37 protein-coding genes, 1 tRNA gene and 1 pseudogene (1 of these 39 cut by a window edge) are annotated in these 44,530 nt (G+C 57.9%); 22 read left to right on the top strand and 17 right to left on the bottom strand.

What is annotated here, in order from left to right; genetic code table 11:
• Positions 1–120, bottom strand: a pseudogene (locus OHL11_RS17205) (IS3-like element ISCARN86 family transposase); the annotation flags it as partial.
• A 299-nt stretch (positions 121–419) separates the two neighbouring features.
• Here OHL11_RS17205 and OHL11_RS17200 point away from each other — a divergent pair.
• The 5 genes from OHL11_RS17200 (at position 420) to OHL11_RS17180 (ending at position 6,554) form a co-directional block, all read left to right on the top strand.
• Positions 420–1,166, top strand: coding sequence for a hypothetical protein (locus tag OHL11_RS17200; RefSeq protein ID WP_263372779.1), 747 nt, complete (start codon positions 420–422; stop codon positions 1,164–1,166).
• A gap of 476 nt (positions 1,167–1,642) precedes the next feature.
• A complete protein-coding gene (locus OHL11_RS17195; RefSeq protein ID WP_263372778.1) occupies positions 1,643–2,065 on the top strand; it encodes an antitoxin Xre/MbcA/ParS toxin-binding domain-containing protein in 423 nt (140 codons plus the stop codon).
• A 2-nt stretch (positions 2,066–2,067) separates the two neighbouring features.
• Positions 2,068–2,523, top strand: a complete 456-nt coding sequence (locus tag OHL11_RS17190) for an RES family NAD+ phosphorylase (protein ID WP_263372777.1) — start codon at positions 2,068–2,070, stop codon at positions 2,521–2,523.
• Positions 2,524–2,592: 69 nt separating this feature from the next.
• On the top strand, positions 2,593–4,002 hold the full coding sequence (locus tag OHL11_RS17185; protein ID WP_263372776.1) for a 3' terminal RNA ribose 2'-O-methyltransferase Hen1: 1,410 nt from the start codon (positions 2,593–2,595) through the stop codon (positions 4,000–4,002).
• Entirely contained in the window at positions 3,999–6,554 is a 2,556-nt protein-coding gene (locus OHL11_RS17180; protein WP_263372775.1) for a polynucleotide kinase-phosphatase, read from the top strand. The genes OHL11_RS17185 and OHL11_RS17180 overlap by 4 nt, the downstream gene beginning before the upstream one ends.
• A 60-nt stretch (positions 6,555–6,614) precedes the next feature.
• Here OHL11_RS17180 and OHL11_RS17175 read toward each other — a convergent pair whose 3' ends face one another.
• Positions 6,615–7,775, bottom strand: a complete 1,161-nt coding sequence (locus OHL11_RS17175; RefSeq protein WP_263372774.1) for a Fic family protein — start codon at positions 7,773–7,775, stop codon at positions 6,615–6,617.
• 379 nt (positions 7,776–8,154) lie between these two features.
• Here OHL11_RS17175 and OHL11_RS17170 point away from each other — a divergent pair, with 379 nt between their 5' ends.
• The 4 genes from OHL11_RS17170 to OHL11_RS17155 all read left to right on the top strand — a co-directional run bounded on the left by OHL11_RS17170 (position 8,155) and on the right by OHL11_RS17155 (position 13,509).
• Positions 8,155–9,375 (top strand): DUF4297 domain-containing protein, encoded by a 1,221-nt coding sequence (locus OHL11_RS17170; protein WP_263372773.1) that lies wholly within the window; start codon positions 8,155–8,157, stop codon positions 9,373–9,375.
• A 585-nt stretch (positions 9,376–9,960) separates the two neighbouring features.
• Positions 9,961–11,610, top strand: coding sequence for a hypothetical protein (locus OHL11_RS17165; protein ID WP_263372772.1), 1,650 nt, complete (start codon positions 9,961–9,963; stop codon positions 11,608–11,610).
• A gap of 179 nt (positions 11,611–11,789) precedes the next feature.
• Positions 11,790–12,320, top strand: coding sequence for a hypothetical protein (locus OHL11_RS17160; RefSeq protein WP_263372771.1), 531 nt, complete (start codon positions 11,790–11,792; stop codon positions 12,318–12,320).
• A gap of 178 nt (positions 12,321–12,498) precedes the next feature.
• Positions 12,499–13,509 (top strand): PDDEXK family nuclease, encoded by a 1,011-nt coding sequence (locus tag OHL11_RS17155; RefSeq protein WP_263372770.1) that lies wholly within the window; start codon positions 12,499–12,501, stop codon positions 13,507–13,509.
• Positions 13,510–13,825: 316 nt separating this feature from the next.
• Here the strand turns inward: OHL11_RS17155 and OHL11_RS17150 are convergent, their stop codons facing one another.
• From OHL11_RS17150 to OHL11_RS17135, 4 genes are all read right to left on the bottom strand, one after another.
• Positions 13,826–14,770, bottom strand: coding sequence for a hypothetical protein (locus OHL11_RS17150; RefSeq protein ID WP_263372769.1), 945 nt, complete (start codon positions 14,768–14,770; stop codon positions 13,826–13,828).
• A 126-nt stretch (positions 14,771–14,896) separates the two neighbouring features.
• A complete protein-coding gene (locus OHL11_RS17145) occupies positions 14,897–15,508 on the bottom strand; it encodes a ParB/RepB/Spo0J family partition protein (RefSeq protein ID WP_263372768.1) in 612 nt (203 codons plus the stop codon).
• Positions 15,509–15,587: 79 nt separating this feature from the next.
• A complete protein-coding gene (locus OHL11_RS17140) occupies positions 15,588–16,001 on the bottom strand; it encodes a DUF6908 domain-containing protein (protein ID WP_263372767.1) in 414 nt (137 codons plus the stop codon).
• Positions 15,998–16,912 (bottom strand): ArdC family protein, encoded by a 915-nt coding sequence (locus tag OHL11_RS17135; protein WP_263372766.1) that lies wholly within the window; start codon positions 16,910–16,912, stop codon positions 15,998–16,000. The genes OHL11_RS17140 and OHL11_RS17135 overlap by 4 nt, the downstream gene beginning before the upstream one ends.
• A gap of 699 nt (positions 16,913–17,611) precedes the next feature.
• On the opposite strand from OHL11_RS17135, the gene dcm reads away from it, so the two are divergent.
• Genes dcm through OHL11_RS17120 form a run of 3 tightly spaced genes read left to right on the top strand, consistent with a single transcriptional unit; the run spans position 17,612 to position 20,439 of the window.
• Entirely contained in the window at positions 17,612–18,868 is a 1,257-nt protein-coding gene (dcm, locus tag OHL11_RS17130; protein WP_263372765.1) for a DNA (cytosine-5-)-methyltransferase, read from the top strand.
• Complete coding sequence (locus tag OHL11_RS17125; protein ID WP_263372764.1) at positions 18,837–20,018, top strand: type II restriction endonuclease; 1,182 nt, start codon at positions 18,837–18,839, stop codon at positions 20,016–20,018. Before dcm ends, OHL11_RS17125 begins: the two co-directional genes overlap by 32 nt.
• A 31-nt stretch (positions 20,019–20,049) precedes the next feature.
• Positions 20,050–20,439, top strand: coding sequence for a very short patch repair endonuclease (locus OHL11_RS17120; RefSeq protein ID WP_263372763.1), 390 nt, complete (start codon positions 20,050–20,052; stop codon positions 20,437–20,439).
• A gap of 233 nt (positions 20,440–20,672) precedes the next feature.
• Here the strand turns inward: OHL11_RS17120 and OHL11_RS17115 are convergent, their stop codons facing one another.
• The 4 genes from OHL11_RS17115 to OHL11_RS17100 all read right to left on the bottom strand — a co-directional run bounded on the left by OHL11_RS17115 (position 20,673) and on the right by OHL11_RS17100 (position 26,036).
• Positions 20,673–21,077: a hypothetical protein gene (locus OHL11_RS17115; protein ID WP_263372762.1), complete on the bottom strand. Its 405-nt coding sequence runs from the start codon at positions 21,075–21,077 to the stop codon at positions 20,673–20,675.
• 91 nt (positions 21,078–21,168) lie between these two features.
• The gene (locus OHL11_RS17110; protein ID WP_263372761.1) at positions 21,169–22,590 is read right to left on the bottom strand and encodes a hypothetical protein; all 1,422 of its coding nucleotides are present in this window, start codon (positions 22,588–22,590) and stop codon (positions 21,169–21,171) included.
• Positions 22,590–24,710, bottom strand: coding sequence for an ATP-binding protein (locus OHL11_RS17105; protein WP_263372760.1), 2,121 nt, complete (start codon positions 24,708–24,710; stop codon positions 22,590–22,592). The genes OHL11_RS17110 and OHL11_RS17105 overlap by 1 nt, the downstream gene beginning before the upstream one ends.
• 54 nt (positions 24,711–24,764) lie before the next feature.
• A complete protein-coding gene (locus tag OHL11_RS17100) occupies positions 24,765–26,036 on the bottom strand; it encodes a hypothetical protein (protein WP_263372759.1) in 1,272 nt (423 codons plus the stop codon).
• Between the two features lie 158 nt (positions 26,037–26,194).
• On the opposite strand from OHL11_RS17100, the gene OHL11_RS17095 reads away from it, so the two are divergent.
• On the top strand, positions 26,195–26,806 hold the full coding sequence (locus tag OHL11_RS17095) for a tyrosine-type recombinase/integrase (protein WP_263372758.1): 612 nt from the start codon (positions 26,195–26,197) through the stop codon (positions 26,804–26,806).
• 89 nt (positions 26,807–26,895) lie between these two features.
• Here the strand turns inward: OHL11_RS17095 and OHL11_RS17090 are convergent.
• The 4 genes from OHL11_RS17090 to purH all read right to left on the bottom strand — a co-directional run bounded on the left by OHL11_RS17090 (position 26,896) and on the right by purH (position 31,980).
• Positions 26,896–26,971 (bottom strand) — tRNA-Glu (locus tag OHL11_RS17090).
• 55 nt (positions 26,972–27,026) lie between these two features.
• Positions 27,027–28,193, bottom strand: coding sequence for a deoxyguanosinetriphosphate triphosphohydrolase family protein (locus tag OHL11_RS17085; RefSeq protein ID WP_263372757.1), 1,167 nt, complete (start codon positions 28,191–28,193; stop codon positions 27,027–27,029).
• Positions 28,194–28,229: 36 nt separating this feature from the next.
• A complete protein-coding gene (locus tag OHL11_RS17080) occupies positions 28,230–30,293 on the bottom strand; it encodes a tetratricopeptide repeat protein (RefSeq protein ID WP_263372756.1) in 2,064 nt (687 codons plus the stop codon).
• 127 nt (positions 30,294–30,420) lie between these two features.
• On the bottom strand, positions 30,421–31,980 hold the full coding sequence (gene purH / locus OHL11_RS17075; protein ID WP_263372755.1) for a bifunctional phosphoribosylaminoimidazolecarboxamide formyltransferase/IMP cyclohydrolase: 1,560 nt from the start codon (positions 31,978–31,980) through the stop codon (positions 30,421–30,423).
• A gap of 113 nt (positions 31,981–32,093) precedes the next feature.
• Here purH and serS point away from each other — a divergent pair, with 113 nt between their 5' ends.
• The 3 genes from serS to OHL11_RS17060 all read left to right on the top strand — a co-directional run bounded on the left by serS (position 32,094) and on the right by OHL11_RS17060 (position 34,536).
• Positions 32,094–33,422, top strand: coding sequence for a serine--tRNA ligase (gene serS / locus OHL11_RS17070; protein ID WP_263372754.1), 1,329 nt, complete (start codon positions 32,094–32,096; stop codon positions 33,420–33,422).
• Positions 33,423–33,797 (top strand): hypothetical protein, encoded by a 375-nt coding sequence (locus tag OHL11_RS17065; protein WP_263372753.1) that lies wholly within the window; start codon positions 33,423–33,425, stop codon positions 33,795–33,797.
• Between the two features lie 70 nt (positions 33,798–33,867).
• Positions 33,868–34,536, top strand: a complete 669-nt coding sequence (locus OHL11_RS17060) for a LolA family protein (protein WP_263372752.1) — start codon at positions 33,868–33,870, stop codon at positions 34,534–34,536.
• A 31-nt stretch (positions 34,537–34,567) separates the two neighbouring features.
• On the opposite strand, the gene OHL11_RS17055 is transcribed toward OHL11_RS17060, so the two are convergent.
• Entirely contained in the window at positions 34,568–35,923 is a 1,356-nt protein-coding gene (locus OHL11_RS17055; protein ID WP_263372751.1) for an ArnT family glycosyltransferase, read from the bottom strand.
• A gap of 67 nt (positions 35,924–35,990) precedes the next feature.
• Here OHL11_RS17055 and OHL11_RS17050 point away from each other — a divergent pair, with 67 nt between their 5' ends.
• Together OHL11_RS17050 and pruA are read left to right on the top strand one after the other, a co-directional pair.
• Positions 35,991–39,557: a glycosyltransferase gene (locus tag OHL11_RS17050; RefSeq protein WP_263372780.1), complete on the top strand. Its 3,567-nt coding sequence runs from the start codon at positions 35,991–35,993 to the stop codon at positions 39,555–39,557.
• An 18-nt stretch (positions 39,558–39,575) separates the two neighbouring features.
• A complete protein-coding gene (gene pruA, locus OHL11_RS17045) occupies positions 39,576–41,198 on the top strand; it encodes an L-glutamate gamma-semialdehyde dehydrogenase (protein WP_263372750.1) in 1,623 nt (540 codons plus the stop codon).
• A 40-nt stretch (positions 41,199–41,238) separates the two neighbouring features.
• Here pruA and OHL11_RS17040 read toward each other — a convergent pair whose 3' ends face one another.
• Positions 41,239–41,556 carry a hypothetical protein gene (locus OHL11_RS17040; RefSeq protein ID WP_263372749.1) on the bottom strand — a complete coding sequence of 106 codons (318 nt, stop codon included), beginning with the start codon at positions 41,554–41,556 and terminating at the stop codon, positions 41,239–41,241.
• A 155-nt stretch (positions 41,557–41,711) separates the two neighbouring features.
• Here OHL11_RS17040 and OHL11_RS17035 point away from each other — a divergent pair, with 155 nt between their 5' ends.
• From OHL11_RS17035 to OHL11_RS17020, 4 genes are read left to right on the top strand one after another with little or no spacing between them, the layout of a single operon-like run.
• On the top strand, positions 41,712–42,362 hold the full coding sequence (locus OHL11_RS17035; protein WP_263372748.1) for a response regulator transcription factor: 651 nt from the start codon (positions 41,712–41,714) through the stop codon (positions 42,360–42,362).
• Positions 42,363–42,398: 36 nt separating this feature from the next.
• Entirely contained in the window at positions 42,399–42,824 is a 426-nt protein-coding gene (locus tag OHL11_RS17030; RefSeq protein ID WP_263372747.1) for a VOC family protein, read from the top strand.
• A 4-nt stretch (positions 42,825–42,828) separates the two neighbouring features.
• The gene (locus OHL11_RS17025; protein WP_263372746.1) at positions 42,829–43,251 is read left to right on the top strand and encodes a MerC domain-containing protein; all 423 of its coding nucleotides are present in this window, start codon (positions 42,829–42,831) and stop codon (positions 43,249–43,251) included.
• A 2-nt stretch (positions 43,252–43,253) separates the two neighbouring features.
• Positions 43,254–43,712, top strand: coding sequence for a GNAT family N-acetyltransferase (locus OHL11_RS17020; RefSeq protein WP_263372745.1), 459 nt, complete (start codon positions 43,254–43,256; stop codon positions 43,710–43,712).
• A gap of 67 nt (positions 43,713–43,779) precedes the next feature.
• On the opposite strand, the gene mqnE is transcribed toward OHL11_RS17020, so the two are convergent.
• Positions 43,780–44,530 carry the 3' portion of an aminofutalosine synthase MqnE gene (mqnE, locus tag OHL11_RS17015; RefSeq protein WP_263372744.1) on the bottom strand. The gene runs 398 nt beyond the window's last position, so only the last 751 of its 1,149 coding nucleotides appear in the window; its start codon lies beyond the right edge, outside the window — the gene reads right to left on this strand; the stop codon is at positions 43,780–43,782.

The following is a 44,530-nucleotide window of genomic DNA, read 5'->3' as shown; positions in this document are numbered from 1 at the left end:
CTCCGTAATCGACGCGTCCTTGCACGCCTGAACCGTCGTCTTCCCGTTCGCAACCGCCACTTCAATCTGACGCAGCAGGTTCACTACCTGCTCCGCACTATGCTTCTTGCCCCTCGGCATATCAAGCTCCTTGTACTCAGCCTCTATCACTCAGACTGGTACAAAAAACGCCGGGCAGACCACTCTGCGGGAACGATAACGTCCGCAATCTGTACTTGAGCCATAGGGCTACCCTCGAATCAAAATGAAGTGCTTTGATCCGGGCATTGCCGACTGGCTATGACCCGCTCCGCGACTGCGGAGGGTGCTACATGGGGAGGATCGCGCGACTGCGCTCTGAGGAAGCTAATGCAGGTCTATTAGCCGTGCAAGCAAAATCAACCCGCGAAAGCAGGCGGAAATTAGGACTTAGAATCAAGATGCCTTTGATTGTTCGATTGGAGAAACGCTGGATGAGAAGGTTCGTGCGTGTGCTCATTGGATTCTTGCTTGCCATCGCCGGTCTAGTGCTCTGGGCTGCTGTTGCGATGGACTATGGAGACGGTGTTGCAACGGGAAAGTATCGTTTTGAGCATGGCAAGGAAAGCTCAATGCTGATCTTGAAGCCAGACCATACCTTTGAGCAAACGCGGCGGAATGGCAGCGTTGAGGAACATGCCAAAGGGACATGGAGACATGTTGGAGAAGGCGGCATCTCTTTCTCAAGAGATTTCCTCGTAGTATCAGGCGATGAACCGGAATCTGATGGAACGACCGTCAGTGACATGCACAAAATGCTAGGTTTGCTCCCGTCACTGCGGCTTCGCCAGTATCACGTTCTTTGGTATGGCAAGACCAATTCCGACGGCCAGCTAGCGGGGACGTATATGGGCGATGAACCGAACGTCATTGCGACCTTGGTTTTGAAAGCCGATGGTTCGTTCACCCAAACGATTGCTCAAAGCACCACAACGAATCATGCCATCGGGACTTGGAAGCAGGACAGTGATGGGACGGTTCGATTCTCGAAGGATTTTCTCAAGACATCTGGTGAGCCTCTCCAGCCTGATGAAATTGCTTCGTCCATAGACCCAAGAGGTTCATACCTTCAGATTGAAATATCTAAGGAACCAGCCAGCGCTCAACCCGTCTTTCACAAACGCATGTTGGGTGTCTTGCTTCCATAGCGTTTGAGTGGGTCTGGCGACGTGCCAGACCAGCGTTATATACGGGTATACCCGGATTGACTTTGTACGCTCGCACTGCGGGGTGGGAGTCGCGCCGGGTTTGATGAAATCCTTGGGGTACGGGGGGGGGGTTGCATAGTGGAGTCTGTGCGACCGCGCCGGGCGGATTCCATGACGTATCGTGACGTACCGGAAGCGGTATGACGTATTTATGACGTACAACCGCCCTTCGGCTGCTCTAATCATGGCTAAGTTGTTGATTTTATTGGCGTCCCCGACGGGATTCGAACCCGTGTTACCGCCGTGAAAGGGACCCGAGGGTCCGTAACCCATTGATTCCATTGGGCACGGTTGGCGCTTTACGGCACCCTTGGAGCCCTGAAGAAGCTTTATTGCACCCTTATTGAACCCACGTTTCAGCTCTCCATCTGAGCCGAAAAAAGAGCTATACTGAGCCGCAGAGGTGTTTGACGTCGATGATCGAACCCCAGTCCATTGCTGAGATCCTCGGTCTCGGACCTTCCATCCGGACCGTCAGCGAGTTGGAGTCTGCCGTCTCAGCTGGGCTCCCGAAACGCTCCCTCGAAAAGCTATCCACTCGTCTTTACGAGGATCGCCGGGTGGCGAACGCCTACAAGTTCAAGGTTGTGCCAGCGGCAACGTGGAAGCGTCGGACCAGGCGTCTTTCCGTGGACGAGAGCGAGCGCACCGAGAGGCTGGCGCGCGTGCTCGCGCAAGCGGAGTACGTCTGGGATGATCGGGACCGGGCGCGCGAGTGGATGAACAAGCCACACCGCGAGCTCCATGACAGAACTCCGCTCGAAGTGGCTCGGACGGAGCTCGGCGCCCGTCGTGTCGAAGACCTGCTCGAGAAACTCTTCTACGGACTCCCCGTCTAGCGATGATCGCGTACCGGATCGCGGATGCGCGTCATCCGATCTTTGACGGCACTGGAGCGATGCTCCGTGGAGGCCGCTGGAACTCCATAGGTCAGCGCGTTATCTATGCCGCCGAAAGCTATGCCGGCGCGATGCTCGAAATCCTTGTGCACGCCAACCTGGCGGTCCCTCCCAAGCATCATCAGGTCGTCCGGATCGCCATCCCGGAGAGTGTCGTAATCGAAACTCTATTGCCGTCTGCACTGCCGGGTTGGGATGCCGAGGATGTGACGACGGCAAGAGCTTTTGGTGATGAGTGGCTGCGGGAAGCTCGAACAGCAGTTCTCCGAGTGCCAAGTGTCGTCACCGAAGGACGCGAGTACAACATCCTGATTAACCAAGCCCATAGTGCCGCGAAATTGATCGAAGCTTCCGCTCCCGAACCTGTACGCTGGGATACTCGATTGTTTACACGTTGACGGGCCGCGCTGATTTCGGGCGCCCAGCCCCGGCGCACCGAGTCACGAAGCCCGTAAACTTGCTGATGCATGCTTCTCACTCTGTCAACCACGCATCAACCCGCCTCGGACCTGGGCTATCTACTCCACAAGAACCCTTCACGAGTTCAAACGGAAGACGTGTCTTTTGGTACGGCGACGGTCTTCTACCCAGAGGCGTCTCTTAAGAAATGCACAGCTGCGTTGCTGCTGGAAATTGATCCCGTCGGCTTGGTGCGCGGTCGTGAGCCTTCTGGAGACGGCGGGCAGCTAGAGCAGTATGTGAACGATCGGCCCTATGCAGCCAATTCGTTCCTTAGCGTGGCGATCGGTCGCATCTTCAACACAGCGATGACGGGACGAAGCAAAGAGCGGCAGGAACTTGCCGATTCTGCAATCCCCCTGTCCGCGAGTCTCCCTGTATTGGCCGCGCGAGGCGGGCACGACCTGGTGCGCAGACTATTCGAACCCCTGGGCTATGAAGTGACAATGACCAGCGCAAAGCTGGACGAAGCGTTTCCCGAGTGGGGAGAGTCGCCGTATGTCTCGTTGACGATCGCCGGTGTGAAGCGCCTTCAGGATCTTTTGACACACCTTTACGTGTTGATTCCGGTCCTGGACAACGAGAAGCACTATTGGGTCGCTGGCGATGAGATCGAAAAGCTGCTGCGCAAGGGAGAGGGGTGGCTGGCGACTCACCCGGAAAAGGATCTGATCGTCTCGCGCTACCTGAAGCGCCAACGCTCCTTGGCGCGTGAAGCGCTTGATCGTCTCATGGCGGCTGACACTCCGGTCGAGCAGCTCTCTGACACTGAGAACACCGATACGGAAGAGTCAACGCCGAAGCGTTCGCTGCATGCGCAACGATTGGAAGTAGTCGCAGCAACGCTTATGACGACCGGCGCGAAGCGCGTGCTTGATCTGGGGTGCGGCGAGGGCAAACTCCTCCGGCTTCTTCTGGCCGAACGACAATTTGAGTTCGTGCTCGGTATGGATGTTTCGTATCGTTCCCTAGAGAAAGCCAAAGAACTTCTTCGTCTGGAAAATATGCCGGAAAGGCAGCGCCAGCGCATTGAACTGATACAGGGCTCGCTCACCTATCGAGACAGGCGGCTGAGCGGCTTCGATGCCGCTGCCATTGTCGAAGTCATCGAGCATCTCGACGCCGCACGGCTGGCGACCTTTGAGCGGATTGTCTTTGAATTTGCGCGTCCCGCTCACGTCGTGCTGACAACTCCGAATGTCGAGTACAACGCGGTGTTCGAAAAGCTGCATGCTGGCGAGTTCCGACATGACGATCATCGCTTTGAATGGTCACGGAAGCAGTTTGAGGATTGGGCTACTTCCTTAGCAGAACGCTCTGGGTACCAAGTTCGCTTTGAACCAGTCGGCCCGGTCGAAGAACAATATGGAGCGCCAACTCAGATGGCGATCTTTTCGAGAAAGGAGGTCACGCAGTGAACATCAGCATTCCAGAACTGTCACTCGTCCTCCTGGTCGGTCCGTCAGGATCAGGCAAATCTACATTTGCACGGAAGCACTTCCTTCCAACGGAAGTCATCTCGTCGGATTTCTGCAGAGCCCTCGTATCAGATGATGAAAACGATCAGTCTGCCACAGGCGATGCGTTTGATGTGCTGCATACCTTGGTGAGGAAGCGACTGGCTCGCGGAAAGCTCGTCGTCGTGGATGCGACGAACGTGCAGCCAGAATCCCGGAAGTCTCTGATCGCCCTGGCGAAAGAGTTCCATGTCTTTGCGGAGGCGATCGTCTTCGACCTTCCAGAGCGCCTCTGCCAGGATCGCAATAAGGTTCGCCCGGACCGGCAGTTCGGTTCTCATGTCATTCACAATCAGCTTCAGCAGCTACGCAGGTCGATGCGCGGTCTAGAGCGTGAAGGCATTCGCCACCTCTTCAAACTCACCTCGCCTGAAGAGGTGGATTCCATCACGATCGATCGCCATTTGCTCTGGAACAACAAGAAGAGCGAGCATGGGCCTTTCGACATCATCGGCGATGTGCATGGCTGCTTTGACGAACTCGTCGAACTGATGTCGAAGCTGGGGTACGAGGTCAAAGCGACGAACGACACGTACGCGGTCACGTCCCCTCCCGACCGCAAGCTCGTCTTCGTAGGCGATCTCGTTGATCGTGGGCCTGGAACGGTGCAGGTCCTTCGGCTCGTTTCTGCAATGGTTGAATCGGGTCAGGCATTCTGCGTACCCGGAAACCATGACATCAAGCTCGTTCGTGCGTTGCGTGGTAAGGATGTGAAGCGCACTCATGGCCTCGCTGAAACGATGGAGCAGCTTGAGACAGAAACGCAGGAGTTTCGGGACTACGTTTCCAAGTTCCTCGACGGTTTGGTGAGCCACTATGTCTTCGACAACGGGAACCTTGTCGTTGCGCATGCAGGCTTAAAGGAATCCATGCAGGGACGCGGATCAGGCGCTGTCCGCGAGTTTGCGCTTTTCGGCGAGACGACCGGCGAAACCGATGAGTTCGGGCTACCGGTGCGTTACAACTGGGCGGCAGACTATCGGGGAAAGGCGCTGGTTGTGTACGGGCACACGCCCGTGGCGGAGCCACTCTCACTGAACAACACAGTTAACATCGACACTGGATGCGTTTTCGGCGGGAAGCTCACTGCGTTCCGTTATCCGGAGCGCGAGATGGTGTCTGTCCCTGCGCACAAGACATACTACGAACCTGCGCGTCCTTTTCTCCTCGAGACAACACAACAGGAGCGAGACACACAGCAGATTCATGATGACGTGCTCGACATCGAAGATGTTGTCGGCAAACGGCTCATCGACACACGGCTGCTACCAAAGATCACGATCCGCGAAGAGAATGCCATCGCAGCGCTGGAAGTGATGAGTCGCTTTGCGTGCGATCCGAAGTGGCTCATCTATTTGCCTCCCACCATGTCTCCGTCCGAGACGAGTCAGCGAACGGACCTTCTGGAGCATCCTGACGAAGCGTTCGCCTTCTATCGCAAAGAAGGCATCTCAACCGTGGTTTGCGAACAGAAGCACATGGGCTCCCGCGCGGTAGTTGTGGTGTGTAAGGACGAGTGCGTTTCGTTGAAGCGCTTCGGTGTTTCCGAGCCTTCGCTTGGTGTGGTCTATACGCGCACTGGACGCCAATTCTTCGAGGACGCCGCACTGGAGAAAGCATTCCTTGAGCGTACCCGCGACGCTGCGTCCGGCGCGGACTTGTGGAACCATCTCGGTACAGACTGGCTCTGCCTTGACTGTGAACTGATGCCTTGGTCTGCAAAGGCTCAGGAGCTTCTCCAGAAACAATATGCTCCAGTGGGCAATGGTGGTGTGAAGACCCTTCACGCTGAAATAGAAGCTTTGGAAGCTGCCAGTGGTCACGTATCAGGGCTGGAAGCATTGATGCAGAGAACGCGAGATCGACTTGGCGCGGTCGATGGCTACGTTCGCGAGTACAGACAGTATTGCTGGCCTGTGAAGGGATTGGCCGATCTCAAGTTGGCTCCGTTCCACTTGTTGGCTAGTGAAGGTGCTGTGCATACAGATAAACCGCATACGTGGCACATGGAGACTTTGACAGGTCTCTGTATGCAGGACACGGAGATTCTGCTCGCGACTCCGTATCGGGTTGTAGACTTGGCCGACACCGCGAGCTGTCACGATGCCGTCGCGTGGTGGACTGAAATGACCTCGCATGGCCGCGAGGGAATGGTGGTGAAGCCTTTGGACTTCATAAGCCGTGGGCGTCGAGGTGTCACGCAACCAGCAATGAAGTGTCGCGGCCCAGAATATCTGCGCATCATCTATGGCCCGGAGTACCTCTTACCGGGCAATCTCGAGCGTCTGCGTTCGCGGGCTGTCGGAGCCAAACGGTCTCTCGCGTTCCGTGAGTTTTCACTCGGTATTGAAGCCTTGGAGAGGTTCGTTCGGCGCGAACCACTGCGGAGGACTCATGAATGCGTGTTCGGAGTTCTTGCGCTAGAAAGCGAGCCTATCGATCCTCGTCTATAAATTCTTATTCGCCTCCATGGCGAAAGGTCAGTCCGCTGGCGCATGTCAGGAAGGAACGGTCTAGGAGCTTGAAATGATCTCGCCTGTTCCATCGATCGTCACGCGCGGGATCTTCGTGACAGGAATATTCAGCGCATATCGCGTGTGCTTGAGCTCACCTGAACGGATGAAGGCGCCCGTTTCGACGAGCCCTGCCAAGTCGCGCGTAGTAGTAGCAGGAGGTGTTCCTGCTATGGTGCTGTACTTCTTCGCGCTCATGCCACCCACGAAACCCTCCGGACCTTCTTGCAACATGCGCAAGAGAACCTTCTGCTGACGCGGGTTGATCCGTCCGCGAACACTGTCGAGCAATTTTGCCTTGTGAATGACAAAGTCGATGTCAGCGATGGTCCGGCGCTGAGCTTCGAGCGCGATAGCACCGAACCAGCGTAGCCACTTGGTGACTTCATTGCTCCCATTCGCCTGTTCCAGCGCGCGGTAGTAGTCGCTGTGGTGGGCAAGGATCGAACGCGCCAGGGCAACGATAATGGGCTGGCCGAAACCCTGGATGAGTGCCTTCTCTGCGATCGCCCTGCCGATGCGTCCATTTCCGTCCTCGAAGGGATGGATGGACTCAAAGTACAAATGAGCGACGCCGGCCCGGGTGAGGGCCGGTAGTCTTGATCCACCTTCGGGAGCGGTCCTGTTGAACCACCCGATGAACCTCTTCATCTCCTTGAGAACTTGAGACGAGGGCGGTGCTTCAAAGTGGACTTTGGGCGAATAGCTCGCGCCAGAGATCACCTGCATTGGTTCAACGCTTGTGCGGTAGCAACCGATGTCTCGCAGGTCAGTTCTCCCCGCGCCGACCATTCGGTGCCATGCGAAGAGTTGATCCTCGGTCAGCAAGCCGTCGATGCCGCGGTAGAGATCAACCATCAGCTCCGAGATTCCCTGTTCAGCAGGCTTGACCCTGCGACGATCCGAGATCAGGCCAAGTTGGCGCTGAATGGACGACTGGACGTTGGCGCGATTGAGGATTTCGCCCTCGATCTCTGAAGTGGTTAGAGCTTCTGCACTCATCGACTCAACCATCACTTGTTGCCGTGCGTCGTCATTCAGATGTTTTGCTGAACCGACCAAGACGCCAGCGCCGCGCAAAAAGTCCTGCTCAGCCTGTGCCATCACTTCGGTGTGCCAGCGGAAATCGGGCCAATCGCCTTGTTGCCAGTTCCAGCGCATGATCGATAGCTGCTCTCGTTATCGATCATTATATGCGCTCATCTTGATTGATTGCGCTCCGAGGGTATGCACGAAATTCCTCTCTCCGTGCGCGGATGCCACAATGGGCGGTGGAGTGAGACAGGAAACGTTGGCAGATCGTAATTTGTAGCGAATGCTCTCCGACTCCAGATATGCGCCCACTTGGGACCGGACCGCGATGGATAATGCCAGAGCGGCGGTTTAACGGAGTACAGCTGATGCCATGAATGTATCGGTCAAACGCCAATGTTTCTCTGGGTCTTGGGCGGTGCCGGCGGACACTTAAAAGTGACGGCCTTCGCACGATGAGCCCCCGTCCGCAATATGATGGCTACTGATCTGCTATCGAGGGAAAGTGGTGAGTGGCGGAAGTCGACTGGGTCAAATTGAGCCGCGCGAGAGGGCTGGGGCGCAAACGGCCCGTAAGTACGAGTACCAATATGAGCGGACTGCTCGGGCCACTCTAAACCTGCTCACGAGCCACCAAAAGCATCTCTGCGTCTACTGTGATTGGCACGACGATTTCGTCATCGAACTCGAAGGTGTCGAGGCGGTGTACGAGTTCCACCAAGTTAAGGGCCGGAAGCTGTCACAGGGGCCATGGAGCTTTCGCGAGTTTTTCGGGGTGTCACAACCTCGAACTTCTAAAAAGGCGAAGTCTCCAAAATCTGGGAAGCCTGCGAAAGTTTCGGATGACGCGATTTTCATACGCATGCTGCAACACCGCAGGAACTTCGGAGCTGCGTGCTCTGCCTTAGCTTTCGTTACGAACTCAGGTCTAGAGCCGGGTCTCACCAGCTTTCTTGCAGCGATAAAAGCCGCTGGTTCCGCGGCGGGCCTTACCGGCGAACAAAAGGGTACATTCGAGCGTTTGGCCCAAGCATACGAAGCAGCAAAGCTAGTTCCTTCCCCTAGAGATCTTTTTGACTGGCTCCGCGAGCTGCGGATGCTTACCGACCAGGGGAACCTGGAAAGTGCAGAGCAAGCTCTGCTGGAACTCGCTGACGTGATCGTGAATTTTAGCGAGATCGAGCTGCTCCAACGGCAGTCTAAGCAGATCGCTCGGGAAGTCGTTTCCCAAGTGCGCCGGAAAGTGGCACACACGAGCACGATCGTTCCGGCGTCCGACGAAACCTTACGCGCGGAAAAAGGCTTGGTTGTCACCGATCTGCTGAGTACGCTCAGTCTCTCTTCTCAAGCCTATGAACAGCTACGAAAGGGCGACTCGACGGACGCAGTCAAGACTCTTTCCCGTCTGCAGCGTTACTGCCAGAAGCATGGATGGTCAGAACACTTGGTCAACATCTGTGACTTTAAGTCTCAATGGGACGTCTGGCGAACGGTTGAGCGTCACGCACTCACCAAGGTCGATTACATCCTCCTAGAGGAGAAAGCAATGTCACTACTCAGACAAAATCTTTCCTTGGTGGAGCTCGTCACGGAGGCAAAAGACATTGCAAAACAGTTTGCAGGTCTGACTGGGACCTCCCTTACCGCAGATCACGTGTTGGGGCTATTTTTCTCCTTGGCTGCTCAATCAGAATCACTGGCGGATACGGAGGGGACAGCAGCCCTATGAACGTTGACGATTTCTTAGCGTCGGTCAGTAATTCCGATTTGAGGGTTCCTCTTGCCCATGACCGTCGCAATCGTCTTGCGCCGGAAACTGTAGACGCGCTTTTTGCAATGCCCCTTCTTGCACTGACGATTCTTGTGACAGCTAGGAAACGGCCCTTTCAAACAATGCATCTTGGCAGGATCGTATCAAGCGCCCTTACAGATTTGTTCATTGCTCTACGACGCTCGGTGCATAGCCTGGAAAGCTCTCTGACCTTACGCCGCAGATGTGCTGAGGCCCTAGCCTTTCTAGAGTCTGCTCGTCTCGTATCAGTCTCGGAAGATGAAAAACGAGTGGTCAGGTTGACCGATGCGGGCCGGATGAAGCTAGACAGAAGTCTGCGGGATGCGACTGACCTAGGGCTGCTTGTTCGCAGGCTCGGTATTGCGCTCGAGCGTGGGCACGCGAGACAGGGGCAAAACAACGATGAGGCTTAGTAGCTTTCAGTACCTACCAAAAACCGACGCAGGGTGGACATCAGGCCTTCTCCAGTTTGGGGACCTGTTCACGACAGTGCAGGGACCAAATGGCTCTGGAAAGACTCCCTTGATGAAAGGCGTGATGGCCGCGCTCGGCCATGAGTTGGAGCTGCCGCCAGCGATTCGCATGCATTGTCGTGCGGCTGAGATCGCCTTGGAACTGGAGGGCCGGCGGTTGATCGTGACCAGAGATCTAGCGGAAGAATACAGGCTCACGGTTGATGAGGAGGGATCGAGCACAACCTACTCAAATGCGAAAGACTATGCAAATTGGTTTATGGGCCTGCTCACGGAGTCGGCCCCCTCGCTCACAAACAAACAGAAGCAAGAAGCCATACTTTACCCAAGCATTGTCTTTCCTGCATTTTGGGTCGATCAGGATCATGGGTGGACGCAAGACTACTGGACACCGCCAAATAAGAACTTTCTACTGGATCAACGGCAAGAAGTGATCCGGTTCTTGATCGGATTGCCGCCCCGTCACCCTTTCAGGGCGCGTACAGCCTTCGAAGAGGCGAAGGCCGCTTTGGAAAAAACCGAGAAGTCGATCGAGTTACAGCGTTTCGTGATCAACCGTCTAGAACGAGACGAGCGTTTTGTCCAGGGAGAGACGCCCCGCCTCGAACAGCGGAAGGCACAAATAGAGCAGAATCTGGAAGACAGTCGGGTTGTGCTAGAGCTGATCCGCAGCACAACGAACGTGTTTGACCGCGAGCTAAGCGCTCTTGAGGCACAGCTGGCCACACTTGACGCAAGGGATGGTGCGCTAGGAAAGCGGCGAGAGCAGCTGAGCCTTGTCTTCTCCGAGTTGGAAGGAGAAGAGGAAATTCTCACGGCAAATGTCCAAGCGACGGATCTGCTTCGGCAATTCTGCGGGCGGGAAGACTGCTTGATGTTCCAACATTCGGATCGCTCATTCGGGCGCTCGCTCCTCTTTCTGAAAGATCAGATCAAAGATATGCGACGCACTGACGGCCAGCTGAGTCGGGAGATGGCCACGGTTGCAGAGGAGAAGAGACTCGTACAGGCAAAAATCAGCGCGAAACGTGCTGAACGCGCGGCCGCCGTCGAAGGCTCGCCGCAGGCGAGTATCAGCAGACAACTAAGCTCTTTGACCAATGAGCTTGTCGAAGTCGAGTTGAAGCTTGCCAAGTTGCGGCAGCTTGCAACGGAGCAGGAGAGATTTAATCGCCTGCTCGACAGACGCGAGCAAGAGGTAATCGCCGTTACGGCAGCGAGACCGCACGGAATTCGTGGCGTCGGAGCTCTTTCCGATGCGCGTCGCCTGCTGAGTGATTCCGTGCAGCAATGGCTGACTACGTTAGGAACAAAGAACTTCAACGGTGCTCACTTCGATGATGATCTTAATCTCTTCGTTGATGGGGAGCGTTTTTCGATCACGACGCATCAAAGCGGAAGTACTCGGACGCGTATCGTCTTGGCTTTTCATGCAGCGATTTTGGAGGTAGCCCTGGCACGGGGCGGCAATCATCCTGGATGGTTACTCTTCGATGCCCCCAAGCAACACGAACTCGATCAAGCCGATTTCGACGCGTACACACAGCGGTTGCAAATGGTCGCTTCAAGGTATCCCGGCAAGCTACAAATTGTCTTCTCCGCTGCTGATCTGAAGACGCAGTTCGAGGCGGGAGATGAAGTCTGGGCTCCCGCGTTTGCGGTGGGAGGAGGGCTCCGCTTTCTTGGACCGACTGCGTAGGAGGTTGTTATCGAGACACTATCGACGTTTTACAGCCGCACTGAGGTGATTGAGTGACTCTGCTAAAGAACTTCCTTAGACGCTACACGGATCTTCCGTCGCTGATCCACCTTCTGAGAACCCAAACAATTACATTTCTCGACCCATCCACGTGGGATGACAAGAATGGTGCTTACTTCATGGAACTCTACAAGGACCGGAGGAAGTTAACCTCTCTCTTAGCCATCTGCTGTTCCATGCAGTCAGAAACCTACCATCACTGGAGGGTGTTTTCACAAGGATCAGCGGGCGTGTGCATCTCGTTCAAACGTACCAACCTCGTCAACGCATTAAGAGAACAGTCGAAAACAGTGCGGAGTAGCGAAGTTGAATACCTGAAGCTGAATGAGAGTAGACAGCTGGATGCACACGGGGTGAACTCGTTACCTTTTCTAAAACGCTTTCCCTTTGGGGACGAACGAGAGTTTAGATTCATCTGGGAATCGAAGTCTCAACGGCTCAGAACGAAGACCTTACCGATCCCGCTTTCTTGTATAGACCGCATCTACTTAAGCCCTTGGATGCCGGAGTCGGTCGCGGAGAGCGTCAAGGAGACGTTGAGAGAAATCGATGGGGTTGCAGCCCTGCGTATAACAAGATCAACCCTGATCAGAAATGATGAGTGGCAGTGCTATGGGGAAAGGGTAGCCGGGGCTAAGCTCAAGCGGTAGGAACGCCATCGGTAGACCAGCCTTACCATTGTTAGTTTGTCCAAATGGACCATCCTGCGCCAGCGCAGCAACACAAATGCGAACAACTACGCCTGCCCTGTTCAAAAACTCTTGCAGTATGCCTGTAAGGACGCGGACTGCAGTTGCGCAGGTAGATCACATGTTCGAGAATCGCCCCATGGACCTTGAAAGCATCGTCAAGGAGATTGAGGCGCGGGCTCGCAACCATGAGATCGGGCGACTGCAGTCTCTTCGCAAGGATTTGAAACGACTGACGCGTCTGCCATCGTCATCAATCTTCACGTCGCAGACGATTTTCGCACCACACTACGCATATCATCATGGCGGGCGGAAGGAGCTACAGTTCAACGTCGGGTTTGATCGGGAGGGGACGTTCCGCCATGGTGTCGCCTTCTCTTTCGAGCCGAGCCAGACACTTCCGTATCCCGAAGAGCAGCTACTCCCGAGTGTTCGAAGATTCAACGAATACATCGCTCTGAACGCCAAATTATTTGCTGACATGTCAATGTGGGATTGGCAACGAGAGCATAGGAGAGATTCGGATCGCCCGGTGTCTCCGATTCTTCCAGACTTGGTACAGCGTCATGTATTTGTGTTTCTCGGAAAGATGCAGCCGATTGATGCCATCGATGTAGACCTGATCGTGTTCGATCTTGATCGTCTTATTCCGCTTTACCTGTATGTGGAAGGAGAGGGTGACTATGCGGATCCCAATAATGGTGAGAAAACGCCGTTTGTCCCGGGCTGCACAGTCAAGAAGCGCAGTACTTCTTCATCGCTTGCTGCGAGAACGCTCGACGTCGACCTACGGCATAACGCATTGCAGAGGAGCCTCTATACTCTTCTAGAGGCGCAGCATGGACATGGTTCTGTCGCGACTGAGTGGAAGTCTGGAGCAGGCAAGATCGACGTTGCCGTGCGTCGACCGGATGGCAAGTTGTGGATTTACGAAATAAAGACTTCACTCTCGGCGAGAGGCTGCATCCGCGAAGGCCTTTCGCAGATACTTGAATACGCCTACTGGCCTGGAGCCATCGAGCCGGAACGGTTGTTTATCGTAGGTGAGCCAGAGTTCGATAGAGAAGCCCGCGCTTACGTAGCTCTTCTGCAGCGACAGTTCAAGCTGCCGATCGAGTATCAGCAGCATGTTCTTCTTGAGTCAGAGTAGGCTCAACAGCCCTATGCTGTGTTTGGCGTATACAGAATCGATATCCTAGGGAGCTTGATCGTGGCTTCCTCAAGAACGTTCAGCTCGAATCAATACCGCCCTCGTTGAGACCGGGATTGTTCATCGAGTTTATCTCGCTCCGCTTTCAGGGGGCAGGTGCAGGAGGAGGAACTTGACTTCTGCCGCGCAGCCGGCGAGCGGAGGCCGGAGAGAGAGAGCGGGATCAGGGTGCAGGGAGAAAACCCAAGCGGGTTCTCCCTGCCGCTTTTTGCGGTGGCGAAAAGCGGCCCCGGCCAGCCGGAGCCGAGGCTTGAGGCTAGGCGGCTTTCTTGACTGAGGCGTCCTTCTTGGCTACCGATTTGACGGCACCGGACTTGGACTTTCTGGCTGGCGTGCTCCTAGGCTTTACCACCTTGGGCTTCTTCGGTGCGAAGACATGTTCGGCTTCTATGAGCAAATCCGGAGTGTTTTCCTGCGGAATGCCGATATGGTCGGAGAGGACGATGCGCAGCGCAAAGCCGATTAGCTTTTCGTCTGCGATGCTGCTGAGTGCGGCGAGCACGACCTCGTCGTCTGAGCGCTGTTCGTTCTCATCGATGCTGTAGTGCGTGGCTGCCTCTTCTAAGAAGTCGTAGGGATTGACATTGACCAGCAGACGGAGGAGGAAGCGCAGTTGGTCGGCGTTGAAGGATGCGGGAGCCTGCTCGATGATGCGTTCAAAGGTGGCGGCCCGTGCCTTGCGCTGTTTCTCGCGTCTGGCTTGCTCGGCTTCGTACTCCTTCTGCTGCCGCTCAAACTCCGCCTTGCGTTCCTCCTCCTTCCGCTTCTGTTCTGCATGATAGTCGGCCATGCGCTGCTCATGTTCGGCTTGGCGCTGGACGGCTTCTTCCTCCGTCTCGGCTTCGGGAACATCCGGCATGACGGGCGGCGGCTCGACCGGCTCCGCTGCATCGGTCTGGACGTGGTTCGTGTGCACCGGGCATTCTTCGTCAAGGCACACGGTGACGGTGCGGCCAACTTGCTTCCCAAAGACGATGATCGCTGCCTTGGACGATGGGCACGGCGGCTCGGCATCGGGATTGTCGGGTTCCGCAAGTTCGCGGTACTGGTTCCGATTGAGGGCGCCGGGACGCTGTTCTTTGGGCGAACGCCATGCGGTTTCGATCTGCACCAGTTCGGGTCGCGCGGCGATCTCACGGTCGATGTGCGCTGCGATCTTGGACTGGAAGCATGTGCCGTCATGGCATTGGTCGCCCTGCACGTCCGCAAAGAGGCTGGTGTTGTACCCGCTGCGGCGTGGGCAGGTAACGCAGGCTCCGGCCTCTGGTTTGAGGGCGATGTCCTCACGGTCAAAGGGAGCCTCGGCAAGGTTCAGGTAGAGATTGGCCTAAATCCACGCCGAAAGGTGCTTGGCTGGAAGCAGGTGCGCTTCCTTGTCCTGCCAGTCCTTGCGCCAGCAGTTCTCGAACGCTATCGCCTGATGCTCCTGAGGCAAACGGGCGATGAGATTGGCGTGGCTGGCGGTGATGCGTTCCTGTACGAATGCCTCGGCAACGGTGGGGATGAGTTGTAACAGGCTGAGACGCGCGTAGATGTGGCTGGCGCTCTTGCCGGACTTCTCGACCAAGGCGGCAACGTCATAGCCTGGGACATCCAACAGACGCTGGAAGCCTTGCGCTTCCTCGTAGGGATGAACGTCCACCCGCTGCGAGTTCTCGACAAGCTGCCACTCGACGGCTTCGGCATCGTTCAGTTCCTTGATGTGCGCGGGAACTGAAAACTCCTCCGCAAGCTGGCAAGCGCGAAAGCGGCGGGCTCCTGCGACTATTTCGAAGCCTTTCTCTTTTGGGCGAACAACGATGGGCTGAATGAGGCCGTGGGGCCTGATGGAGGCGGCGAGCTCCTCCAGCTTGGCCTGGTCGAATGTCTGCCGTGGGTTGGTCTTGGATTCGGAAATCTGGTCGATGGCGATGTATTGAAACGGGCTGCTGTCCTGCATGGTGCCCTCCTTTGGGCTTGGTGGGTTGCGGGTCACAGAGCGGCACACGTCGGGCTTTGTTCCGCTCCAAGGGAGCGGACTAGCCGAGAATGCACTTGTCCGTGAAAGCCTCTTCGTATCCCTGCAAGCGCAGGTTGTTGTCCCATGTGGCGGCGAATCTCTCGTGCTGCTTGCCGAGTTCCAACAGGGCGACGTAGTGGTCGCGGACGATGGCGCGGGAGACCTGCTCGACGGCAACGTAATCGTTGCGCCAGTAGTACGGAATCAGGTGTGCACCACCTGCATACCCAAGCTCGAAACACATCTCCGGGTCACGCATAGCGTCGCCGTTCTGTTCGCCGTAGTGCGCAACGGAAAGGGCCGGTAGACCGAGGGGGCCGGATTCGTCGACGGCTTCAATGACAAGCGGCAGGTAGGGCGGATTCTCGATGCGGACGTGCAGGCTCGGACGCCAGCCGCCCGCTCTCTTGAGGATGGAGAGAATGGTTTTCATGCCGCCACCTCCACAAGCTGCGGTTCGGTGGCTGCGTCCTCGGTGGTCTCCAGCATGGGAGGTTCCAAGGCCGCGAGAATGACGCTGGCGGTCTGCTGGATGACTTCCAAGCTCTCGGCCAACAGAGAGGCGTTGCCGTGGTAGAGCTGGATGTAGTCGGCGGATGCGCTGCCGGTTTCCAGCCCAACGGCTTTACCGACCACGAAAGCGATGGCTTCGGCTTCCGTCTCGCGCACGGTCTTGGTGGTGGCTGTCCGGCGTTCTGCCTTGTGCAGGAGTTCGTGCGCTGTCTCATGAACAAGCGTCGAAAACTCCTCGGCCTTGGACTGTCCGGGCAGGATGGCGATGCGTCCGCCGTAGCTCATGCCGAGGGCTGGCGCGATGTTCGCGTTGTAGACAAGCTGAATGCCTCTGCTCTTGACGAACTCGGCCAAACGCTCCACGTTCTCGCCAGGATCGCCGGAGACCTGGTGCATGTCGGGCAGGTCTGCACCTTCGGTCTGCGACACGTCGAAGACGTAGGCGTTGCGGAAGCCGAGTAGGGTGCGCTCGTTCTGCTTGGTGATGTCCTTCTGCGCTTCCTCGTCCTTTTTGCGGCGAATGCCGACGATGGGAGCAAGGATGCGGATGCCTTTCTGTCCGGCCTTCACGCTGCGGCCAAGGTTCTTCCACGTCCAGAACCCCGCAACGCGGGTCGCGGTCGGCATCTGCCGCGCGATCTCCAGCACGTTCCCAAAGCTGTACTGGTGAAAGCGGCTCATGGCGGTGAGGTAGTTGGTGAGGGCTTCCGAGTGTCCGGCCTCTAACTGCTGAATCGAGAGCTTGATGTTGGCGGCAATGAGTTCCTGTTTGGTGGTGGGCTTCTTGCTGTCGATGGGGGTGACGTTGTCGATCTTGGCGTTGCTGCTCATGGTGTTTGCTCCTTGTCGGCTTTGCTTTTGCACTTCCGCGTGAACTCGCGGCATGTACATGCCGAACGCCACCTGGCGAAGGCGGGGGTAGCAAGGTGCAAGGGGAGGGGTCTCCCCATCCTTGGAGCGGAGGCGGAAAGCAGGAGCGGAAAGGACGGAGCGCAGCGGAGGTCTGCACAAGCCCGCAGGGCGCGGAAGATTGGGGAAGCCCCTTGCGCCGCGCGATCGGGGCAGAGCCCCTTAGCGAGGTTTGGCTTCCGAATTGGTGCGCGGCAGCGCACAAGGTCTATAAGGGTGGGCGTTGCGGGCGTGAACGGCCCGCTGAGGAGGGTGGCGAAAGACGCGAAGCGGCTGAAGACGGGGAGGAGAACTCCTCCCTTCGGCACCTTCTGTAAGGCTCAAACTCGTATCGAGGAGTATTTGCGGCTCGCGGGAAGCTCGTGCTGAAGCGCCTCACGACGGGTCCAATTAATTTGCTGCCTACGGCTGTTTGGTGTGGCTATGTTCAAACCTTAGAGTTGCGGGTCGCCGCGTCGCAGAAAGCCCCTGTTGATGCTCGATTAGACACACAGTGGTGGATCCCGGCGGGACGCGCGAACCTGTATCGTGGCGACCCATAGCGAACAAACGTAGAAAATACGTAGCGTCACCTGGGAAACACTGATATCGTTTGATATCAGGTCGTCCCAGAGGTGCGAAGTGGCAAAACAGATGTTGATTCGTGATGTTCCCGACGAGTTGGTTGGATGGATAGACGGAGAGCGCGCGGACAAGCGTATGTCACAACGAGAGGTGGTCATCAACGCCATGATGATCGCAAGTGGCAAGCGCCCTGACAACGGAACCATGCTGATCGACTTCCCTTCAGCCAAGGCGACCGAAACGTACCTTCCTCCATTCAGCTTCATCGATCTCTTCGCGGGAATCGGCGGTTTTCACAGCGCCCTCGCCAAGATCAACGGAGAATGTCGATTTTCATGCGAGTGGGATGTACATTCGCAAAGGACGTACAAAGCGTGGCATCACCGGACCCCGGTCGGCGACATCAAGGATGTGAAGATTTCAGACATCCCCGACCACGATGTCCTAGCCGCTGGCTTTCCATGTCAGCCATTCTCCATCGCCGGTGTCTCCAAGCGTCAAAGTCTTGGTATAGCTCACGGTTTCGACTGCGCCACGCAAGGGAATTTGTTTTTCCAGCTTGCAACGATCATCAAAGCGAAGCGGCCACCTGTTCTGTTCCTCGAAAACGTAAAGAACCTCAAATCTCACGACAAGGGGCGAACCTGGGAGGTCATTCACAACACGCTGGATGAGCTCGACTACTGGATTTTCCCGAAGGTGATCGATGCTGCAGGCTGGGTGCCACAGCATCGCGAGAGGGTTTACATCGTCTGTTTTGACAAGCGTGCTGCATTCCCCAAGAAGCCGGACTTTGTGTTCCCAGAGCCTCCGGCTGGCCCGGCACCAAAGCTGCGGGACATTCTTGAGCCCGATCCTGACCAGAAATACACGCTCACGCCGCATCTGTGGGAATACCTGCAACGGTACGCGGAGGGGCACCGTCTCAAGGGCAATGGCTTCGGGTTTGGTCTGGTTGATCTGGATGGGGTATCAAGAACACTTAGCGCCCGGTATTACAAGGACGGTTCGGAGATTCTGATCCCCCAGGGCAAGAACAGACCACCGCGTCGCCTTACCCCTAGAGAGTGCGCGCGGTTGATGGGCTTCGATAAAGAGTTCCAAGACAATATCGTTGTGTCTGATACTCAGGCGTACCGTCAGTTTGGTAATGCAGTCTGTCCGCCGGTAGTCGAGGCCGTCGGGCGAGAGATTTCTCGTGTCATTGCTGAGAAGCTGATGGAGAATGGTTGCGTGTTGAAGAGAGCGGGCACACAGAGTGCCACGGGGGCAAGGGGAGCAGGTGACAAGCCCGTACTGCGAAAGAGCAATTGAAGATGCGCTGAAGCATGGCAACGCGCTGTTGAAGTTCATTTCTCGCAACAACGTCGGCTTGACCGGTAGTCATGAGTGCGGCTTCTATCTACCGAAGATCGTCCACGGGCTTTTTACACCTCACGGACCGGAGAAGGGTGCCAACAGCAAGCACGATCTCACAATCACTTGGCAGGATGGGCGAGTGACCGAATCGGTCATCACCTTCTACGGCAACAAGACTCGGTCGGAATACCGGCTCACCCGATTCGGCAAGGACTTCCCCTTTCTAAACGAAGGCGTTGTTGGTGACATGCTCGTGCTGATTTCGACTGCGCCGGGCGAAGCACTGGCCTACGTCCTTGATTTCGACGAGGACATCGAAGAGATCCAGTCGACTTTGGGCGTTGATGCTTTTGGGAAGTGGGGTGTCTTTATCGATGGAGCCCCCGCCACGGAAGAGAATGAAGATGCGTGCGTTGAGCGGCGGATCAGACAGTTCTCGGCTGGCTTCACATCGTTTCCTCCTAACGATGTGTTCTCGGCTGCGACTTTGGACATTCTGAAAGGCTGCTCGAAGAAGTTCTCAAAGAAGCCTCTGGATTTGGTGCTGGTTGAGGCCTACAGCACCGAGTACGAGCTATTCCGTGCAGTGGAACGTATTGTCTGCCAGAACGATGTGAGCGGTCGTCTCTTCAAGGACATTGACGACTTCCTGAAAGTGGCGGGCAGCATCATGAACCGCCGCAAGAGCCGTGCCGGCAGATCATTCGAGAATCACGTCCACGCGATTCTCGAAGCGGCCAAAGTACCGCATAAGATGCGCCCGGACCTTGGACCTGATGGGACACCAGACATCATCATTCCGAGCCAAGAAGCATACCTAGATCCCTCGTGTCCGCCAGAGAAGCTAATGGTGGTTGGCCTCAAGACGACTTGCAAGGATCGCTGGCGTCAGGTCACTCAGGAAGGGCTCAAGGTACCGCGAAAGCATCTCATCACCCTCCAGCAGGGCGTGACGGCGACGCAACTGAAGCAGATGGAAGCTGCGAATGTATCGCTGGTCGTTCCTACTCCCTTCCACAAGCATTATCCCTCCGATGGAGTCGTGCAGCCTCTAACAATGGAAAGCTTCGTCGAGGCTGCCCGGCGTCTAACGATTCGTGACTGATGTCCATACTCCCGAGCAGCGCAGCCGCAACATGGCGGCGATTAAGGGCAAGAACACAACGCCCGAACTGCTGGTGCGCTCTGCTCTGCATGAAATGGGGTATCGGTTTCGACTGCATCGGAAAGATCTACCAGGCAGACCTGACATCGTGCTTCCGAAGCACCGGGTCGCCATCTTCGTTCATGGGTGTTTTTGGCACTCGCACGATTGTCGCTGGGGCGCCGTGACACCAAAAACCCGGCCAAACTTCTGGGCAGAAAAGCGAGGCGGCACTGTTGAGCGGGATAAACGCAAGGACCAGCAGCTCAAAGAACTTGGCTGGCGCGTTCTTACAATCTGGGAGTGTGAAACCCGAACCTCAAGCGAACTAACCGTTCTGCTCAGAAAGGCACTGGCGCAAACACTGACGCAGAGCTGTTAACTTCCAGGACAGGTCAACTCAATATGCACTCGCCGGACGAAGTGGGTCGAACGCTAGCCGGGAAGATGTAAAAGGGCAGGAAAGCTTTCCTAAGAGAACTTCACCACTCGCGGCTCGTTCGACGGCGACGCAGATCATGCCGTCGCAACCTGTGTTCTGCGCATGAACCGCCAGCCTCGTGGATTTGGCGACCTGTTCGGCCCGCCGCTCTTGACCCCACAACTCGATATTGCTCACTCTGAGAGTGCTTCATCGGCAAGTCTGGCCTTTGCAAAAGCCTCGGCGCTCGGCCAGTCCGGGGAAACATAGAGGCTGGAGTTGATGTTGCCTCTACTTTCGTTGACGATGAAGAAAGACGTTGCGCGGGGGTATGCGCGGGGATCTTCAAGCGCCTGCTCGACCAACTCATCCCACAGGAATGCTTGTGCTTCGCCATTCACGTCATTCGGGTCATTCAGCTTTGGAAGACCTTCCGCATCGTAAATCGCTTCCGGTCTGAGAGTGTCCCAAAGCTTCTGCATGGAAATCTCATCCATGCTTTCAAATGCCTCTCTCGCATAGCTCTGATCGTAGGTCTTCAGAACCTCAACCTTCCGGTCTCCCGTCTGCTGCTCGAAGAATGTTTCCTGTCTTGGCACCCGTCCTCGCTACCCTGATTATTCCAGGGTTGGTCTCCAGCGTCCAGGAGCAAATTTGCCGATCAACAACATTCGCGTGATTCGCGGACAATCAATCTACTTGGTGGGGAACAGTAAAATCATGAGCGCTGTTCTCAGCGGGCTTGGCCTTTTGCTCAGCGCCTCCGGGGTCTTGTGACTCAGGCGGGGTCGCAGCAACCGCGGAGCTTAACTTTGGAAGCGACGCCTGTCGAAACGCGATGATTCCCGGTCGTGCTCCATAGCTGTGAAAGCGAGAAACGAGGTCATTCGTGAGGGCCTCTCTGAGTCTATAGTGCTTGTTGTTGGCTTTGACGAGGGCATCCGTAAAAGTGCGGCAAAAGCGGTAATTAACGAAGATCTGTCTCTGCTCGTTTTCGATTGCTAGTATTGGACTCTGCCAGACCGCTTGCGGGGAAACTTTCATTTGTTTTGCTGATGTTTCAACGCCCAATACATAAAGAGCGGGACCGGCTTGAGCCTGAGCGTAATCGCAAATGCCTTCGATCTGAACCAATATCCAGCGAACGTTCGCCGTCGGGTCCAACGAGAGTTGATCTCTCAGGAAACTCGTTGTGTCCATACCGAATGCCTCGCGGAATGGAGCATCTTCAAGCGTTGCGGCTGGGCATTCCAGCACTACACCTCGATCCGTGGGCTTCACCGCGCTAACATCCAGATCCACGTGAAGCATCGTATTCAGGTGTGCCGCTTCCTCGTCTGAAAGGTCGGCCTTCTTGCCGGGAGTGGCTATCGCCTGCTTCCAGAGCCTTTCGTCTGGCGCCGCCATTCGGAGTCTGGATACGCGGTCATACAGAATGGGCAGGAGAGCTTCGTTCACAGCAGCGAAACGGTCCTTTCCAACATTGCTAGCACCTACAGCCTCAGTGGCCAGCGCATTAAGCAAGCGCCCTATTTCTACGACAAGGGCTGGGGTGTCTCTCTTGTCGCTAGGCACCAAATTCACGAGTTGAGCTATGGTGTCCGCTGCTGCATCACTCACACGATTTTCCCAGTTAATGAGTGCTGCAATTTGAGGTTCTGAAACCACCATTTTCTGAACCGCTTGGACAAGCTTTGCGGGGTCAATGACCTCCGTACCGCGTATATGGTCGATTTTGGAAAGCGTCTTGATCTGAGTCGGGATCGCATGCGGAGTGTCCTGTAATCTTTCGCAGAGGAACTGAGCAAGGCCCTCCACCTGAGGGGGGAAAAGCGTCCAGACAATCAGCAAGAACGGACCATTGTTGGGGGCAATGTTGTCCCGTAGGATGCCCCCGATGGTGCTGAAGTGTTGAGTTTGGTCGTTGCTTTGGAGACTGAGATGCAAATCCATAAAGAGAACTCGGACTTGCTCCAGTTTCGCTCCATCTGGCAGGTCTCCGGTATAGAGCAGCTTCAGGCACGCAGCGCCTGAGGCGTTTAGAGCATCTGCAATTGCTACAAGGGCGCTGCTCTCATCATCGATTGCAGCTACGCGCGGCTTTGGCAGCATTAGCGTTTTTCTCCAAAAATCAGTGCAGCGATAGTTCCGTCATATCCTTCAGGCAAGTCGATTTCCCCCGGCTCTAAGAAGCGCAGCGATCCTCCACTCAGCTGCATAACCATGTTCACGTAGTAAAGTCCTAGTCCCATGCCTCCCGGTCGGCGAGTGTAAAACGGGGACACGACGCGGTCTGGAGCGTCCTTAAGCCCTGGTCCATTGTCAGCTATGATGATGGCGGGGCCCTCTTCAAGCTCGTTGGTGATGCCGGCATATATCTTGCGCGGCGTCATCTGACTTTTCGCTGGCACGTCTGGCCATCTCACACGCACCCAATAGAGCGCGTTGTCGATGAGATTGCCGACCGCTCCCACGACCAAGCCAAAGGACATCTGAGCATCGAAGTCTCCCAACCCGCCTTCCAAAATCGGTGCTTCAAAGCGAACTCTGTGGTGATTGAAGCGTAAGGAATTGTTGCGTCTTGCCCGATCAATAACCTTTTTTGCACTCTGAACTGCGCCGTCATCCCTACGAAGGATGGTCGCGAAACCGTCCAGCAGCCCCATCAAACCTTCCGATTGCTCTTGGACGGTTTGTCGGTTTTCACCCATCTGGATGGCGCGATGGAGGGTCTTTACGCCCCGTTCTACTTCATGAAATACCACCCCAAGATTGATACCGGCCATGCCAGCGTGCAGCAGGGTTCGTTGCATGTCTTCGTAGTCGAGCTCGATCTTATCTACATACTTGAAGAGTTTGCCTTCTAGGCCTTCACGCCTGATGGCACGGCGTAGCTCGTTCAAAGGCTGACGAATCTTCTCTGTCTCAATATCGGAAGCCTTACCTGTGAGGCTCCTAATAGCCTCTTTGTCTTTCTGCCGTTCGACTTCAAGGGTCATCAGGGCTCCGAGAACGATGTCCTTGAGATGTAGAAGTGCTTGATCCTCTACAAATCCTTCGCGGTTGGTCTTCTCGACCAGTGCTTGACTCGAATCAAGTTGGAGATTTATGGCTCCGATGATGATATTTCGGCTGATGCTTCTAGTGGGAGTGTTCACCCTACGCATGTCCAACCCCAGCCAGTCATCTGTGGGTTCGCCATAGTTGTAAACGCGGATTCCATCGCGGTACACGCGAACGCCGCCATTTTCATCAAGGTAATCCGTTACCAACTTGCTTTCGGTGAGTAGACGGAGATAATCACGATCGCGGTCGTATACATAGAAGTCGCCAGAGACGGGCCCGATCCCTTCCTGGAAGTCTGCCGTTGCCGTCACTTTGTCCCGTTTCGTGCTTGGGGGCAAAAGGAGCTTCTCGCCTGTCCCTACGAGTTCACGCCCCTCTAGTCTCAACAAAGGGATTCGCAGGAATTGATAGAACCAGTTGTATTCACCATCGATGAGTTCGAATGAAAATTTCCACGTCGCACGAGAAAGTATCGTTCCGACATCCGGGATACCGGCTATCCACAGTTCACGGCCCGGTACTTCTAGGACTGCTGAGAAAGAGCCGGGTTCATCGAAGGGAGAAACGATAGTAGTGATCTGTCTCTGCAGTCGACGGATGTCACCGCGAGACCAATGCTTTTGACGCAAATCGCTTATTGTGATCTGCGTGCCAGTCCGCTGCCCTGTGAACACCTGAGGCGAACGTTCTTCAATCTGCACAGGTGCTTCGGAAAGGAACGGTTTGGAGATTATCTGATTCCAATCGATTCTCACGACACACTCTCTGCAACCTGCATGCCTCGTGACCAATTCAATCGAATTACCGAGTTTATGAACTGCAAATCTTCCAACGCCTTTCTCACCTAGAGGCAGACGGTGGAACTTCGGACTGCGTATTAGCCGCTGACGCTGTACTTCTCGATTTTCGTGGCCCGGTACCAACCAGATGTCCGTTAAAGTTGATAGGGACATTCCTTCTCCGTCGTCTGTCACCGAGATCGTTGGCTCGTCTGTTCCCAACCCTCCTATTTCTACTGACACTTTGGAAGCATCGGCGTCATAAGCGTTTTTTACCAATTCGAAGACCGCTAAGCGAGCACTGCCAATCAGCTGGTCTCCGAGCAGCTGCAGAAGTCGCGCGCGGGGCCGAAACGTAGAACTATGACTTTGGAAAGATTCGCTCAAGGTATAAAGGATACGCGAAGTCCGCGTCTCGTCAGTTCAATTTGTGGAGAGTCGTCACGTCAACAGCTCGATTTTGGCGCCGCCGTCATCGATTGTTCTATTCTCCACTCGTTCATGTGCCCGAGCTCCATTGAGTGTGAATCCAAGAGGGACTACTGCTTCCTGAGGAGAGATTGGGCGGGCGTTTCGGTCGAAGAATTGGCCGCTGCCGTCGATGTGGAGCCAACCGTTCGGGTGTGCCGCTTGCTGGTAGCTCTGGATGCCGCCGTGTTCACGTTTCCAGAGCAATGAGTCGCACTGGGACGCTCCAAGAACTCTCTGGGCTGGCTCCCAGCGAATCGCGTCCTGCGTGGACGGTATGAGGCTCGCCGAGATCCTTTCGACCGAACGATCATAGGGATTGCGGACGAGATCGGTGACCTGCGTCGCATAGCGCCTAGTTAGCGACAACGTCGAGCGATCTGCCGCTATCCGCAGGACGTGGTCACTGATCAGATTAGCCACTCCTTCGGAATATGGAACGCCTTGCGCGAATTGTCTCTCCGCGAAGCTTATGTCTTGGTGCACAGTCTCCGGCCTCAGCATAGCGGCGTAGAGCTCGACGGGTATCCTCTGCGACTCAGGAGATGCTTTGCTCTGTTGGGCGTGTTCTCTATGAATGGTCAACATGTTGTCACTTCGGGGGCCGAAGTCGATGGCTGCTGATTTGCCGACTTCTCGGGCAAGATCTCTTTCCAACCGGCTGCCATCGTCGGTGTAAAGCCGCACGTCATACGCGGCTCGGGATACAGCAACGTAGGCGAATCTCTGATTTATGAGGTCGCGGTGTGCAGAGACCTCCACGTTGATCAGGACGCGGTCGGCTGTGAGCCACTGCGAACTATGTGAAGTAACCGCGTACCCGTGATCGAAATGGCGCATTTGTTCCGGGCGAAAGCTCACGACGCGAGGCTCTGCTCCGTCCAGACGGACTCTCAGTTCATGCGTTGTGCAGCTGTCCACTGTTCCGAGTTGTCGGTTCGAAACGCCCAGCGCACGATTGTTGGTTGTGAACTGGAGACGATCGCCTTCCGCGAACGGGCGCTGAACTTCTCGGTATGCGGTGATCCCGCTGAGTCGCTTGGGGTCGTACGTGACCTGCTGACCGTCTTGCCGCTCCACCGTGAGACGGTTGGCCTGCTCGTCAACGGCCCTGACGGTTGCATAGCCGAGTGGTCCGATTCCCAATTCTTTGCTGCCGCGTGTGTACTGGAGTACGTCTCCGGCCTGATATTGAGCCGCCCATTTGCGGTCTTCGCTGTTCAGTTCAAAACGAGGGACAAGCACCGTGAACTCCGTATCCGATCCTCGGACTGCGCCTCGCTCTCGGAGTTCAACGCGGATGAATTGGTTCAATTCGATTCGGCTCGCAACGATGGGAATGGGTTACTTCCAATCCGATTCGTCACGTCCGTCAGAGTGCGAAACGTTCCCGAATTCCGACGGTGCTTTCTCCGGAGCAAATCAAGCTGTTCCTGGAGAAGCTCGTTGATCTTCCGAAGACGGCCGTCCTCCTTGGAGCATCTACCGGCCTTCGGGTCGGTGAGATTCTCGGGCTGAAGTGGGAGGACGTGGATTTCGAGACTCTCGAACTCCGCGTGACCCGCGATGTGGTCAAGCAGCGGATCGAGCGTTGCAAGACCGAAGCGTCGCGGAAGCCGGTTCCTATCGGTGCAGAAGTTGCCGAGATCCTGTTCGCGTGGCGTTCGCGCTGCGCCTACAACCAGCCGGCAGACTGGGTATTCGCCAGTCCTGCCAAGAAGGGGAAACAGCCGTACTGGCCGAGCTCGATCTACCGGGTGTATCTGAAGCCCGTGCTTGAGAACGATCTCAAGATCACGGACCCGGTCGGCTGGCACACGCTACGGCACAGCCTTGGAACCCTGATGAAGGCCAACGGTGAAGATGTGAAGACGATTCAGGAGACTCGTCGCCACGCCAACTTCAAGGTCACCATGGATGTGTACACGCAGGCTGTGACCGAGGTGAAACGCAGTGCCCACAATCGAGTCGTAAGACAGATTATGGGAGGCGGGACGCATGGGGAAGAAGAGTAGTTCAACAGGCTCCGGAACCCGGAAATCCTTATTGAACCTTTTTGAACCCATGTTTTTGGGGAGCGAAGCTCGTAAGTGCTTTGTTTTGTTGGCGTCCCCGACGGGATTCGAACCCGTGTTACCGCCGTGAAAGGGCGGTGTCCTAGGCCACTGGACGACGGGGACGCTTGAGGTGGGAAACACGCCGGAAGCGCGTCTACCCTTTTAGGGTATCACGTTTTTAGCGAGTTTGAAACAGCTTGCCAGAGCGAACAAATCGACGCACATTGGCATACTGCATCAGGATAAAGTTGTCCGTCATGCCCGCAATGTAATCAGCCACGACGCGCGCCAACCCCTCGGACTCCATCTCCGCGACGTAGCCCTCAGGCAGTTCTTCGGGATACTCCATCCAGAATTGGAAGAGTTCAGTAACGACCTCTTCAGCCTTCTTGTGCTCGAGTTCAAGCGCATCGCAAGTGTAGAGCGTGTTGTACAAATACTGCTTCTCTTCTTTGCGCTCACTCTCCGCCTGGTCTGAGAAAACGGCGATGCGTCGGCCCAGCTTACGAACATCCTCGAGCGTTTCGCAACCAGCCTCACGCGCGTTCTTTGCAGTGGTCTGAATGAGATCGATGATGAGCGTCTTCTGCATCGTCTGCAGAGCGTCGTGGAAGACGAAGCGTTCTTCCGCAGCGGTATGTCCGCGGTTCACGGCATCGTAGCTGCGACGCAGGATGCTGATCTCATCGCGGATGTGACGCACGTCGAGCAGTCCGCTCTCAACGCCGTCATCAAGGTCCGCAGTGAGATACGCAATCTCATCGGCGAGATCGATCAACTGCGCCTCAAGCGGCGGCATCTCGTCGAGGAAATATTGTGCAAGCTCGGGATGCGTAACGGCGCTGTAATCGCGTGAATGCTTGATGATGCCTTCGCGCGTACCGAGCGTGAGGTTCAGCCCGCGATGCCCCGCGTAGCGTTGCTCGAAGCGCTCCACGATGCGCAGCGCGTGGATATTGTGGTCGAAACGGAGACCGTGTTGCTGCAGGCACTTGTCGAGCGCGCGCTCGCCTGCATGGCCAAACGGCGGATGCCCAATGTCGTGTACGAGTGCAAGCGTCTCGGCGAGATCGACGTTCAGGCCGAGCGCTTTTGCAACGTGACGAGCAACCTGCGCGACTTCGATGGTGTGCGTAAGACGTGAGCGGAAGTGGTCGCTCGCGCGACTGGTGAAGACCTGCGTCTTCCCTGCCAGGCGACGGAACGCACGCGCCTGCACGATGCGATCACGATCACGCTCGAAGGGCGTGCGGCCATCAACGACAAGCGGCGCAGGATGCTCGCGCAGCGCCAGCCGTTGTTCTTCTGCACCGAATACGCCGAGACGTTGTAGGTCGTAGCTCACGAAGTCCAGTGTAGTTTGCGAGCGAAGCGCGAAGGTTTACTCCTTCGTTGCTCCGCCCTCTTTCGCTGCGCCACTGTGTGCCACGCGCACGCGCGCAGTCTCCAGCTTCTTCTGCACCTTCGCGACGTCAGCAGGGTCCGCCTCAGGCGGAAGCGCCGTTGCATAGAGCGCAACCGACATCTCCCACGAGTGAACCGCCGCCTGCAGCTTGCCGTTCTTCGCTTCAATCTCGCCGAGATGGTCCATGATCGACGGATCGTTCGGCTGACGCTGTGCGGCCTTGCGCGCGAACTGCTCAGCAAGCGCGTACTGTCCCTGCTTGTAGTAGACCCATGCGAGCGAATCGAGGTACGCGCCGTTCTGCGGATCGTAGGCAACGGCCTTCTTCACCATCGTCAACGCTTCATCCAGTTTCACGCCACGCTCGGCGAGCATGAAACCGAAATCATTCTGAATCGAGGCGCTGTTCGGATCGATGGCGAGCCCCTTGCGGAAGTCCACCTCCGCCTGATCGAACATCTTCTGGCGCTCGAGAATCGAACCACGGAAGTAGTAAGTGAACGCCTTTTCTTCGGGCTTCTTTGCGAGCGGTTCGGTCGCATCGACCGTGGCGATCGCTTCCTTCCAGTGCTTCGCGCGGGCCTGCATATCAGCCACGACGAACGCGACTTCGCGATCCTCCATCGGTTTGCCGGTCTTCTGTGCGTTCGCGAGCTTGATGCCCTCTTCGAGCTTGCCGGCATCGCCGAGCTGACGCGCATAGGTGAGCTGTGCTTCGCGGTTCGTCGGCATCGCCTTCGCTGCGTCCTCTGCGGTCTTCAGCGCCGACTTCCAGTCATGCGCATCGCGATAAGCGTCTACCGTAGAGTCCGTGCCGCGAAGCTGATAGTCGCCGCCGAGAGCACTCATCTCCGCGTACGCTGCAACGGCGTCCGAGGTCTTCCCCTGCTCACGATAGACGTTCGCAAGACGGTCGAGGAACATCGCACGATTGACGAGGTCGGAGTCCTGATACTTCCCGTCGGCCGAAGCAGAGTCGTCGAGAGCCTTACGGAACTGCTTCGCCGACTCGTCAAAGTTGCCCAGCGCGTCGTAGACGAGACCGAGGTTGTACTCCAGCTCAAGGTTGTTCGAGACCTGAGCATTCGCCTTCTGCAACAAGCGCAACGCCTCTTCGTACTTGCCGTGCTGGCGAGCAAGCTCTGCCTGACGAATCAGCGCCTGCGGATCCTGCCGATCACCCTTCAGAATCTGCGCATAGACCTTCGCGGCCTCGTCGGACTGACCATCTGCCAGCAGCGACTGCGCCAGGGCCTTCTTCGCATCCTGATTGTCGCCGTCTTCTGCGAGCACCTCGCGGTAGGCTTCGATGGCGTCCTTCGGCTGCTTGAGCTGGTCATAGATGCTGCCCAGCGCGAAGTTCATGCGCGGCGTGCGGTCGTCCACCGGAACATCAGCGATGACCTTTGCGGCGTGCTTCAAGTCGCCCTGCTCGCTGTAGAGACGCGCGAGGCTCAGCGTCACTTCTTCTGAGCCAGGCGAGAGCTTCTGAGCAATGCGGAACTGCTCTTCGGATTTCGCGCTGTCATGCGCCAAACCATAAAGCTGTCCGAGCAGCAGGTGCGTTTCGAGATTATCGGGCTTCAGCCGAGCGATCGTTTCGTACTCAGAAATGGCGGCGTTGAGAATCTCCTGCGACTGCTGGCCTTCACCATTGCCGAGCGAGCGCAGATACGTGCGGCCGAGCAGCATGTGCGCGTCCGCGTCATCCGGATTCCGCGCTACCTGCGCCTTGGCGGCGTCGACGGCTTCGCGTACGCGACCCAGATTGAAATAGAGATTGGCAAGGCCGTTCGAGAGCACGCGTGAATCAGGGTCCGCGTCGAGAGCCATCTTGTACTGCTCAATGGCCTGCGTGGCGTAATCCTGACGACCGCTCTGCTGGGCCTGATTCTCGTACACCTTCGCCAAACCGTAGTGGTAGTAGGACGAGGCGTGGTCCGGCGCTTTCACAGCGGGGTTGACGGCAGGCTTCTGGGCCATAGCCGAGGTTGCTACAGCGATCCAAATCGCAAGGGCCGAACGGCGAACAAGAGTCATCGAGAATCCTGGGTGAAGCGTCACTTCACTTCTTGTAGTAAGCATCCTACTCGTTTCTTAGACGCTTCACCCTGCCGATTCGCTTCCTACTCCGTTTTCCTGCCGCAATTTACGCGGCAAACGCGCTCTAGCCGTGGCGGAAGTGGCGAACGCCGGTCGCGAGCATCGTCACACCGAGGCGGTCCGCTGCTTCCACAACCTTCGCGTCATTTACCGAGCCGCCCGGTTGGATGATCGCCGTCGCACCTGCTGCGACGATCGCCTCCAGGCCATCGGGGAACGGGAAGAACGCGTCGCTGGCCGCTACAGTGCCTGCCAGCGGCAGCGCAGCCTTCACTGCGCCGAACTTTGCCGCGTCCACACGCGACATCTGGCCTGCACCGATGCCGACCGTCTGGCCGAAGCCGTCCTTCACGCGTGCGTAGACGATCGCGTTCGACTTCACGTGCTTGCAGACGGTCCAGGCAAACTGCAGTGCCTTCAGTTCGTCGTCTGTCGGCTTGCGCGCGGTCATGACCTTCAAATCGCTCGCCGGAACGCGGATGTGGTCGTCGTCCTGGACGAGGTAGCCGCCGGAGATCTGCTTGAGCACCGTCGAGACGGCCTTCGGCTGAATCTTCAACAGGCGAAGGTTCTTCTTCGCCGCAAAGATCTGCAGAGCCTCTTCGCTGAAGTCAGGCGCCACGATCGCTTCGACGAAGAGCTTCGCGATCTCAGTTGCCGCAGCAGCGTCGACCGGGCGGTTGATACCGATCACGCCACCGAACGCCGAGACGGGATCGGCTTCCAGCGCGCGGCTGTAAGCCTCGAGCACCGTGTTGCCCTGGCCTACGCCGCAGGGGTTCGTGTGCTTGATGATCGCCACAGCGGTCTCTTCAAACTCGCTCGCCAGGCCCCAGCAAGCATCGAGGTCAACGAGGTTGTTGTAGCTGAGTTCCTTACCCTGCAGCTTCTGCGCGTTGGCAATGCCGAACTGCGAGCCGTCGGTGTAGAGCGCCGCACGCTGGTGCGGGTTCTCGCCGTAGCGCAGCGAGGTTTCGCGCTTGGCGATCACGCGCAGCGTCTCGGGCAGATCGTTCTCCGTCGCCGCACGCTTCTCCAGCTCGCTGGCGATTGCCGCGTCATACGCAGCGGTCGTCGCGAAGACCTTACGGGCAAGCATCCAACGCGTCGCCTTGCTGAGCGCACCGCCGTTCGCTGCCATCTCCTCGGTCAGCTTCGCGTAGTCGGCCACGTCGGTGACGACCGCGACATCCTCGAAATTCTTGGCGCCAGAACGCAGCATCGACGGACCGCCGATGTCGATGTTCTCGATCAGGTCCTCCAGCTCCACGCCGGGCTTGGCAGCAGTCTTCTCAAACGCGTAGAGGTTCACCACGACCATGTCGATCGGTCCGATGTTGTGCGCCTCGACGGCAGCGACGTGCGCCGGATCTTCGCGGCGATGCAGCAGGCCACCGTGGACAACAGGGTGCAGCGTCTTCACGCGGCCATCCAGCATTTCCGGGAAGCCGGTCAGCTCGCTGATGTCCTTCACATCAAGACCTGCATCACGCAGGGCCTTCGCGGTTCCGCCGGTGGAAACCAGTTCGGTTCCATTCGAAGCCAAAACGCGGGCAAACTCTACCAACCCGCTCTTATCCGTTACGGACAACAATGCACGCTTGATCGTCTTAAGGTCGCTCATTCCACCGTTCATTGTAGGCTCTGGCTGCGACATTTTCGTCACACTTCGTGTGTCGGCTTCTGCAACGTCTTCGATTAGCGCACGATCCGCGTGACCCGCTAAAATACCTCCGTATGCTCGATTTAGCTTTTGTCCGTGCCAACCTGCCGCTGGTGCAGGAAAAACTCGCTTTGCGCAGCCCGGAAGCGGCTGCCCTGCTCTCTGGATTCGCCGAGCTCGATAGCGAGCGCCGTGCCGCCATCACCGAGGTCGAAACCCTCAAGGCGCAGCGCAATGCGCTCTCGGCGCAGTTCGGCCAGCTCAAGCGCGAAGGCAAGGACATCACCGCCGTTCAGCAGCAGTCGAACTCGCTGAAGGATCGCATCGCCGAACTCGAAGCCGTGGCCGTCGCCGCGGACGACAAACTGCGCGGACTGCTCCAAGCCGTGCCGAATCTGCCTGTCGACAGCGTTCCCGCAGGCAAGGACGAGCACGATAACCAGATCATCAAGACCTGGGGCGAGCCGGTGGAGCTGCCCAACGCCAAGCCTCACTGGGAGCTCGGCGAAGCGCTCGGCATTCTCGACTTTGAGCGCGCGGCGAAAATTTCCGGCTCGCGTTTCGTCGTTCACTACGGCTCCGGCGCGCGCCTCGAGCGCGCCCTGGCCAACTTCATGATCGACCTGCACACCCGCGAGCATGGCTACGTGGAAGTGTTGCCGCCGAACATGGTGAACTCCAAGTCGCTCTTCGGCACGGGCCAGCTTCCCAAGTTCGCGGAAGACCTCTTCCACTGCGACGACGAGGGCGCGTTCACCGGTGAGCTCAAAGACTCTGACCACTGGCTGATCCCCACCGCCGAAGTGCCGGTCACCAACCTCTTCCGCGACGAGACGATCGACCTCAGCGGCGGCAACATCAGCTTCTGCGCCTACACGCCCTGCTATCGCGCCGAGGCCGGCAGCCACGGGCGCGACGTGCGCGGCATGATCCGCCAGCACCAGTTCCAGAAGGTCGAACTCGTGAAGTTCGTCGCGCCGGAAACGAGCGAAGCCGAGCACGAAGCGCTCACTTCGCACGCCGAAGCGGTGCTCGAAAAACTCGGTCTTCCCTACCGCCGTATGCTGCTCTGCAGTGGAGATATGGGCTTCTCCAGCGCGAAGACTTACGACCTGGAAGTCTGGCTTCCGGGCCAACAGACCTATCGCGAGATCAGCTCCTGCTCGAACTTCGAGAGCTTTCAGGCACGCCGCGCGAACATCCGCTTCAAGCCGGCGGGCACGAACAAGAGCGAGTTCGTGCACACGCTGAACGGCTCTGGCCTCGCGGTCGGGCGCACGTACCTCGCGATCCTCGAGAACTATCAGCAGCCGGACGGCTCCGTACGCGTGCCGGAGGCGCTGGTGCCGTACATGGGCGGCGAAACAGTCATCACGCCGCAGCGATTCGGGAAGGCGATCTAAATGTTTCGACTGCTCAAGTCTTACTTCTGGTGGACCCACGACCGCGGCTCGCTGCACTACGACATCATGGTGACGCTGATCCTCGCGTTCCTCTTCATCGGCCCGCACTACATCGACTTCCGCGACAAGCCGCAGGCCCCGCCGACGTTGACGCCGAGCGAGGTGCTGGTGAAGCACGCGATGGACGGCGATCACCGCATGATCTTTGAGGTCCGCGACGCCGACCTCGGCGGCGCCATGACAGAGGACGACCGCCGCACCGCGATGGCGAAGGTAATCGACCCGATCGCCGGTTCCGTGCAGATCGAAAAGATTGCCCCGGTGAACGATGTTCACGGAAAGATCGTCGCGTGGGACGCAACCGTCAGCCGCTAGTCGTCACAACTCCCCGGCGCAAAGCTGCGTCTGTACCAAGAGGCTTCTCCCGAAGCCGCACGAGGAACGCATGAAGAAGCTGATCCTGTCCGCGATGTTCGCCGTCTCCCTCACCACCAGCGCGCAGCTGCCGATGGTCATCACCAAGCTCGACGCTGCCAGTGCAAAGTTCAAAGGCGCGGAAGCCGACGTGGCCTATGACAACTATGTGCGCGTCGTGAAGGACCACACCAAACAGACCGGCAAGATCTTTGTCCTGCGTCAGGGCAAGGCCGTCAGCATGGGAGCGCTCTTCTTCGATCCCGGCGTCAAAGAGCCTTCGAAGAAGATCAACTACGACGGCGGTACGCTGCAGCTCTACACCCCCGGCACCAATCAGGACGATGTCTTCAAGGCGGGCAATAACCAGGCCAGCTATGAGAGCTTCCTGACGCTCGGCTTCGGTGGCTCAGGTACGGACCTCGCGAAGGCGTGGACGATCAACGACCTGGGCAGCGAGACTGTGAACGGCGTGAAGGCCGAAAAGCTCGACCTCGTTTCGAAGGATGCCGGTGTGCGCAACAACTTCACGCACATCACGCTCTGGCTTGATCTCGATCACGGTGTTTCCGTTCGCCAGATTTTCTTCCAGCCGAACGGCGACACCCGCACGGCGGATTACACGAACTTCAACTACAGCGGCAAGGTGAACAAGAAGCCGTACAGCATTCCCGGCAACGCAACGAAGGCTGCACACTAAGTTCCCCGCTCCATCAGCCCTTCGCCCAGCTCTACGACTGCGCGGAGGGCTTTTCCTTTGCAGCAAACCACGCGGCGATGCAGAGCAACACCACCGGCCAACACTCCACCGTGTACCGTTGCTCGGAGTTATCGATCGTCAGAAGCAGCAGAGAGCGCAGCACGACGAACGCAATGCCAGCGATGACCGCAGGCTCGGCGAACAACTCACGCTTCCGCCAGAAAGCCCACTTCGCGGCAACGAGCAACAACAGATTCAGCCCTGCATATGCCGCGCAGACGAGCGATCCTCCGGGGTGCTCGCTCCAACGCCACCACGCCAGCGGCAGCTTGAAGAACTCCGTGCGCGGACGTAGCCACATATCGAGCAGCCGCCCCACGGGCATCCACACATAAGTGCGTAGCGGATGAGTCTGCGTCCGCTCGCGCGCGAGCTTTGCGAAAGCCGCATCGTTTGCCGGACTCGCCGCCTGATCGCGGTTGTACACCGCCAACGCCCTCGCCGTTTCCTGGCGCTGAGCCGGCGAATCAAACGCTCGCGCGGGCAGATCGCTCAAAGTCACGACGGCACCATCCCACAGCCAATACACGTTGACCGTCGACCAATACTCCATCGCCCACGTGCGATACCAGCGGTTGAAGCCCATCGCGACGAACTCGCCCGGATCGTTCGCGTACTTCGGTGCCAGCGGCTGCCAGACGTGCATCACGCGTTTGTTGCGGACAGTCCAGCCCAAAATCGGAAGCGCTACCAGAAGACAGACCAACAACGCCGGCCGCAGTGCCTTTCGCCAGTCCACCGCGAAGAGGCCGATGAGGCAAACCACCGTAAGCAACCCGCGATCAGGCCGCAGTTGCACAGCAAATGCAGACGCCGCGCCCATGATCCAAACCCAGCGCCACCGCTTCGTCGCCTTCCAGCGCTCAAGCCCGACAAGCACCGCGACGAGGCACACCATTGCGAGGCTCTCTGTCAGCGCCAGCGCGTCATATTCTGCGGTAAACGGGCACAGGCACGCCAGCCACATCATCGCCAAGCCAGCGCTCGGCCCCCACATGCGCCCGAGCGACCTCGCTAAAGCCCAGCATCCAGCCAGGGCAAGCACGATCTGCACCCAGACGAGCGCCGTATAGTTGCCCATGCCGAAGAGAAGGAAGTTCAGCGCGGTGAAGAGCGGATATCCCGGCAGGCGAATGAGCGTCGGCCGTACCACATGCCCTTCCGTAAGCCCGTAGACATGGTGCGCCCACATATTCTGGGCAAGGTCGCCGTAGACCAGCGTGTCGCCATCAAACCGCGGATGATGCAGTGCAAAAACGGCGCGCAGAGTGAAGCCGCACGCCAAGGCGAGCCACCACCATCTCCATTCGCGCCAGCTTGCCTGCATGTTCCTGCATCATAACCGTCTACGCGGCTAAAATAGCTGCGGAGTCCCTTTGCCCGATAGCCAACGCATGAGCAAGCCCATCTTCTACGACCCTCAACGCAAGCGCTGGAAGCGGCTTCGCCGCGTCTTTGACTTGCTCGCGCTCTTTGGGGCTATCGTAGGCATTATCTTCGTGATCGGCATCGTGCGCATGAAACCCATGCGTGGCATCGATCTGCGCTCCACATCAAAGAAGTACCGCGCCCTGGCGAACACACCGGAAACGGCGCAGGCGACCAAGGACAAGCTCAATCGCTCGGCACATCGGCACTCCACGCTGATGCCGTCGGACGTTGTGATGAACCAGAGCGAAGGTCTGCGCGCTGCGTTCTACACCGACGTCGACCCCGCTTCGATCGCGTCCTTCAAGCAGCACGTGAAGCAGATCGACCTGCTCTTCCCAGAGTGGCTGCACGTCATCACGCCTGACGGTTCGCTCACCGCGTACTCGTCGTCGAACACACCCTTCTCCGTCATCGACAACGCTGGCGTCCATGGCGTTGACCGCGAGAACCGCGTCGTTCACGCGATCGACACCGCGCACGAAGACACCGAGATCTTCCCGCTCGTCAACAACTACTCGCCCACGGAAGGCGTGTTCAAAGACAGCATCGGTGCATTCCTTCAAAGCCCCGATGCCCGTAATAAATTCCAGCAACAGGTCGATCGTTTCCTGGCGGCGAACACACGCTATCGCGGCTTGACCTTTGACTTTCAGGCCATTCCAGCCGACGCGCAATCTGGCTTCCGTTCGCTCGTTGCGGCGATCTACGACGACTTCCACGCACGCAATCTTCGGCTTTACATCACCGTTCCGGTAGGCGACTCTAACTACGATTACGCTTATCTCGCCGACCACGCCGACGGTCTTGTGCTGATGAACTATGACCAGCACCAGAGCGGCACACTCGCTGGCCCCATCGCGGCTCAGGACTGGTTTGAGAACAACCTCCGCGAGATCCTGAAGAATGTTCCGCGCGAGAAGATCATCTGCTCCATCGGCAACTACGGCTATGACTGGACGACGGCCATGCCGCAGCCTCAGGCCAAGGCCAGCCGCCGTAACCCCAAGCCCGCGCCCGCGCGTGCACCGCTGAACACCGACAGCATTCTTTCGTCGACGAACCTCTCCACGCAGGAAGCGTGGGCCGCGGCACACGACGCCGGCGCCACGATCGAACTTGAGGACCCGTCGCTCAATCCGCACTTCGCCTACGACGACGATGACGCACACGTGCGCCACGAGGTCTGGTTCCTCGACGCCGTCACCGCCGTCAACGAAATGCGCGTGGCCCGAGCGCTCGGTCTGCAGACCTTCGCGCTTTGGCGTCTCGGCACGGAAGATGATTCCCTCTGGAAGATCTGGGACAGCCCACTTCACTCCGACCCCGTCAAGGACCTCGCCAGCGTCAACCCCGGCTGGGACGTCAACACCGAGGGTGACGGCGACATTCTGCGCGTAACAGGTTCGCCGCAGGTGGGACATCGCACCATCTCGATGGACGTTGATCCTACGATCCCCACACCGTACCTCTCTGTCGTCAACGAGACGATGGACTCGTACCCACTGCCCTACACGATGACGCAGTACGGCTATCACCCGAAGAAGGTTGCCATCTCCTTCGATGATGGCCCGGACCCGATCTGGACACCGAAGATCCTCGACATCCTGAAGCAGAAGAACGTCAAGGGCACATTCCTCATGATCGGCGAAGAAGCCGAGGACAATGTCAGCATCATGCAGCGCGTCTATCGCGAAGGGCATGAGATCGGCAACCACACCTTCACGCACCCTGACATCTCGGAAATCTCGCAGGGTCAGGTGAACCTGCAGCTCGATCTCACCGAGCGCCTGTTCCGGTCCAAGCTCGGTGTTTCGCCTGTGTACTTCCGCCCGCCGTACTCGATCGATCAGGAACCGGATACCAACGATCAGGCTGCGCCGATTGAGTCGATTCAGTCGCTCGGCTACGTCATCGTCGGCAACAAGATCGATACCAACGACTGGGACGAGCACCCGCGCAAATCTCCGCAGGAGATCGTGCAAAGCGTCTTCGAGCAGATCAACGAAGCGCAGGTGAAGACGTGGATGAAGGGCTCAATCATCCTGATGCACGACGGCGGCGGCGATCGTTCGCCAACCATCGCTGCGCTGCCCGTGCTCATCGATGCCCTACGCGCGCGCGGCTATGAAATCGTGCCGGTCTCTGACCTGATCGGCATGACCCGCAACCAGGTGATGCCGCCGCTCAGCACGCGGCGCGAGAAGCTGTCGGCCTTCGCGGACTCCATCACCTTCTTCTTCATCTCGTTCTTCAACCACTTCGTCATCTACGTCTTCTTCATCGGCGATGTCCTGATGACCGCGCGCCTCATCATCATCGGCGTATGCGCGCTCATCGATCGCCTGCGCAAGCGCAAAGACTTCTCTACCGCGGACTATAACCCGCGCGTCGCCGTCCTCATTCCTGCGTACAACGAAGAGACAGTCATCGCCCGCACCGTGCGTTCGGTGCTGATGTCGAATTACAAGAACCTGCGCATCGTCGTGATCGACGACGGCTCCAAGGACACCACCGCGGAGGTCGTGAAGACGACCTACGCGAAGGAGATCGCCGAGGGCCGCGTCGAGGTGATGGTGAAGCCTAACGGTGGCAAAGCCGAAGCGCTCAACTACGCACTCGAGCACATCGACGAAGAGATTTACGTTGGCATTGATGCGGACGGCGTGATCGCGCACGATGCGATCTCTCGTCTCGTGTGCCACTTCGCCAACCCACACATCGGGGCCGTTGCGGGTAACGCGAAGGTTGGCAATCGAGTAAACCTGTGGACGCGTTGGCAGGCGCTCGAATACATCACCTCGCAGAACTTCGAACGCCGAGCTTTGGATCTCTTCGACGTCGTGATGGTCGTGCCCGGAGCCATCGGCGCATGGCGCACCGCTGCGGTAAAGGCTGGCGGCGCCTATGCGCCCGACACGGTCGCTGAAGACGCCGACCTCACCATGAACCTGCTCGAGCAAGGCTACGCCGTGATCTACGAAGACCAGGCGCTCGCCTTCACCGAAGCCCCCGTCAACGCGAGTGGCCTTGCGCGCCAGCGTTTCCGCTGGAGCTTCGGCATCCTGCAGGCGGTCTACAAGCACAAGATGGCGATTCGGAATCGTCGTGCGATGGGCCTCTTTGCGCTACCGAACATCGTGATCTTCCAGATCATGCTGCCGCTGGTATCGCCGCTCATCGACTTGATGTTCGTGGCGGGCGTGCTGCACTACTTCATCAATCTCCATTTCCACCCCGAGACCACCAGCTCTGCGGATTTCGTGAAGCTGCTGACCTTCTTCCTCACCTTCCTCCTGGTGGACTTCCTCGCTTCCGCGCTTGCTTTCGCACTGGAGCGCAAGCACCCTGCTTCAAAGGGCGATGCGTGGCTGCTGGTCCACATCTGGATCCAGCGTTTCACATACCGCCAGCTCTTCTCGTGGGTACTGCTGAAGACCGTGAAACGGGCCATCGACGGCAAACCCTTCAACTGGGACAAGCTGGAACGCACCGCAAAGATGTCGAAGCAAACTGATGAACTCACGCAGTAGTTGCGTTGAAGAAAGTGAATGGTCATGAGCAATCTGGACACACTCGAACTCTCCAACTTTGTGAACGAAGCCTTTACGGATTTCACGAACGGCGACAACAAGCGCGCGTATGAAGCTGCTTTGGCGAAGGCCCGCAGCGAGTTCGGACGCACCTACCCGACGATCATCGGCGGCAAGCACCGTCAGCTTGCCAAGAAGTTCACTTCAACCAACCCCGCAAATCCCAGTGAGGTCGTAGGGACACATTTCGAGAGCACTCCCGTAGAAGTCGACGAAGCTATCGACGCTGCGCGCGCGGCGTTCACCTCGTGGAAGAAGCAGCCGGTGATCGCGCGCGTGAAGCTGCTGCTCGAAGCCGCAAAGATCATCCGCGAACGTCACTTCGACTTCTGCGCCTGGCTGACCCTGGAAGTCGGCAAGAACTGGGCCGAGGCTGACGCCGACGTCGGTGAGTGCATCGACTTCCTCGAGTTCTACGCGCGCGAAGCGTTGAAGCTAGACGGTGCGACGACCCCGATCCAGTTTCCTGGCGAGAAGAATCTGCTGCGCTACCTCCCGCTCGGCGTGGGCGCGGTAATTCCGCCCTGGAACTTCCCTTTCGCCATCATGGCGGGCATGACAGCCGCATCCATCGTATGCGGCAACACCGTCGTGCTGAAGCCCTCCCCGGACGCACCGACGATGGCCGCGCTCTTCGTGGAAGTGCTCGAGGAAGTGGGCGTCCCCGCGGGCGTCGTCAATCTCGTGCACGGTGGTCCAGCGGTCGGCCGAGCGCTGACGGAGTCGCCTCTCATCCACTTCATCGCCTTCACCGGCTCGAAGAAGGTCGGCCTTGAGATCCACGAGCGCGCTGCGAAGGTCATCCCTGGTCAGCGCCACATCAAGCGCACCATCCTCGAGCTCGGCGGCAAAGACGCCATCATCGTGGAAGCGGATGCTGACATCGACGCAGCTGTAGATGGCGTGGTCGCCTCCGCCTTCGGCTTCAACGGACAGAAGTGTTCTGCCTGCTCACGCGCGATCGTCGCAGACGCGATCTACGACAGCTTCTGCGACCGCGTGAAGGAGAAGGTCGAAGCCATCAAGAGCGGCACGCCGGAGTCAAATGCGTACGCGGGCCCGGTCATCAACCAACTCGCCTACGACCGCGTTCTTTCGTACATCGAGATCGGGAAGGCCGAAGGCAAGCTCCTCACTGGCGGTGTCGCACTCAAGCCTGCGGAAGAGGGTTACTTCCTCGCTCCAACGGTCTTTCGCGATGTCCCCGCGAAGTCACGTATCGCGCAGGAAGAGGTCTTCGGTCCGTTCCTCGCCATCATCCGTTCGTCGAACTTCAACGACGCTCTGGCGATTGCGAATGACACGGAGTATGGTCTCACCGGCGCCATTTACACGAGCTCGCGCGAGAAGCTGAATCGTGCACGCGATGAGTTCCATGTCGGAAACCTGTACCTGAACCGCAAGTGCACCGGCGCCATGGTCGGCGCGCATCCGTTCGGCGGCTTCAATCTCTCCGGCACGGACAGCAAGGCCGGCGGTCCCGATTACCTGACGCTCTTCACGCAGGCAAAGTCGGTTGCCGAAAAGCGTGGAGTGGTCAGCGACGCGGCGGAAGAAGAAGCTCAGCGCATGGGAATCTAACGCGACGAGGCGAGGTCATCTGACCTCGCCTCGTCGTCGTTTAGCGTCCTGCGTAGCCAGCGCCAAATCCCTGTACATAGGCCCGGCGGAAGCTCTCACGATACAACCGGAACGGTCCCATGCCCGGGCGATAGCCTGGCGTCTCCTGAAACGCGCGTGTGTGATACGGATCAGCAGGAGCACGGTTATACGCCGCGCGCTGACCATCTGCATGACCGGTGTCGAACCCCGCGTGCTCCGCGAACTGAACGATCGGCGGAGGAGGCGGCGGGGGTGGCGGAGGCCGGTGGGCGCACCCCACAGCCACAGTCAATGCAAGTCCTGAAAACGTAGCGAGTACAAGTCGGCGAAGCTTCATGCAACAGCACCTCTCGCCTCTCTTCAACGCAGAAATCCGCCAGATGTTGCTCGAAAACGCAGACTCCACAGCGAACCAACTTTTGTGGGATACCGAAAACCAATCGCCCCATTTCTTCTAGGGGAGCAATGTCCGTTAGCCTTTCAGAAGCGCCTTTGCAAGTCGTTCTCGCAGATAACCAGGCGATCTTTCGCACTGGAACCTCGCGCGTCCTCGCACTGGAAGATGATATCCATGTGGCCGCGCAGTGTTCCGACGAAGAGCGTTTGAAGGAAGCCGTCGGCGCGCTCCGCCAATCGGTGGTCATCTTCCCGTCGTCGATCAGCCGAGATCTCCACGACTTGCTCGACTGGATCGAACAGGCGAACTCGCGTTCCGTGATGATCCTGGAGCATGGCACGGACGCAGACGAGAGTGTTCTGCAGCGCGTCGAAGGCGTGGTGTTGCGTTCCGTTGCGGGCCCGCAGCTTGTCGAGTGCATTCACCGCGTGGCGGCCGGGGAGCGCAGCGTCCAGCGCGCAACCATCAAGCCGATGCCCTCTCCTGACCGAGTCGGCGCACGCGTGGTGCAGCGTCTCACGCCCAAAGAATTGCAGATCATCGCGCTCGTCACCGATGGCGCGAAGAACAAAGACATCGCCACGCAGCTGAACACCAAGGAGCAGGTCGTGAAGAACTACCTCCGCTCCATCTATGACAAGACCGGCGTCTCCGATCGCCTCGAACTCGCGCTCTACACGGTGCATCACCGCGCGCTGGCCGAGGCCATCGAACTGGCCCACCCGCTACGTTCCAAGCGCGCCTGATTCCCTCCACTTCGCAAAGGCTCTATCATCAGAGGTATGAGTCTTCGTCCGTTTCACATTGCCTTTCCGGTAGATGATCTCCGCGCCGCGCGCCACTTCTATGGCACCGTACTCGGTTGCCCGGAAGGCCGCTCTGCCGATCACTGGATCGACTTCGATCTCTTCGGTCATCAGATCGTTGCGCACCTGAAGCCGAAGGCTCCGGACGCTGCGCCCACTCATACAAACGCTGTCGATAACCACGAAGTTCCCGTGCCGCACTTCGGCGTGGTGCTTACCCCTGAAGAATGGGACGGCCTCGCAGAACGCGTGAAGGCCGCGGGCATCAGCTTCATCATCGAGCCTTACACGCGCTTCAAGGGCGAGGTCGGCGAGCAGTCCACCATGTTCTTCCTCGACCCCGCCGGTAACGCGCTCGAGTTCAAAGCCTTCAACGATCTCTCACAACTCTTTGCAAAGTAGCCTCATGACTTCATCCCGCACCGACATTACTACCTGGGCTGATCGCCTCGGCATCGCCACTTCTGCGCTCTGCGTCGTGCACTGCCTCTGCGTGCCTGTGCTCATCTCCTTCTCCGCCGTCGCCGCGCACTTCATGCCCTCCGAGGAGCGCTCACATCGGACGCTCGCGGTGGTCGTCTCCCTTCTCGGCACGATCGCGCTCGTGCGCGGATTCCGCACGCACGGCCGTCGCCGCGTACTGGGGTTGATGGCAGCAGGACTCGCCTTCATCGCCACGGGTGCATTTGCAGGAGATCGCCTCTCTGCGCATTGGCAGGAAGTCGCGATTACCTTCTGCGGCAGTCTCCTGATGATCGCCGCGCACCGCATCAACCACACCTTCTGCCGCGATTGCGTCTGCGCGGACCACTGCTGCGACCCGGAGTAGACATGGCCATCCTCATCGAAGAAGCAACATTCAACGACCTTGCCGCAATGGCCCGCCTGCGTGGCGATCAGTGGGGTTCGCCCAACGAGTGGGAGCCGCGACTGACGGCCTACATGATCCGCCAGCAGACGCCGCCCTACGGTCTCGAGCCGCGCGCATTTTTCGTGGCTGTCGACGACACCGAGAACGAAGTCGTCGGCCTGATCGCCGGCCATCTCACCACGCGCTTCGGTTGCAAGGGAGAGATCCAGTGGCTGGACGTGGACTCCCGCCTGCGCGGTCAGCGCATCGCCGACAAACTGCTCGACGCGATGTTCGCCTGGTTCCGCTCGCAGGGGGCCGCGAAGATCTGCGTCAATGTGACGCCGACGAACGACTCCGCGCGCACGGTCTTCCTGCGCCGCGACGCCGAAGCCATGGGTACGCACTGGATGGTCTTCAACGACATCAGCGCCACCTAGCGTTCACACCAGAAATAACGAAAGCTGCCCGGTATGCCGAGCAGCTTTTGTCATTGGGAAAGCTCGCTTAGACCGCAATCGTGAAGCTGTCTTCGCTGCGTGTCACCTCACGGTACAGCGTGTCGCGCTCGAACGGAATGCGCCCCGCCTCGGTGATGAGGCGCTCGAGGTCACGGCGTCGCATCCCCTGCGGGGTTTCCGCACCGGCGTCGTGATAAATCTTCTCTTCGATCACCGTGCCGTCGATATCGTCCGCGCCAAAACGCAGCGAAATCTGCGCCATCTTCGGCGTTACCATCTGCCAGTAGCTCTTGATGTGCGGGAAGTTGTCGAGCATCAGGCGACTCACGGCGATCTGTCGAATGTCCGTCATGCCTGTGGACTTCGGCAGGTGCCCCAGCGCCGTGTTGTCCGGGTGGAAGCTCAACGGGATGAACGTCTGGAAGCCGTTCGTCTCATCCTGCACCGCACGCAGCTTCAACAGGTGGTCGACGCGGTCTTCGTCATTCTCAATGTGGCCGTAGAGCATCGTGGCATTCGATTTCAGGCCAGCCTTATGCGCGAGGCGTGCGGTGTCGAGCCACTCCGAGCCATCGATCTTGTGGTCGCAGATGATGTGGCGCACACGGTCGGAGAAGATCTCCGCACCGCCACCGGGGCACGAGTCCACACCAGCGGCCTTCATGCGCTCCAGTGCCTCTTCAATCGTCATCTTGCCGCGCTTGGCAAGGAACGCCACCTCGACCATGGTGAAGGCCTTGATGTGCACCTGCGGGTAACGCTGCTTGAGTCCGCTGACCAACTCCATGAAGTATTCA

Origin of the sequence: Granulicella cerasi (assembly GCF_025685575.1) — a bacterium.
In the GTDB taxonomy this organism is placed as follows: Bacteria; Acidobacteriota; Terriglobia; order Terriglobales; family Acidobacteriaceae; genus Granulicella; species Granulicella cerasi.
This window is presented reverse-complemented; position numbering and strand designations above follow the sequence as displayed.

Coding starts and splice junctions, on each gene's coding strand:
- OHL11_RS17200 (WP_263372779.1), top strand. CDS start 420: ATGCCTTTGATTGTTCGATTGGAGAAACGCTGGATGAGAAGGTTCGTG.
- OHL11_RS17195 (WP_263372778.1), top strand. CDS start 1,643: ATGATCGAACCCCAGTCCATTGCTGAGATCCTCGGTCTCGGACCTTCC.
- OHL11_RS17190 (WP_263372777.1), top strand. CDS start 2,068: ATGATCGCGTACCGGATCGCGGATGCGCGTCATCCGATCTTTGACGGC.
- OHL11_RS17185 (WP_263372776.1), top strand. CDS start 2,593: ATGCTTCTCACTCTGTCAACCACGCATCAACCCGCCTCGGACCTGGGC.
- OHL11_RS17175 (WP_263372774.1), bottom strand. CDS start 7,775: ATGCGCTGGAACTGGCAACAAGGCGATTGGCCCGATTTCCGCTGGCAC.
- OHL11_RS17160 (WP_263372771.1), top strand. CDS start 11,790: ATGGAACTCTACAAGGACCGGAGGAAGTTAACCTCTCTCTTAGCCATC.
- OHL11_RS17155 (WP_263372770.1), top strand. CDS start 12,499: ATGGACCTTGAAAGCATCGTCAAGGAGATTGAGGCGCGGGCTCGCAAC.
- OHL11_RS17145 (WP_263372768.1), bottom strand. CDS start 15,508: ATGCAGGACAGCAGCCCGTTTCAATACATCGCCATCGACCAGATTTCC.
- OHL11_RS17140 (WP_263372767.1), bottom strand. CDS start 16,001: ATGAAAACCATTCTCTCCATCCTCAAGAGAGCGGGCGGCTGGCGTCCG.
- OHL11_RS17135 (WP_263372766.1), bottom strand. CDS start 16,912: ATGAGCAGCAACGCCAAGATCGACAACGTCACCCCCATCGACAGCAAG.
- OHL11_RS17120 (WP_263372763.1), top strand. CDS start 20,050: ATGGCGGCGATTAAGGGCAAGAACACAACGCCCGAACTGCTGGTGCGC.
- OHL11_RS17110 (WP_263372761.1), bottom strand. CDS start 22,590: ATGCTGCCAAAGCCGCGCGTAGCTGCAATCGATGATGAGAGCAGCGCC.
- OHL11_RS17080 (WP_263372756.1), bottom strand. CDS start 30,293: ATGACTCTTGTTCGCCGTTCGGCCCTTGCGATTTGGATCGCTGTAGCA.
- purH (WP_263372755.1), bottom strand. CDS start 31,980: ATGAGCGACCTTAAGACGATCAAGCGTGCATTGTTGTCCGTAACGGAT.
- serS (WP_263372754.1), top strand. CDS start 32,094: ATGCTCGATTTAGCTTTTGTCCGTGCCAACCTGCCGCTGGTGCAGGAA.
- OHL11_RS17065 (WP_263372753.1), top strand. CDS start 33,423: ATGTTTCGACTGCTCAAGTCTTACTTCTGGTGGACCCACGACCGCGGC.
- OHL11_RS17060 (WP_263372752.1), top strand. CDS start 33,868: ATGAAGAAGCTGATCCTGTCCGCGATGTTCGCCGTCTCCCTCACCACC.
- OHL11_RS17055 (WP_263372751.1), bottom strand. CDS start 35,923: ATGCAGGCAAGCTGGCGCGAATGGAGATGGTGGTGGCTCGCCTTGGCG.
- OHL11_RS17050 (WP_263372780.1), top strand. CDS start 35,991: ATGAGCAAGCCCATCTTCTACGACCCTCAACGCAAGCGCTGGAAGCGG.
- pruA (WP_263372750.1), top strand. CDS start 39,576: ATGGTCATGAGCAATCTGGACACACTCGAACTCTCCAACTTTGTGAAC.
- OHL11_RS17040 (WP_263372749.1), bottom strand. CDS start 41,556: ATGAAGCTTCGCCGACTTGTACTCGCTACGTTTTCAGGACTTGCATTG.
- OHL11_RS17030 (WP_263372747.1), top strand. CDS start 42,399: ATGAGTCTTCGTCCGTTTCACATTGCCTTTCCGGTAGATGATCTCCGC.
- OHL11_RS17025 (WP_263372746.1), top strand. CDS start 42,829: ATGACTTCATCCCGCACCGACATTACTACCTGGGCTGATCGCCTCGGC.
- OHL11_RS17020 (WP_263372745.1), top strand. CDS start 43,254: ATGGCCATCCTCATCGAAGAAGCAACATTCAACGACCTTGCCGCAATG.